The 42,463-nt window shown below is 75.6% G+C and carries 32 protein-coding genes and 1 pseudogene (1 of these 33 running past the window's edge); 14 read left to right on the top strand and 19 right to left on the bottom strand.

From position 1 onward, the window contains the following. Positions 1 to 304: 304 nt before the first annotated feature. Together K7G61_RS12335 and ptsP are read left to right on the top strand one after the other, a co-directional pair. A complete protein-coding gene (locus K7G61_RS12335; RefSeq protein ID WP_225846793.1) occupies positions 305 to 754 on the top strand; it encodes a PTS glucose transporter subunit IIA in 450 nt (149 codons plus the stop codon). Between the two features lie 4 nt (positions 755 to 758). Beyond that, complete coding sequence (gene ptsP / locus K7G61_RS12330) at positions 759 to 2,429, top strand: phosphoenolpyruvate--protein phosphotransferase (RefSeq protein WP_225846792.1); 1,671 nt, start codon at positions 759 to 761, stop codon at positions 2,427 to 2,429. Positions 2,430 to 2,631: 202 nt separating this feature from the next. On the opposite strand, the gene K7G61_RS12325 is transcribed toward ptsP, so the two are convergent. Further along, positions 2,632 to 3,462 carry a hypothetical protein gene (locus K7G61_RS12325; RefSeq protein ID WP_225846791.1) on the bottom strand — a complete coding sequence of 277 codons (831 nt, stop codon included), beginning with the start codon at positions 3,460 to 3,462 and terminating at the stop codon, positions 2,632 to 2,634. 301 nt (positions 3,463 to 3,763) lie between these two features. Beyond that, positions 3,764 to 5,266, bottom strand: coding sequence for an MFS transporter (locus tag K7G61_RS12320; RefSeq protein WP_308190628.1), 1,503 nt, complete (start codon positions 5,264 to 5,266; stop codon positions 3,764 to 3,766). 72 nt (positions 5,267 to 5,338) lie between these two features. Here K7G61_RS12320 and K7G61_RS12315 point away from each other — a divergent pair, with 72 nt between their 5' ends. After that, positions 5,339 to 6,667 carry an aminotransferase class I/II-fold pyridoxal phosphate-dependent enzyme gene (locus K7G61_RS12315; protein ID WP_225846790.1) on the top strand — a complete coding sequence of 443 codons (1,329 nt, stop codon included), beginning with the start codon at positions 5,339 to 5,341 and terminating at the stop codon, positions 6,665 to 6,667. Between the two features lie 90 nt (positions 6,668 to 6,757). On the opposite strand, the gene K7G61_RS12310 is transcribed toward K7G61_RS12315, so the two are convergent. Further along, complete coding sequence (locus K7G61_RS12310; protein ID WP_225846789.1) at positions 6,758 to 8,773, bottom strand: acetoacetate--CoA ligase; 2,016 nt, start codon at positions 8,771 to 8,773, stop codon at positions 6,758 to 6,760. 322 nt (positions 8,774 to 9,095) lie between these two features. On the opposite strand from K7G61_RS12310, the gene K7G61_RS12305 reads away from it, so the two are divergent. Beyond that, on the top strand, positions 9,096 to 11,441 hold the full coding sequence (locus K7G61_RS12305) for a glycoside hydrolase family 31 protein (protein ID WP_225846788.1): 2,346 nt from the start codon (positions 9,096 to 9,098) through the stop codon (positions 11,439 to 11,441). Here the strand turns inward: K7G61_RS12305 and K7G61_RS12300 are convergent. Further along, positions 11,408 to 11,947: an NUDIX domain-containing protein gene (locus K7G61_RS12300; RefSeq protein ID WP_225846787.1), complete on the bottom strand. Its 540-nt coding sequence runs from the start codon at positions 11,945 to 11,947 to the stop codon at positions 11,408 to 11,410. The two genes, K7G61_RS12305 and K7G61_RS12300, sit on opposite strands and share 34 nt — an antisense overlap. Before the next feature lie 80 nt (positions 11,948 to 12,027). Here K7G61_RS12300 and K7G61_RS36935 point away from each other — a divergent pair, with 80 nt between their 5' ends. Next, complete coding sequence (locus K7G61_RS36935; RefSeq protein WP_308190627.1) at positions 12,028 to 12,318, top strand: hypothetical protein; 291 nt, start codon at positions 12,028 to 12,030, stop codon at positions 12,316 to 12,318. Between the two features lie 86 nt (positions 12,319 to 12,404). Here the strand turns inward: K7G61_RS36935 and K7G61_RS12290 are convergent, their stop codons facing one another. The 4 genes from K7G61_RS12290 to K7G61_RS12275 form a co-directional block, all read right to left on the bottom strand. Beyond that, entirely contained in the window at positions 12,405 to 13,022 is a 618-nt protein-coding gene (locus K7G61_RS12290; RefSeq protein ID WP_225846786.1) for an ATP/GTP-binding protein, read from the bottom strand. Between the two features lie 68 nt (positions 13,023 to 13,090). Continuing rightward, entirely contained in the window at positions 13,091 to 13,516 is a 426-nt protein-coding gene (locus tag K7G61_RS12285) for a DUF742 domain-containing protein (RefSeq protein WP_225846785.1), read from the bottom strand. A gap of 32 nt (positions 13,517 to 13,548) precedes the next feature. Further along, entirely contained in the window at positions 13,549 to 13,971 is a 423-nt protein-coding gene (locus K7G61_RS12280) for a roadblock/LC7 domain-containing protein (RefSeq protein WP_225846784.1), read from the bottom strand. Beyond that, complete coding sequence (locus K7G61_RS12275) at positions 13,968 to 16,679, bottom strand: nitrate- and nitrite sensing domain-containing protein (protein WP_225846783.1); 2,712 nt, start codon at positions 16,677 to 16,679, stop codon at positions 13,968 to 13,970. Before K7G61_RS12275 ends, K7G61_RS12280 begins: the two co-directional genes overlap by 4 nt. A gap of 160 nt (positions 16,680 to 16,839) precedes the next feature. Between K7G61_RS12275 and K7G61_RS12270 the strand changes: the two genes are divergently transcribed. Further along, positions 16,840 to 17,235: a hypothetical protein gene (locus K7G61_RS12270; RefSeq protein WP_225846782.1), complete on the top strand. Its 396-nt coding sequence runs from the start codon at positions 16,840 to 16,842 to the stop codon at positions 17,233 to 17,235. Positions 17,236 to 17,250: 15 nt separating this feature from the next. Here K7G61_RS12270 and K7G61_RS12265 read toward each other — a convergent pair whose 3' ends face one another. From K7G61_RS12265 to K7G61_RS12255, 3 genes are all read right to left on the bottom strand, one after another. Beyond that, a complete protein-coding gene (locus K7G61_RS12265; protein ID WP_225846781.1) occupies positions 17,251 to 21,990 on the bottom strand; it encodes a hypothetical protein in 4,740 nt (1,579 codons plus the stop codon). Positions 21,991 to 22,226: 236 nt separating this feature from the next. Then, entirely contained in the window at positions 22,227 to 23,117 is an 891-nt protein-coding gene (locus tag K7G61_RS12260; protein WP_225846780.1) for a hypothetical protein, read from the bottom strand. A gap of 46 nt (positions 23,118 to 23,163) precedes the next feature. Further along, on the bottom strand, positions 23,164 to 24,684 hold the full coding sequence (locus K7G61_RS12255) for a hypothetical protein (protein WP_263984244.1): 1,521 nt from the start codon (positions 24,682 to 24,684) through the stop codon (positions 23,164 to 23,166). Positions 24,685 to 24,784: 100 nt separating this feature from the next. Between K7G61_RS12255 and K7G61_RS12250 the strand changes: the two genes are divergently transcribed. The 3 genes from K7G61_RS12250 to K7G61_RS12240 are packed head-to-tail and all read left to right on the top strand — an operon-like array spanning position 24,785 to position 27,035. Beyond that, positions 24,785 to 25,546 carry a LamB/YcsF family protein gene (locus tag K7G61_RS12250; RefSeq protein WP_225846778.1) on the top strand — a complete coding sequence of 254 codons (762 nt, stop codon included), beginning with the start codon at positions 24,785 to 24,787 and terminating at the stop codon, positions 25,544 to 25,546. Positions 25,547 to 25,548: 2 nt separating this feature from the next. Next, positions 25,549 to 26,163: an allophanate hydrolase subunit 1 gene (locus K7G61_RS12245; protein ID WP_225846812.1), complete on the top strand. Its 615-nt coding sequence runs from the start codon at positions 25,549 to 25,551 to the stop codon at positions 26,161 to 26,163. Next, complete coding sequence (locus K7G61_RS12240) at positions 26,160 to 27,035, top strand: biotin-dependent carboxyltransferase family protein (RefSeq protein ID WP_225846777.1); 876 nt, start codon at positions 26,160 to 26,162, stop codon at positions 27,033 to 27,035. The genes K7G61_RS12245 and K7G61_RS12240 overlap by 4 nt, the downstream gene beginning before the upstream one ends. 285 nt (positions 27,036 to 27,320) lie before the next feature. On the opposite strand, the gene K7G61_RS12235 is transcribed toward K7G61_RS12240, so the two are convergent. Beyond that, entirely contained in the window at positions 27,321 to 28,748 is a 1,428-nt protein-coding gene (locus K7G61_RS12235; protein WP_225846776.1) for a HEAT repeat domain-containing protein, read from the bottom strand. Between the two features lie 439 nt (positions 28,749 to 29,187). On the opposite strand from K7G61_RS12235, the gene K7G61_RS12230 reads away from it, so the two are divergent. Continuing rightward, entirely contained in the window at positions 29,188 to 30,624 is a 1,437-nt protein-coding gene (locus tag K7G61_RS12230; protein WP_225846775.1) for a PP2C family protein-serine/threonine phosphatase, read from the top strand. A gap of 124 nt (positions 30,625 to 30,748) precedes the next feature. On the opposite strand, the gene K7G61_RS12225 is transcribed toward K7G61_RS12230, so the two are convergent. Beyond that, positions 30,749 to 32,227, bottom strand: coding sequence for a hypothetical protein (locus K7G61_RS12225; protein WP_225846774.1), 1,479 nt, complete (start codon positions 32,225 to 32,227; stop codon positions 30,749 to 30,751). A gap of 224 nt (positions 32,228 to 32,451) precedes the next feature. Between K7G61_RS12225 and K7G61_RS12220 the strand changes: the two genes are divergently transcribed. Beyond that, a complete protein-coding gene (locus K7G61_RS12220) occupies positions 32,452 to 33,531 on the top strand; it encodes an aminoglycoside phosphotransferase family protein (protein WP_225846773.1) in 1,080 nt (359 codons plus the stop codon). A 330-nt stretch (positions 33,532 to 33,861) separates the two neighbouring features. Further along, positions 33,862 to 35,871 carry an N-acetylmuramoyl-L-alanine amidase gene (locus tag K7G61_RS12215; protein WP_225846772.1) on the top strand — a complete coding sequence of 670 codons (2,010 nt, stop codon included), beginning with the start codon at positions 33,862 to 33,864 and terminating at the stop codon, positions 35,869 to 35,871. Positions 35,872 to 35,946: 75 nt separating this feature from the next. On the opposite strand, the gene K7G61_RS12210 is transcribed toward K7G61_RS12215, so the two are convergent. The 4 genes and pseudogenes from K7G61_RS12210 to K7G61_RS12195 form a co-directional block, all read right to left on the bottom strand. Next, a complete protein-coding gene (locus tag K7G61_RS12210; protein WP_225846771.1) occupies positions 35,947 to 36,447 on the bottom strand; it encodes a hypothetical protein in 501 nt (166 codons plus the stop codon). 106 nt (positions 36,448 to 36,553) lie between these two features. Next, entirely contained in the window at positions 36,554 to 39,328 is a 2,775-nt protein-coding gene (locus K7G61_RS12205; RefSeq protein ID WP_225846770.1) for an AAA family ATPase, read from the bottom strand. Between the two features lie 361 nt (positions 39,329 to 39,689). Next, a pseudogene (locus K7G61_RS12200) lies at positions 39,690 to 39,879 on the bottom strand (CGNR zinc finger domain-containing protein); the annotation flags it as partial. A gap of 40 nt (positions 39,880 to 39,919) precedes the next feature. Further along, on the bottom strand, positions 39,920 to 40,159 hold the full coding sequence (locus K7G61_RS12195) for a DUF397 domain-containing protein (RefSeq protein ID WP_225846769.1): 240 nt from the start codon (positions 40,157 to 40,159) through the stop codon (positions 39,920 to 39,922). 194 nt (positions 40,160 to 40,353) lie between these two features. On the opposite strand from K7G61_RS12195, the gene K7G61_RS12190 reads away from it, so the two are divergent. Continuing rightward, positions 40,354 to 40,923, top strand: a complete 570-nt coding sequence (locus K7G61_RS12190; RefSeq protein ID WP_225846768.1) for an isochorismatase family protein — start codon at positions 40,354 to 40,356, stop codon at positions 40,921 to 40,923. 102 nt (positions 40,924 to 41,025) lie between these two features. Further along, the gene (locus K7G61_RS12185) at positions 41,026 to 41,604 is read left to right on the top strand and encodes a TetR/AcrR family transcriptional regulator (RefSeq protein ID WP_225846767.1); all 579 of its coding nucleotides are present in this window, start codon (positions 41,026 to 41,028) and stop codon (positions 41,602 to 41,604) included. A 45-nt stretch (positions 41,605 to 41,649) separates the two neighbouring features. Here the strand turns inward: K7G61_RS12185 and K7G61_RS12180 are convergent, their stop codons facing one another. Further along, positions 41,650 to 42,354: an alpha/beta fold hydrolase gene (locus tag K7G61_RS12180; protein WP_225846766.1), complete on the bottom strand. Its 705-nt coding sequence runs from the start codon at positions 42,352 to 42,354 to the stop codon at positions 41,650 to 41,652. A gap of 62 nt (positions 42,355 to 42,416) precedes the next feature. Further along, a protein-coding gene (locus K7G61_RS12175; protein ID WP_225846765.1) for a serine/threonine-protein kinase crosses the window boundary here: on the bottom strand, positions 42,417 to 42,463 show its end. The gene runs 2,170 nt beyond the window's last position; only the last 47 of its 2,217 coding nucleotides appear in the window; its start codon lies off the right edge, out of view; its stop codon occupies positions 42,417 to 42,419.

Raw genomic sequence — 42,463 nt, 5'->3', positions numbered from 1 at the left:
CGGGGACCTCGCGTTCGCCTTCGCGATTCCACGGGCCCCGCCGAGGCGGTCGTGCCAACGTACTGGAGGGGGCTGCGCGGTCGCAAATCGGGGTGGGGCGGGCCCGGTCGCGGTTGCGTTCCGTGGTCGGGGCGGGCCTGGGGACGGGACGTCGGCCGGCCGCGGCGACCCGGTGGAGGCCATGGTGAACGGGGCTCATGGGGCGGAATCCGTACGAGACATGACTTAGGCTGCTGTGGCGGCTCGCCGTCCGGTGACAGAAGGTGACGGCGTCTTCCTGACTCCGCGCAATAGGAGGGTTCCGATGACGACCGTTTCGTCTCCCGTGGCCGGGCGGGCCATCGGGCTCGCTGCAGTGCCGGATCCGGTGTTCTCCGGGGCGATGGTGGGCCCCGGTACGGCCGTCGACCCGGTGCGGGAACCGGGTGTGGCGGTGGCACCCGTGAACGGTGTGCTGGTGTCGCTGCACCCGCACGCCTTCGTGGTGGTCGACGACGAGGGCCACGGGGTGCTCACCCACCTCGGGATCGACACCGTGCAGCTGGGCGGCGAGGGCTTCGAAGTGCTGGTGCACAAGGGGGACACGGTCATGCGGGGGCAGGGCATCGTGCGGTGGGACCCGGTGGCGGTGGAGGCGGCCGGGAAGTCCGCGGTGTGCCCGGTGGTGGCGCTGGAGGCGACCGCCGACTCGCTCGCCGACATCGTCGACAGCGGGGTCGTGGCGGCCGGGGACACTCTCTTCACCTGGAAGTAGTGACATGGAGACAACGCTGCGAGGCGTCGGGGTCAGTCACGGTGTGGCGATCGGCGAGGTGCGGCACATGGGCACCGCGGTGCTGGAGCCGCCGGCCAGGCAGATCCGGCCGCAGGACGCGCCGCGGGAGCAGGCCAGGGCGCGGCAGGCCGCCGAAGCGGTGGGAGCGGATCTCAACGCACGCGGCCAGCTCGCGGGCGGCGAGGCGCAGGCGGTGCTGGAGGCCCAGGCGCTGATGGCGCAGGATCCGGAACTGCTGGCGGATGTCGATCGGCGGATCGCGGTCGGCAGCACGGCCGAGCGCGCGGTGTACGACGCCTTCGCCTCGTACCGTGCGCTGCTCGCGGGGGCCGGCGAGTATCTGGCCGGGCGCGTCGCGGACCTGGACGACGTGCGGAACCGGATCGTGGCCAGGCTGCTCGGCGTCCCGATGCCGGGGGTGCCCGACAGCGACGAGCCGTATGTGCTGATCGCGCGGGATCTGGCCCCGGCCGACACGGCGCTGCTGGACCCGGCGCTCGTGCTCGGCTTCGTGACCGAGGAGGGGGGCCCGACCAGCCACAGCGCGATCCTGGCGAGGGCTCTGGGCGTGCCGGCGGTCGTGGCGCTGCCGGGTGCGGGTGAACTGGCCGAGGGCACGGTCGTGGCGGTCGACGGCAGCACGGGCGAGGTGTTCGTGGAACCGAGTCGGGACAAGCAGGCGGAGCTGACGGAACTGGCGGCCGAGCGGAAGGCGGCGCTGGCCGCTTCCTCGGGACCGGGTGCGACCTCGGACGGGCACAAGGTCCCGCTGCTGGCGAACATCGGGGGCCCGGCCGACGTGGCCGCCGCCGTGTCGGCGGGCGCGGAGGGCGTGGGGCTATTCCGTACCGAGTTCCTGTTCCTCGACGACTCGGCGCGGGCGCCGTCCCAGGAGAAGCAGGTCGAGGCGTACCGGCAGGTGCTGGAGGCGTTTCCCGAGGGCCGCGTGGTCGTACGGGTGCTGGACGCGGGTGCCGACAAGCCGCTCGCCTTCCTGTCCCCCGGCGACGAACCGAACCCGGCGCTGGGCGTGCGGGGGCTGCGCACCCTGCTCGACCACCCCGAGGTGCTGCGCACGCAGTTGCAGGCGCTGGCCGAGGCGGCGGCGGGGCTGCCGGTCTACCTGGAGGTCATGGCGCCCATGGTGGCCGATCGCCGGGACGCGAAGGCGTTCGCGGACGCCTGCCGGGAGGCGGGGCTGGCGGCGAAGTTCGGAGCCATGGTCGAGATCCCCTCGGCCGCGCTGCGGGCGCGGTCGGTGCTGCAGGAGGTGGAGTTCCTCTCGCTGGGCACCAACGACCTGGCGCAGTACACCTTCGCCGCCGACCGCCAGGTGGGGGCGGTGTCGCGGTACCAGGACCCGTGGCAGCCGGCGTTGCTCGACCTGGTGGCCCTGTCGGCGGAGGCCGCGAAGGCCGAGGGCAAGAGCTGTGGGGTGTGCGGGGAGGCGGCGGCGGATCCGCTGCTCGCGTGTGTGCTGACCGGTCTCGGGGTCACCAGCCTTTCCATGGGTGCGGCGTCGATTCCATATGTGCGGGCGACATTGGCGAAGTACACGCTGGCCCAGTGCGAGCGCGCGGCGGCCGCGGCGCGGGCGACGGACGGCGCGGACGAGGCCAGGCGCGCGGCGCAGGCGGTCCTGTCCGGGGAGTAGCGTCACCCGGCGCGCGCGGCCGGGGGGCCGGGGCTTCACCTGCCGGTGGGGCCCCTTTCCCGTAAGCGGGAGGCTTCGTCCTGGGCGGCCCGCCCCCTCGTCGGCGTCGTGCGTCGCCGCACGGGCGCTGTGGGCTGATGCCCGGGCGCGTGCCCGACACGGCGCCCGGGCGGCGGGCGGCTTGCGTCCTGGCGCGGGGTCGTCACCAGGCCGGGCCCTCGTGGGGCGGTGGCGGGGACAGCGGGAGCCCCGCCCTGTAGCGGACGCCGTGCTCGGGTGGGACGGGTTCGCCGGTGAGGGCGTCGGTGCAGTAGGCGTCGAAGACCTCGGCCTCGGTGAGGGGGTGGGGTTCGCCGCGGCGCAGTGCCCAGCCCCGTACGGTGTCGGTGCCGTCGGCGTCCGTGGTGCGGACCACGAGTCCGCCGGCTCCGGTGGTGGCCCTGCCCGCGGCCATGACCGTGCACAGGACGAGCGCCTCGGTCTCGGTGAGGTCCATCCCGCCGTCCGGGCCGGCGTCGATGGTGGCCGCGGCGAGCAGGGGCGGTCCGTCGTCGGTTGGCAGACTGCACACCACGTGGTGGGTGCCGGGTCCGACCGCCTCGACGAGCCGGAGCAGGGTGTGGGAGGCGCGGTCGAAGGCGCAGTGCACGAGTTCCTGGCCGCACTCCTCGCAGGGGCCCGCGTCCATCAGCAGATCGGTGGCGTATTCCCAGGTGGCGTGGCGGTCGGCGGCGTGGGCCAGTTCCGCGCGCAGCGCCGGCATGGGCTGCCGGGCGTAGGGGACGGCGGTGCGGCCCGCGGTGACCTCGGTGATGTATCTGGTGCGGGTGGTGACGGTGTCCGGCGGCCGGCGGGTGGTGGCGCAGTAGTCGGCGTACTCCTGGGGGTCGAAGAGGGTCACGGCGACGTGCCTGCCCTGGGCGTGCAGGGTGCGCAGCATGCCGTCGACGTGGTGCAGATAGCGGTCGTAGTCCCGGAAGGGGAAGCTCGCGTAGCGCGTCATGGCGGCGAAGTCCTCGTCGGTGAGGATCACGCCGACGAGGGTGGGCGACTCCCTGCGCAGGGCCTTGCGGTATCCGCCGGCACCGGGTGGTGCCGCGCCGCCCTTTTTCCGCCCGCGGCCTGTGCGCCCGCTCCGTCCGTCCGCCCCCCTGTCCGCGCGCCTGTCCGTCCGCCCGCCCGGGCGCCTGCCGGGGCGTCCGTCATCTCGTCCGGTCCGCTCGCGCGGTCCGGTCCTTTCCTGGTGCCGCGGCTCCTCGTAGCCGGCGTCGCCGTTCCCGTTGTGGGACATGGCTTCCCCCTCGATCGCGGGACCGGGCGTTTCCCTGTGGTCCCTATTGCTCACTCACCGTAACCGAGGGCACTGACAACGGGTCGCCCGCGCCGGCCGGGGGTGTGCGCCGCAGCCGCCGCAGCACCATGCGTCGCTGGGCCACGGCGGCCAGGGCGAGGGTGGCGCCGAGGGCCAGCCACCCGGCAGGACCCGCGGCGATGACGGCGGAGGTGATCAGGAGGGGACCGACGCAGCGGGAGGCGGCCTGGGCGAGGCCGTGGACGCCGACGTAGGCGCCTTGGGCGTGCGCGGGGGCGAGAGCGACGGACAACTCCCAGGAGACCGCGGACTGGATCATCTCCACGACGGTGAAGGCGAGGGCGGCGGCGACGACGGCGAGGACGGCGGCCCAGCGCGCGTGCAGTACGGCGACCGCCACCGCGGCGCCGGCGAGCAGGCACCACAGGGCCACGCGGCGCAGCGCGTTCGCGGCGGCGAGGGGCGTGCGGGCGTGCCGGGACAGGCGCACCTGGAAGACGACGACGAGGACCGTGTTGACGACGAACACGGCGGCGGCCAGGCCGTGGGGCGCGTTCGTCCTCGTGACGATCCACAGCGGCAGTCCGACGGTGAGGGCGCTGCCGTGGAGGAACATCAGGCCGTCGAGGGCCACGTAGCCGAGGTACCCGCCATCCTTCCAGGGGTTGCCGGCCGCGGTGGGCGGCGGGGCGGACGTACGGGCGCGGGTGCCGGCCGGCGAGGCGGCGGATCCGGTGGGGGGCGCGCCCGTCGGCGCCCCCGCCGGCACGCGGGCGACGACCGTCCGCGAGGCGGAAGGCGGCTCGCCGCAGCGGGCCACGAGGATCGCCACCACCACGAAGGAGAGGCTGTCGCCGAGCAGCAGCAGCCGGTACACGGACGTGGTCCCCAGGGCGAGGGCGGCGGAGGCGACAAGCCCGCCGAGGGTGTAGCCGAGGTTGACGACGGTGCGCTGCACGGCCTGGTAGTGGGCGCGCCGCGGCCCGGCGACGCGAGCGGCGAAGAGTTTGGTGAGGACGGCGGCGGCGCGTTCGCCGAGGCTGCCGAGCGCGACCAGCGGCAGCAGCGGCCAGAAGCCGTGGAAGGGCAGGAGCAGCAGGCCGGAGGCGGCGCGGACGGCCTGGACGGCGACCAGGAGCCGGGTCAGCGTCAGCCGGTCGGCCAGCCGCCCGGCGACGGGTGCGCCGGCGACACCGGCGGCTCCGCCGAGGCCGAGCAGCAGGCCGGTCTGCGCGGTGCTGAGTCCGGCGACCACCACGAAGTACAGGGCGGTGACGGAGAACCACAGGCCGGAGCCGGTCTTGTCGGCGAGGTTGATCCAGAGCATCCTGCGCCCGTCGGGGCCGCCGGGTATCGACTCCAAGCGGGCGGCCAGGGCCGCCGCCCGGCCGGCCCTCGGCCCGCGGCCCTCCTGGCCCGCGTCACCGGGTCCGTCGTGGCCCTCGCGGACCTTCCCTGTCCCCCGCGGACGGCCCTCCGGTGTGCCCCCCGGCGTGTCCCGCGGTGTGTCCTGCGGTGTCCGCATGCCGGTCCTCCCCCTCGTCTCCCGGCCGTCGACGACTTGCGCCGCATTTTGTATTGATACATACTCAACTCTGTGGCAACACAATATGGGATCAGCGGCGCGACGGCCAGGGAGATCTCCGCGTCGGTCGAGCACGCGGTGGCCGAGGGCCGGTTGCGCCCCGGCGAGGCGCTGCCGCCGGTGCGGGGTCTGGCCGATCTGCTCGGGGTGAGCCCGGGGACGGCGGCGACGGCGTACAAGGAGCTGCGGCGGCGCGGGATCGTGGTGACCAGGGGACGCGGCGGCACGGTCGTGGCACCGGGACCCGCCGTCGCCTCGCGGCGGCCGCCGCCGGTGCCCGAGGGGCTGCGCGACCTCGCGGGCGGGCACCCGGATCCCGCCTTCCTGCCCCGCCTGGTGCCGCCGGGACGGCTCTCTCCCGGCGCCCGCTCGCACCGCGCCTCGCCGCGGAGACCGGAACTGGAGGAGCTGTCACGCGCGTGGTTCCGCCGGGACGGGGTGCCGGACGCGCACGTGACCTTCGCCCACGGAGCGCTGGACTGCGTCTCGCGGTTGCTCTCGGTGGAGCTGCGGCCGGGCGACGCGGTGGCGGTGGAGGATCCGGGCTTCCACCATCTGCTGGACCTGGTGCCGGCCTTGGGCCTGCGTACCGTCGCGGTGCCGGTCGACGACGAGGGGATGCGGCCGCAGGAGCTGCGGGCCGCGCTGCGGGCGGGGGCGCGGGCCGTCGTGCTGTGCCCCAGGGCGCAGAATCCGCTCGGCGCGCGCGTGTCGGCTGCGCGCCGAGCGGAACTGCTGGAGGTGCTGGCCGCCGCGCCCGAGGTGCTGGTGGTGGAGGACGACCACAGCGCGGACATCGCGGGCGGTCCCCTGCACTCGCTGACCACGGCCGGGGCCGACGGCCCGGCGCGCTGGGCGCAGATCCGCACCGTCTCCAAGCACATGGGGACCGATCTGCGCTGGACGGCGATGGCCTGCGACGCGACAACGCTGGCCCGGCACGACGGGCGGCTGCTGCTCACCTCGGGCTGGGTCAGCCATGTGCTCCAGGAGACGGTGGTCCGGCTGATGACCGATCCGGACACCGGGGCGCTGGTACGGCGGGCCGCGGTGGCGTACCGCCGGCGCCGGGAGGCGCTGATCGGGGCACTGGCCGAACACGGGACGCAAGGCCGCGCGGTGAGCGGCATCAACGTGTGGGTTCCGGTCCGGGACGAGGCCGCGGTCGTCAACGGGCTGCGCTCGCGCGGCTGGTGGGTGGCCGCCGGGGCCCGGTTCCGGATCGGGGCGCCGCCGGCCGTGCGGATCACCGTCGCCGACCTGGAGCCCGATGAGGCGGCCCGGCTCGCGGCCGACTTCGCGGCGGTACGGGCGGAGACGCTGAGCACCTACGGGGGGTGACGGGACGTCAGTGCCCGGGCGCGCTCGACGCCCGGGCACTGCCGGAGGGGCCCCGCGCAGGGCGCGCCGGGCGCCGGCCGGACCGGACGGTCACGGGCGGGCGGCCGCGCGCTGTGCGGCGAGCCGCTCGTAGAAGCGAAGCACCTCCAGGTCGTCCACGGAGCCGGGGTTGACGGCCCGGTCGAGCGGGGCGCCCTGCAGCAGCCGCTTGACCGGCACCTCGATGCGCTTGCCCGTGAGGGTGTGGGGGACGCCGGGCACCGCGATGATGTCGTCGGGGACGTGGCGCGGCGAGAGCTGGGCGCGGATGGCGGCGCGGACCTTGTCCCGCAGGGCGTCGTCGAGCTCGGCGCCCGGGGCGAGCTGGACGAACAGCGGCATCCAGTAGCCGCCGTCGGACTGTTCGAGACCGATGACCAGGGACTCGCGGATCTCCGGGAGGCGTTCGACCACCTCGTAGATGTCGGCGGAGCCCATGCGCACGCCCTGCCGGTTCAAGGTGGAGTCCGAGCGGCCGTGGATGACCACCGAGCCGCGCGAGGTGAGCGTGATCCAGTCGCCGTGCCGCCAGACGCCCGGGAACATCTCGAAGTAGCTCTCGCGGTAGCGCGCGTCGCCGGGGTCGTTCCAGAACCGGATCGGCATCGAGGGCATGGGGTTGGTGACGACGAGTTCGCCCACCTCGTCGGTGACGGGTTCGCCTGCGGGGTCCCACGCCCGCAGGTCGGTGCCCAGGCAGGGGGCCTGGAGCTCGCCGACGTACACCGGCAGCGTGGGCACCGCGCCGGCGAAGCAGCTGCACACGTCCGTGCCGCCGCTGACCGAGGCGATCCACAGGTCCTCACGGACCTCGTCGTGCAGCCAGCGGAAGCCGTCCGGCGGCAGCGGGGAGCCGGTGGTGGCCACGCATGCGACGGCCGACAGGTCGAGGTCCCGGCCGGGGTGGACACCGGCCTTGCGGCAGGCGATGACATAGGCGGCCGAGGTGCCCAGCAGGGTCGTGCCGGTGCGTTCGGCGACCCGCCACTGGGCGGCGGTGTCGGGGAACGCAGGACTGCCGTCGTACAGCACGACGGTGGCTCCGGCCAGCAGGCCCGAGACCAGGAAGTTCCACATCATCCAGCCGGTGGAGGTGTACCAGAAGAAGCGGTCGCCGGGCCCCAGGTCGAGGTGCAGGCCGGTCTGCTTCAGGTGCTCCAGCAGGATGCCGCCCTGGGACTGGACGATGGCCTTGGGCAGGCCGGTGGTGCCCGAGGAGTACAGCACCCACAGCGGATGGTCGAAGGGGACCTGCTCGAACACGGCCTCGGTGTCGCCGGCGATCAGGTCGTCCCAGGCGAGCGCGCCGTCGGGGGCCGGGCTGCCCAGCAGCGGGACGTGGACGGTGGCACGCAGCGAGGGCAGGTTCCCGCGCAGTTCGCGGACCACGTCGGTACGGTCGTGGCGCTTGCCGCCGTAACCGTAGCCGTCGACGGTGAACAGTACGACGGGCTCGACCTGCTGGAAGCGGTCCAGCACGCTGCGGGCGCCGAAGTCGGGCGCGCAGGACGTCCACACGCCGCCGACCGCGGCGGTGGCCAGCAGCGCGACCACGGCCTGCGGGATGTTGGGCAGGTAGCCGCTGACCCGGTCGCCCGGGGCGACGCCGAGCCGGCGCAGGGACGCGGCGAGCGAGGCGACCTGGCGGCGCAGTTCCGCCCAGCTCACCGTGCCGATCTCGTGGCTCTCGTCGAGGTGCAGCAGGGCGGGCTCGGCGGCGCGGGCCGGGTCGAGGGCGGGCCGCAGCGCGTGCTCGGCGTAGTTGAGGGCCGCGCCGGGGAACCAGCGGGCGCCGGGCATCGCGGGGTCGGCGAGGACCCGCTCGTACGGGCTGGAGAAGCGCACGTCGAACCACTCGGCGACGGCCCGCCAGAAAGCCTCGGGCGCGCGGACCGACCAGTCGTGCAGCGCGCGGTAGCTCGCCGCGGGGTCGCCGGGGACGATGCCGGGGGCGCCGTGCCGGCCGGCCGCCCAGTCCTGGAAGCGGGTGATCCGGGCGTGGGCGACCCGCTCGGGGCCGGGGGCCCACAGCGGCTGCGGTGCGGTGGCGGGCTGGGGCGTGGTCATGGCGGCTCCCGGACGGTACGCGCGTCGTCGCGTGTCTGCTGGGTACGGCGGGCCTGCCGGGTCGGCGGTCCCGCGCGTGCAAGTGTGCTGGATCGTGTCCTCGGACCCCCGGCCAGGGGTCTCCTGCCACGGCGGTCCTAGGGACCATAGCCATGTGATCGCCCGGCGCGCCAGGGCGGGTGCCGGCGCGCCGGGGCTCCGCCCTCTCGGGCGCGGCGGCGGGTTCGTCGCCGGCCGGCGCGCCGGGGCGTCGCCGCCCGCTCCAGATGAACGCTGGTTGAACGCGCGGCGCGCCAGGGGGTGACGGTGAAAAGGTGGGGCCATGAATGCTCGGGACCTGCTGCGATCGGTTCGGATGGCGGGTTCCGCCAGTGGTCGGCGTCAGACGAGGGCGGCGTGGCGCCGGCGGCGCGCCGACGCGCGGGACCTGCCGCGGCGCGGTCCCGAGCGGGCCAGGGTGCCGGGGCCCGCGCAGGGCGCGGAGCCCGCGCCGGGCGGCGGCACCGTCCGCTTCGCGCGCTCCGAGCTGCGGGTGTGGGTCGCGATGGGCGGGGCGGTGTTCTGCGGCTGGGACGGCGCCGCGCCGCTGCCCTCGTACGCCCTGGCCGGGGGTGGTCCCGAGGTGGACGCGCGGGCCGTGCTGGAGCCCGACAAGGACGGCTGGCGGGTGGTGTCGGAGCGGGTGACGGTCCTGGTGTCGCGGCACGGCGCGGTGGAGTTCCGCACCCCCGGCGGGCTGCTGCTGCGCCGGGAGCTGCCGCCGCGCTGGTGGGACGCGGCGGGCGAAGGGGCGGCGCCGCGCTGGGTGCAGGGCTCGCAGACCCCGGCGGACGCGCGGGTGTTCGGGCTCGGCGGGCGCGCGGCCGGTCCGAGGCTGCCGGAGGGCACGTACCGGCTGTGGAACACCGATCCGGGCGGTTCCTTCGGGCCGGACGACGACCCGCTGTACATCACGATGCCGGTGCAGTTCGTGGTCGCCGACGCCGGCTGCCACCTGGTCTTCCACGACACGAGCTGGGACGGGCAGGTCACGCTCCGGGACGGCGTGGAGGGCGCGGGTTCCGGGCACGACCGGCCAGGCGGCAGCGAGGTGCGGATGGAGGGCGGACCGCTGCGGTACTGGGTCGTCACCGGCACCCCGGCCCGGGTGCTCGGCGGCTGGACGGCGCTGACCGGCCGGCCCGCGCTTCCGCCGCGCTGGGCGCTGGGCCACCACCACTCGCGGTGGGGCTTCGGCACGCAGGACGAGGTGCGCCGGGTGGCGGCCGCGTACCGTGAGCACGGCCTGCCGCTGTCGGCCCTCCACCTGGACATCGACCACTACGACGGCCACCGGGTCTTCACCGCGGACCCCGAGCGCTTCCCCGATCTGCCCGCTCTGGCGGGGGAGTTGGCCGGCCAGGGGGTGCGGCTGGTGTCGATCGTGGACCCGGCGGTGAAGGCGGAGCCCGGGCTGGAGACGTACGACAGCGGTCGCGCGGCCGACGCCTTCGTGCGCGACGCGCGCGGCCGCGAGGTGCGGGGAGTGGTGTGGCCGGGCGAGACGGTCTTCCCCGACTTCACCGATCCGGCGGCGCGGGCCTGGTGGGGCGGGCTGTACCGGGAGCGGCTGGCCAAGGGCTTCGCCGGGTTCTGGCACGACATGAACGAGCCGGTGTCCTTCGCGGCCTTCGGCGACCCCACCTTGCCGCGCTCGGCCCGGCACGGCCTGGAGGGCCGCGGCGGCGACCACCGGGAGGCGCACAACGTGTACGGCCTGACGATGGCGCAGGCCGGCTACGAGGGGCTGCGCCGGCTGCGGCCGCAGCAGCGGCCGTTCCTGTTCTCCCGTTCGGGCTGGGCGGGCATGCAGCGCTACGGGGGTACCTGGTCGGGCGACGTGGCCACGGGCTGGGAGGGACTGCGGGTGTCGCTGGCCCTGGTGCTGGGGCTGGGGCTGTGCGGGGTGCCGTACTCCGGGCCGGACGTCGGCGGCTTCACCGGGATGCCCGAGCCGGAGCTGTACCTGCGCTGGTTCCAGCTCGGGTCGTACCTGCCGCTGTTCCGCACCCATTCCGCGAAGGACGGCGGCCGGCGCGAGCCGTGGCAGTTCGGACCCGAGGTGCTCGGCCACGCGCGGGCGGCGCTCGCCGAGCGGACCCGGCTGCTGCCGTACCTGGAGACGCTCTCGCACATAGCGCGCGGCACCGGCGCCCCCTATGTACGGCCGCTGTGGTGGAACTCCCCCGCCGACCGTGCGCTGCGCGAGTGCGGCGACGCCTTCCTGCTCGGGGACGCGCTGCTGGTGGCGCCGGTGCTGGAGCGCGGTGCGGTGACCAGGACGGTACGGCTGCCGCGCGGGCAGTGGTACGACACGGCGACCGGCGAGGCCCACCGCGGGCCGGGGCAGGTGCTGCTGGACGCGCCGCTGGGCCGGGTGCCGGTGCTCGCCAGGGCCGGGGCGGTACTGCCGGTGGCCGGGGCGGACGGCGGGGTGGAGCTGGAGGTGTGGGCGCCGCGGCAGGGGCGGACCGGCGGCGGGGTGGTGTTCGGCGGCGACCCGGAGGGGTGGGGCGCGCCCCGCATGGAACGGTTCACCACCCGGTGGGCGGACGGCGAGATCGTCCTGGAGCGGGACGACGGCGAGCCGGTCGGTTACGCCTTCCGGGTACGGGGCAAGGCGTCGTAGGCACCGTCGAACCACCGCCGGGCGGCCAGGGTGTGCAGTTCGAAGCCCAGCTCGGCCGGCTGCCAGATCGGCTGGTACCCGTCGGTCTCGTCGGTCGGCCGCGTGGGCGGGAGCGCGGCGAGCGGGCGCGGCGGCAGCAGGCCGAACAGCAGCAGGTACCCGCCGGGGACGTCGGTGAGCGCGTCGGCGAGGACGATGTCGGTGTCCGGGGCGGCGATCCCGGTCTCCTCGGCGAGCTCCCGTACCACCGCCCGCTGCCAGCTCTCGCCGAAGTCCACGAAGCCGCCCGGCAGCGCGAGGCTGCCCAGGCTCGGCCTGATGCCGCGTCTGATGACGACCAGTCCGGTGCGGCCCGCGTCCCGTACCGGCAGCAGGGCCACGGCCACGGGCAGCGGGTTGCGGTAGGCGACGGTCCCGCAGCCGGGGCAGTCGCGCGGCCAGCCGGCGTCCCCGGGGAAGGAGGTACCGCACGAGGAGCAGTGGGAGTTCTTCACGGCGGGAAGCACGCGCCGGACTGTATCGGATCCGGCCGGGCGGCACGCGGCCTCCTTCCGGGCCCGCCCCGGAACTGATAGGTGATGGGGGCATGCCACGACTGATCCCGGCCCTCCGGGCCCTCGCGCTGCCGGTCGCCGTCCTGATCGCCCTCACCGGGAGCGGTCGGGCGAAAGCGGCGCCCGAGCCCAAGGCACCGCCGCAGTTCGTCGCGCTGCGTGACGTGGATCCGACGGTGATCCAGGAGATCCGCTACATCACCCCGCACAACTTCGTCGGGGTGTGCCGCGCGCCCGGGACGGTCGGTCCCGAGCCGTGCCGCCGCGCCCCTCGCGATCCGGTTTCGGGCGCGGCGGGCCGGCGGTCGGTACCACCCCCGTAGGTTCCGGGCCGCCGGCCCCGCTCGAACAGACGCCGGGACGGCCCCCGCGGGTTGCCCGGGGGCCGGGCGGGGCGCCGGCGCGGGGGTCAGTCGGCGGCGGGCCGCCTGCGGTCCGCCGCCACCTTGGCCGCGTGCTCGACCACGGTGATCAGGACGTCCTTGGCCGACTCCCGCTTGCGCGCGTCGCACAGCACCACGGGCACCTGGGGGTCCAGGTCCAGCGCCTCCCGGACGTTGTCCGGGTCGTACACCTTGGCGCCCTCGAAGCAGTTGACGGCGACGGTGAACGGGATGCCCCGGCGCTCGAAGTAGTCGACGGCGGCGAAGCAGTCGGCCAGGCGCCGGGTGTCGGCGAGCACGACCGCGCCCAGGGCGCCCTGGGCCAGTTCGTCCCACAGGAACCAGAAGCGATCCTGCCCGGGCGTGCCGAACAGGTAGAGCACCAGGTCCTCGCGCAGGGTGATCCGGCCGAAGTCCATCGCGACCGTGGTGGTCCGCTTCTGCTCGACACCCGCGAGATCGTCCACCGGGCGGCCCAGTTCGCTCAGCGACTCCTCCGTGCGCAGCGGCCGGATCTCGCTGACCGCGCCCACGAGTGTGGTCTTGCCCACCCCGAAGCCGCCCGCCACCAGCAGCTTCAGCGCGACGGGCTCCACCGGCGGGGCGGCTTGGTCGCGACGGCGTTCGGAGCGGACGAAGGCCATGGTGTGTCTCTACTTCCCTGCAGGCTTGGGTAGTGGGCGGGCGGAGGACTCGTGGCGGGGCGGGCTGCTCACAATGCGCGCAGACCGTTGATGACCTCCCGCAGAATGCTCTCGTCCGGCAGTTCGGCCGGCGGTATGGGCCGGTGGATGTGCACGTGCGCGGCCTCCAGCAGGTCGCCGACGAGGACGCGCACCACGCCCACCGGCAGGTCGAGGTCGGCGGCCAGTTCCGCGATGGACGTGGCCTGCTCCCGGCAGCGCTCGATGATGTCGAGGTGTTCGGGGGACAGGGTCGGATCGTCCTCCTCGCCCTCGTCGGTCCCCGTCACCACCAGGGCGATCAGGTCGAGCTTCGCGTCCGACGCGTGGCTGGTCCGGCCCCGCGTCATCGCGTACGGTCGCACCACCGGTCCGGCGGCGTCGTCGTACCACCGAGCGGACTCCGGCGTCCCGGACGCCCCGGATCCCGATGATCCGGACGATTCAGCAGTCATCTCTCCCCGTCACCCTGTCGTCACCGCATGGGTCAGCCGCTGAGCGCCGTGCCGCCGTCGTGCCGCGGCGCGGTGCCCAGGTGCGCGCCTACCCGCTTGACCAGGAGTGCCATCTCGTACGCGACCTGGCCCACGTCGGAGTCGGCCTCGGTCAGTACGGCCAGGCAGCTCCCGTCGCCGGCGGCGGTCACGAACAGGAAGGCGTCGTCCAGCTCCACCATCGTCTGGCGGACCCGGCCCGCCGCGAAGTGGCGGCCGACGCCCTTGGCCAGGCTGTGGAAGCCGGAGGCGACAGCGGCCAGGTGCTCGGAGTCCTCGCGGGTGAGTCCCTCCGAGGCGCCGATGGCCAGGCCGTCCCCGGAGAGCACCAGGGCCTTGCGGATACTGGCGACGCGGCTGACCAGGTCGTCCAGGAGCCAGCTCAGCTCACGGGTCGGGCTCGTCGGTGCGGTCATCGACTGTTCCCCTCAGATGTCGTTCGCGGTACTGATGCCGATGGTGTCGATGGTGTCGATGGTGTCGATGGTGCCGAAGACGTCGGCGGTGTCGGCTGTGCCGGCGGCTGGGGAGCCGCGGTTCGCCGCGGAGGTAACGGGGCGTCGCCCGTCCCGCTGCCGGGGGCCTGGCCGGTGTCGGTGCCGTCGTCGGCCGCTTCCCGGCCGCGCTGCCAGCCGCGCTGGAAGGCGGCCATCCGGTCGCGCACCTCGTCGGCCGACAGCTCGCGGCCGGGCCGTGAGGCGTCCGGTTCCGGCTCGGGGGGTGCCGCCGTCCGCAGTTGCGGCGCGAGGCTCGCCTGCCGGACCCGGCGCGGCAACCCGCCCTCGGCCGGCGGCGCCGGGGAGCCGTCGGCCCGGGGAGCCGGGTCGGCAGGCTCGGCCGGTGCCGCGTGCCGCGCCCAGGGCGCGTCGGCGGAAGGTGCGGCGGGCTCGGACCCGGGCGCCGCGGGGGCGGGCGCGTGCGCCTGGTCCCGCGCGGCCGGCTCGGCGGGGCCGACGTCCCGGCCGTGGTCGGAGACCAGGACCGGCGCGGAACGCGACCTGCGGCGGCGCGGCAGCCGCAGCGCGGGCTCGTAGCCCTCCTCCTCGACGGAAGGTACGGAAGTCACCGACGGCGCCGCCGGATCGTCCGGGTGCGCGGCGTGCTCGCGCTGCGCCTCGCCCGCCACCCCGTCGAGGCCCCACTTGCGGAAGGTGTGCTCGGTGTCGCCCGGTATCGGCGCCCCACCCGGCCGGTCGGTCTCGCCGATGCGGGTGGCGCCGGTGTCCTCGCCGGTCTCGGTCAGCAGGACGGCCGGGACCAGGACGACCGCGGTGGTGCCGCCGTACGGGGACTGGCGCAGCGAGACCCGTACGCCGTGCCGCCGGGCGAGCCGGCTGACCACGAACAGGCCGAGCCGGTCGGTGTCGGACAGCTCGAACTCGGGCGTCTCGGCCAGCCGCAGGTTGGCTTCGAGCAGCGCGTCGGGAGTGAGCCCGAGGCCGCGGTCGTCGATCTCCAGCACGAAGCCGTTGGCCACCGGTTCGCCGTGCAGCCGGACCTGGGTGTGCGGCGGGGAGAACACCGCGGCGTTCTCGATGAGTTCGGCCAGCAGGTGGGTGAGGTCGGCGACGGCGGCGCCGGCGACCGCGAGCCGGGGCAGGCGGCGCACCTCGATCCGCTCGTAGTCCTCGACCTCGGCGACGGCGGCCCGGACCACGTCCATGAGCTGGACGGGCTTGCGCCACTGCCGGGACGGCGCGGCGCCGGAGAGGATGACCAGACCCTCCGCGTGGCGGCGCATGCGGGTGGTCATGTGGTCCAGGCGGAAGAGGTCGGCGAGTTCCTCGGCGTCCTCGGTGCGCCGCTCCATGGCGTCCAGCAGGGTCAGCTGGCGGTGCAGCAGCACCTGGCTGCGGCGGGCGAGGTTGACGAAGACGTCCGAGACGCCCTTGCGCATGTCCGCCTGCCGGACGGCCGCCTCGACGGCGGCCCGCTGCAAGGTGTTCAGCGCCTTGCCGACCTGGCCTATCTCGTCGTCGGCGTAGCTGAGCCGGGGTACCTCGGTCTCCACGTCGACCTGTTCGCCCGCGGCCAGGCGCCGCATGACCCGCGGCAGCCGGGTACCGGAGACCTCCTGGGCCTCGCGGCGCAGCCCGGTCAGGTCGCGGATCAGGCCGCGGCCGATGCGCACGGAGACGATCAGGGAGGCGATCACCGCGATCAGGCCCAGGCCGCCGATCACCGCGGCCTCGACGAGGAGGGTGCGCGGAATCGGCCGGGCCTCCTTGCTGAACTGCGCGGTGGAGGTGTTGTTCATCCCGGTCAGGTCGTCGAAGGCGTCGCCCTCGACGGTCGGCCAGGACAGGTGGGCGGCGGCCACCGGCGCCCCCGCGGCGCCCGCGGCGATCACGGAGTCCTGGGCCTTGCGCAGCGTCCTGCCCTCGCTGCCCCTCCAGTACGCGTCGTAGGGAGCGCGTACGTCGGCGTCGACGACGGGCAGTTCCTCGTCGTAAGTGTTGCGCTCCTGGCCGACCGCGAAGGTGAAGTCGATGAGCTCCTGCTTGCTCATGCGGCCGCTCGTGATCGCGGCGGCCAGCAACGCGTCCTGCCGGCTGAGGTCCTCGCGGGCCTCGTTGAGGCCGACCACCGCGCGCCGCTGGCTGTCGCGCTTGGTGTCGCCGAGCGGGATCAGCTCATCGAAGAGGCGGTAGGCGGGGTCGATCAGCGCGTTGTACGCGAGGTAGGTGCCCTCGCGGGTGAGGTGCTGGGCGTCGACTTTCTGGCGTACCGAGGCAAGCGTCCGCACGGTGCCGAGGAAGACGTCCAGGCGCCCGCGGGAGCGGCTGTCGAGGTCGCCGCGGATCGTGGAGGACGTGAGCCGGGTGCGCAGTTCGGCCACCGACTGGTCGGTGTCGCGTGCCTGCTTGTCGTAGCTCATCCTGGCCTGGGAGTCGCCGGGGTCCGCCGCGTACACCAGTGCCGCCCGCCGCTCCATCTGAAGGTTGCGGACGGCGTCGTTGACCGGGTAGGCCACGTTGGTGACGATTCGCTGGATGTCCGGACGGTCCAGGATGGCGCGTGCGGTCAGCGTGGCGGCGAAGGCCCAGATGGCGACGAGTGACACCAGTGGGATGAGCAGCAGTGCCACGATCTTCCGGCGGATCGTCGTACCGCGAAAGCGCATGGCCTCCCCACGTCTCCCCCGTGTGGGGGTCGTCAGTCGCGTGCAAACGGCGTGAGCCTACTACTGCCTCTGTCGTAACCCGAAAGCGTGACAGCGGGGTTGGGATGGTCTGGGCGAAACGTAGCTGAATGCGAGCGGAAAATCCGGGCAGGGAACGGACATGGAGTCGGAACGCCAGACGGTCTGGGAGGAAGTACCGGTCGGGCGGCCGCGGCTGCCCGATCCGGTTCGGGCGGCCGCCGTGCGGGCCGTGCTGATCGGCTCGGTGGCGCTGGTCGAGGCGCTCGTCGAGGTGCTGCTGGCCGCCGGGGGCTCGTGGCTCGCCGCGCCAATGCTGCTGTTCACCGTGCTCACCTGTGTGATCGCCACCTGGGCGGTGCTCGATGTGTGGGTGACGCGGCAGGTGTGGAACCAGCGGGCCGGGGTGGTGTCCAGCCCGAGCAGCGCGGCACGCACCCTGCGCCGGGAGCGGCGCCGCGAGCGCAGGGCGGCGCGCCAGGCGGCCAGGGGCCGGCGCGGGCGGCGCCCGCACATACCGTGGCCGCACGGCGTCTGAGCCGCCCGGGCGCGGTCAGGTCCGCGCCGGCGCCGGCTCCGGCTCCGGTTCCGGCTCCGGTTCCGGCTCCGGTTCCGGCTCCGGCGGTCGCCGGAACATGCGGGTCGCGGTGATCTCGCCGTGCACCGGCTCGCCGTGCGGGTCGGGCACCGGCAGTCCCGGCCGCAGGTGCTCCTCGACGCTGATGTACTTCAGGCCCGCGCGCAGGTCCGCGTCGTTGCGCAGCCGTACCACCAGCGGGAACTCGGCGAGGGCGGTGGTGTCGAACAGGCCGGTGGTGTAGATGAGCTGGACACCGAGGGCGTCGGCCACGGCCCGCTGCAGTTCCAGCAGATACGTGGCGTTGGCGCGGCCGATGGGGTTGTCCAGGAACAGGGTGCCGGCCTGGCGCTGGCGGTCCCGGCCCCGGTCGTTGCTGCGCAGCGCTGCCATCGTGCAGTACAGGGCGATGGCGGCGGTGAGCAGTTGGCCGCCGGAGAACACGTCGCCCATCTGTCCCACCGGCACCCGCTCGGCGCGCAGTACCGCGTCCGGCTTGAGGATCTCCACGGCCACGCCTCTGGGCTGGAGGGCCGCGGCCACCGCCCGCAGCAGCAGGGTCATGCCGTCGCGCCGCAGGTCGGAGTTCTTGCGGACGGCGGCCCTTGTGGCCTCGTCGATGACCTCGCCGAGGCGTTCGGTCAGCAGGGCCTGGTCCGGGTCGTCGAACCGGATGCGCAGGAACTCCTGTCCCGACCATTCGCCGAGGCCTTCCGGCAGCCGGGACAGCCGCTGCGCGGAGCGCAGGGTGGCCAGTGAGGACTCCACGAGGCCGCGCAGCCGGTCGACGATGCTGTCCCGGTTGCGTTCGAGCTGGTCGAGCTCGTCGGTGAGCACCCGCAGCCGCGGGGCGAACGCGGCGGCCCAGGCGGCGGCGTGGTCGGGCAGCGCGGCCGCGGGCAGTTCCCTGATCTGCCCGCGCGCGGGGGTGCGCACCTGCTCGTAGCGCGCGGCGTTGGCGTGCCGGACCAGGACGTCGGCCGCGTCCCGCAGATGCGCCTCGGCGGCGGACAGGTCGGCGGCGCACCCCCGCAGCGAGCGTCGGGCCTCGGCGGCGGCCCGCCTGGCCTCGTCGAGCGAACCCGTACAGGGCTCGGGTTCGTCGTCCTCCGCGGCCTGCTGGGCGGTGTCCCGCAGCAGGTCGCGCAGCAGGGCGGCGATCTCGTCGAAGCCTCCGGCGGCGTCCTCGGCGGCTCGGTGGGCGCGCACCACGTCGGCGTGCGCGGCCCTGGCCCGGTCCAGCGCCTCGGTGCGGGCGGCGAGTTCGGTGTCGGCGGCGCGCAGCAGTTCCTGGGCGTGGTCGGCGTCGCGCGGCACGAGCTCCTCCGGCAGCTCGGTGTGGGTGTCCGCGCCGGCCGGGGCGAGGCGCTCGGCCTCCCCGCGCAGCCGGCCCAGTTGCTCGCTCGCGGCGGACTGCCGCGACTCCAGGGTCTGCACGAGCCGTTCGGCGCGGGCCGCGGCGGCCTGCCGGGCCGGGCCGTCGGCGCCGTCGGGGCCCTCCAGCAGCCGGGCGGCGCGGCTGCGCACCTTGTTGCTGAGGCGTTCGAGTTCGGCCAGCGCGGCGTGTTCCGTGCTTTCCGCCCGGGCCTGTTCCGCGCGCAGGTCCGCGCCGACGCCCACCTGTTCGTACACCTGCGAGGCCGCCCGGTAGGCCTCCCGGAGCGCGGGCAGCGCGGCCGCCGCCACCGGCTCGGCGCCGTCCTGGTCGTCCTCGGGGGCGCCGGCGATCTCCGAGCGCTCCGCGCGCAGCACGCGGGCGGTGCGGCGGGCGTCGTCGGAGGCGCGCTGGGCGGCGCGGCGGTCCTCGTCGGCGGCGCGGGCGCGGGCGAGGCAGGTCTCGGCGCGTGCCTGCGCCTGCGCCGCGTCGGCCGCCAGCTCCCGGGCCCGGCGCTGCCAGTTGGCACGTTCGCGCAGCCGGTGGGCCAGGCCCGCCAGGGCGTCGGCGCGGCGGCGGGCCTGCTCTGCCGCCGCCCGCCGGGTGTCGCTCTCGGCGGCCGCCTCGGCCGCCGCCGCCTCCGCCTCGGCACGCTCCTCGCGCGCCGCGGCCAGCGCCTCTCGGGCCCGCTCGGCCGCCTGCCCGGCCGCCTCCACCTCGGCCGCCAGCTCGCCGAGCCTCCCGCTGGGGCAGCTCGCCCGCCAGGAGGCGAGCCGGGCCGCGAGGGTCCTGTCGTGGGCCAGCCGCCCGGCCAGCGCCCTGATCTCCTCCTCGCGCGCGCCGGCCCGCGCCCGCAGCGCGTGCCGTTCGCCGTCGGCCGCGCCTTCGTCGTGCATGGCGGGGTTCGGCGGGACGAGGAAGACGTCCGGCGCGGCGCCGCCGGCCGGCGGCGGGGCGAGCAGGGCGGCCGCCGTCCCGACGGCGACGGCGGAGCGCGGCAGCAGGGCGGCCTGCGCCAGCACCTGCCTGGCCCGCGCGTACGAGCCCGGGTCGGTGACCACCACCCCGTCCACCAGCTCGGGGCGCGCCGCGAGGACTCCGGCGTGGTCGGCGGGGTCCACGGCCTGCGCCAGGTAGCGCCAGCCCGGCAGCGCGGGGATGCCGTGCTCGCCCAGGTACTCCACGGTCGCAAGGACGTCGGGTCCCGGCGGCAGCAGGCCCCCGTCACCGAGCGCCGCCAGGATCCGCGCGTCGTCGGCGGCGGCGGTCCGCAGCTCGAACAACTGCCGTTCGGCGGCGGCGACCGAGTCGTCCAGCAGGTCGCGCAGCGGTTCCGCGAAGGCGTCCAGTTCGGCCGGGGTCGGGGGGCCGCCGTCGGTCGGCCGCGCGGCGGCCCGGCCGGCCGCGGTGGTGGCGGCCGTACGGGCGTCCTGCGGCCGGCGCGAGCCGTCGCCCGCGCGGGCGGCCGGAACCGTGGCGGCGGGCTGCTCGCCGGGCGCCGGCAGGCTCAGCAGGGCGGCGACGCGGGGCTCGGTGACGAGGGCGCCGGCCGCGGCGCAGGCGGCGGTGTGGGCGGCCTGCGCGGTGGCGAGGGCGTCGGCGGCGCGGGCGGCGGCGAGTTCGGCGCGGGAGTCGGCGGCGGCGGCCTCGCGGGCGCGGGCGGCGGCGGCCGCCGCGGCCTCGGCCGCGGTGCGGGCCTGTGCCTCGGCGGCCTTCTCGGCGTCGGAGGCGGCCAGGGCCGCGCGCGCCGGGTCGGCGTCGGGCGCCGAGTCGTCGAGCCACCCGGCGCGTACCGCGTCGGCGGTCTCCTGCTCGACCTCGGCGAGCCGCTGGCCGAGGTGGCCGCTCTCGCTGCGGGCGCGTTCGGCGTCGGTGGCGGCGGCGGTGGCGTCGCGGTGCGCGGCCTCGGACAGCTCCTGCAGCCGCGCGGACCGCTCCTCCTCGGCGTCGGCCTGCTCCTCCGCGCGGGCCGCGGCCGCCTGCAGGGCCCGTACGAGATCGGCGGCGGCGCGGGTGCGGGCGGCCAGGGCGGGAGCGGCGTCGCGCTCCGCCTCGCGGATGGCGGCCGTGACGCGTTCGAGGCGGTCCCCGGCGGCGCGGTGGCGCAGTACGGTCTCGGCGGCCTGCCAGGCGGCGTGAAGGGTACGGGCGTCGGTCAGTTCGCGGCGCAGCGAGCCGGCGCCCTTCTCGGCGGCGGCCAGGGCCAGCGAGGCGTGCCGGTAGGCGAGTTCGGCCGCGATCAGGGCGCTGTCCGCCCGGGCCCGCTCGGCGTCGGTGACGCGGTGCGCGGCCGCCGCCATGTGCTGGGCGAGTTCGGTGGTACGGCCCCGTTCCTGCAGGGCCCGCGCGGACAGCCGCCGGGCCAGCGCGCGGGCGCGGCGCTCGGACTGGGTGTGGATCGCTCGGGCCCGGTCCCGGGCGGCGGCCGCGTCGGTGATCTTGTGCAGCAGGTCGAGCGATCCGGCGGTGAAGTCGCGTTCCGCGGTGAGTTCGGCGCGGCGGCCGAGCTTGCCCGCGAAGCCGTGCACCAGGTCGGCGAGACCGTCGGTGTCGCGGGTGTCGGTGACCGCGCGCAGCAGCAGGTCGGTGAAGTCGGAGTCCTTCTTGACCGCGAACAGTCCGGCCGCCTCGCCCTCGTCGGCGTTCATCTCCCGCTGGTAGCGGAAGAGTTCCGGGTCAAGACCGAGGTCGCCCAGGTGCTCGTTCCAGCGGTCGTGGATCTCCTCCCAGACCACGTCGAGGTGGGGGTAGGCCTTGCCCGCCTCCATGAGGGCGTCCTTGAAGCCCTTCATGGTGCGGCGCCGCCCCCGGGCGCCGGAGGTGCCCTCGGCGGGCGGGCGCACCGCGGTCGACTCGGCGACCGGCAGCGAGTCCAGGCTCAGCCCCGGACCGGGCCGGAAGGAGTACCACGCCTCCGCGAACTTGCGCGGGTCGGAGGAGACCTGGCGTCCCCGCCACTCGCTGACCTTGCCGACGACCACGAGTTCCCCGGTGAGCGTGTGCTGCCACTCCAGGGCCACGTGCCCGCAGTCGTCGGCGAGCAGGAACTTGCGCAGCACCCCGGAGCTGGCGCCGCCGAGGGTGTTGCGGTGGCCCGGGAGCATCACCGAGAAGATGAGCTTGAGCAGCACCGACTTGCCGCCGCCGTTCTCCAGGAAGAGCACGCCGGCGGGCGCGGGTCGCCGCGGCGGCCCGGCGGGCTCGTCGGCGAAGAAGTCGCCCTGCGCGGGCGCCGGGTGCGGTACGGGATCGCCGACGCCGCGCAGGTCGAGCACGGTGTCGGCGTAGCGCGCGCCGGCCGGCCCGATGGAGTAGAGGCGGAGGCGGGACAGCTCGTACATGCGGGGCTCTCGTGGGTCGGTCGGGGGACGGGGATCCGGGTCGGGGTCAGGGGCAGGGAGCGGAGTCGGGGAGCGCGGCCGCCGGGGCCCCGGGCGGCCGCCCGGGGCGCGGGGCTCAGGGGGCGGAGTTCGCCCGGGGGCGGCACCAAGGGAGCGCGGACGGCCTCACGGCGGCTGCGGTCCCACAGGCGGCTGTCGTCCCACGGGCGGCTGTCGTCCCACAGGCGGCTGCGGTCTCACGGGCGGCTGTGGAACGGCAGGCCGGCGTCCGCGACGAGTTCGTCGTCCGCGCCTTGGCCGTCGGCCGCCGGGACGAGGGTGGCGGTGCCGTCGCTGGTGGGCACGATGCCGAGGTCGAGCAGTTCGCCCATGGCGGCGGTGCCCGCGAGGTCGCGGACCTGCAACTGGAAGCGGGCCGTGGTGCGGTAGGTGCCGCCGGATTCGTCGCCGGTGCGCTGCAGGAAGCCGGAGTCCACCAGGAAGGCCACCGCCTTGCCGATGATGCCGGTGGTCGAACTGGCCAGCCGGCGGGCGTCCTTCGTCGCCCCTGTGGCGCTGCGTCTGGCGTAGACCCGCCAGGCGGCCTCCAGGCCGGGCGTGTCGCTGGCCGGGTCGTGGTTCTCCCCCGCCTCCTCGGCCCGCTCCTCCAGGCGGCGGCACGCCTGGCGGACGAACGCGTCCACCCCGTGCACGGTGATCCGCCCGATGTAGCCGTCGTCGGCCAGGTCCTCGGGGCGCGGGAACGCCAGGGCGGCCACGGCGAGGTGCGCCAGGCCGTGCAGGAACCGGTCGCCGGTGTCGGAGGCGGCGCGCCGGGCGTAGTCCCCCATCCGCACCGCGAACACCGAGTCCTCGGCCGCCGCCAGGGCCATGCCCGCGCGCGGCGAGACCTCCAGGACGACGACGCCCAGGCCGGCGGCCACCGCGTCGGCGAGCCGGGCGAAGGCGGGGTCCTCCCGGTGGCGCCGGATGAGTTCGGCGTACTCCGCGTCGCGGGCCGGCAGCAGCTTGGGCTGCAGCCCGAACCCGACCAGCCGTGCGGCGTCCGCCACGTCGGCCGCGGTCACCGGGGACCCGCCGTCCCTGCCGCCGGGCGCGGCGCCCGCGTCTTCACGTACGTCGGTCACGTGCGCTCTTCCTCACTCGCTGCGTCGGGCCGCAGGCCGCCGCCGGTCACTGCTCCGCCCCTTGCCGGAGCCGGGCCGTGCCCACGATCAGGTCCGCCCCGCCGAATTCCGGGTCGTCCAGTTCCGTGCCGTCGTCGACGGCGAACAGCAGGTGCGGTTCGCCCTGGCGGTGGGCGGTGCCCACCGGCGGGGAGGCGGCGTGGACGGACAGGAGCGCCACCAGGTAGGGCAGGTCGGGGTCGAGGCGGCGGGCCTCGGCCAGCAGGCCGGACAGGCGGCGCGGGGCGTCGGGCGGGAGGTCGAGCAAGGAGAGCGCGGCCTCCAGTTGCTCCTCGGAGAAACGGGAGTCGTCGGGAGTGGCGACGAGGTCGGGCTCGGGCATCTCGGCGCCCAGGTGCTCGCGTTCGACCGGCGGGGTCAGCAGCAGCTCGACCAGGTCGGCGACGCGGACGGCCGCGGGGGTGCGCAGTCCGGCGCCCGAGGCGAAGTAGGCGTCGGTGACACGGGAGGCCTGTTCGAGCGGCAGCGGCAGCAGCGGCGCGAGGAGTTGGCCGTACAGGTCGAGTCCCGCCCGGGCGGGGGGCGCGGCGAACGCCTGCCGGTCCTGTTCGGCCCGGAACAGCGGCCCGGCCTCCAGCAGCCTGGACTGCAACTGCGTGTGCCGCCGGATGCAGTCCTTGACGATGTCCACGAGTTCCGCCGCACGCCGCTTGTGCTCGGGCTCCTCCGCTTCGTCGCGCGCCTTGCGGATGTTGGTCAGGATCGCGTTCTCGTGCCGGTAGCGGTCGGCCACGTGGTCGAGTGCCTCGGCGATCAGGTCGGGCACCCGGCGCAGCCAGTCCACCGCCCGTACGTTGCGCCGGGTCGCCTCCAGGGTGCGGCGCAGCGTCTCGGCGTACTGGACCGTGCGGTAGCGGGCCTGCTCCGCGGCGAGTTGGGCGTCGGCGAGCCGGCCCCGGCTGATCAGGACCTCCAGCTTGACCTCGGCCGCGATCTGAGCGCTGGTGACGTCGGTGTCGAGCGCGCCGACCAGGACGTTGACCGCCTCGTCGGTGGTGCGCAGGTACACCCCGCCGCCGGGGCCCGGCACCTCCTCGATCAGCTTGAAGTCGTAGTCCCGGCGGACGTACTCGCCGTCGGGGCCGAACGTGCCGTACACGGCGCGGAATCCGCGGTCGGCGCTGCCGACGTTGACGAGGTTCTCCAGCACCCAGCGGGCCACCCGCTCGTGCTCCGCGGGTGTCCTGGAGGGCGCCTGGGCGGCGACGCGCGGCAGCAGGCGGGTCACTATCTGGTCGTGGTCCGCGCCGGTGTCGAAGTCCATGTTGAGGGTGACCAGGTCGATGGCGGCCAGCGCGATCTCGGCCATCGCGTAGACCGAGTACTCGCCGGCGAGGTTGGCCTTGCGCGCGTCGAGGTCGTGCAGCGGCGCGGTGCAGGCCAGCGCCTTGAGCCTGCGGGCCAGGCCCTCGTCGGCCGCCGGGCCCGGTGCCGGGCGCGCGGCGTCCGGCAGCGTGTACGGGACGGTCGTGGTCACGCCCCACACATTATGCGGTGCCACCGACATCGGCCGAAACGGCGCGGACCACCGCGGGCGGGCCGGGTGCCGCCGGCGGATGCCATGATCTGGGCGAGTGCCGGGACGGACGACAAGGCGGGCGGGGCACATGGCGGACGCGGTCATCGATCTCAACGCGGACCTGGGCGAGGGGTTCGGCCGTTGGCGGCTCACCGACGACGAGGCGCTGCTCGCGGTGGTGACGAGCGCCAACGTCGCCTGCGGCTTCCACGCGGGCGATCCCGCGACGATGCGCCGGGTGTGCGAACTGGCCGCCGAGCGGGGGGTGCGGATCGGCGCGCAGGTCTCGTACCGGGACCTGGCCGGGTTCGGGCGCCGGGCGATGGACGTGCCGGCGGACGAGCTGGCGGCCGAGGTCGCCTACCAGATCGGCGCGTTGGAGGTGTTCGCCCGCGCGGCGGGCGGCGTGGTGGCGTACGTGAAGCCGCACGGCGCGCTGTACAACAGGACGGTGCGGGACGCCGGGCAGGCCGCGGCGGTGGTGGAGGGGGTGCGGCTGGCGGGCGGCCTGCCGGTGCTCGGGCTGCCGGGCTCGCGCCTGCTGGCGGCGGCGGGCGAGGCGGGGCTGCCCGCGGTGACGGAGGCGTTCGCCGACCGCGCGTACACCCCGGAGGGCATGCTGGTACCGCGCGCCGAGCCGGGCGCGGTGATCGAGGAGGGGGACGCGGTGGTGGCGCGGTCGGTCGCGATCGCCCGTGACGGCAGGGTCGCCGCGCTGACCGGCGAGTCGGTGGTTGTCGAGGCCCGCTCCCTGTGCGTGCACGGCGACACACCCGGCGCGGCGCGGCTGGCGGTCAGGGTGCGGCAGTCGCTGGAGGCCGCGGGCCTGCGCGTGGAGGCGTTCGCGTGAATGTGCGCCCGCTGCCGGTCGGAACCGACTCCGTGCTTCTCGAGACGCCGGACGGGGAGTACGCCGAGGCTCTGCACGCGCTGCTGCTGCGGTGGCGGGCGCAGGGGCGGTACGCCGAGGTCACCGAGATAGTGCCGGCCGCCCGCAGCGTCCTGGTGTGCGGGCTGGCCGATCCGCGGGCGTTCGCCGCGGAGGTGGCTCGGTGGCGGCCGCCGCCCGTGGCGCGTGAGGGCGGCGCGGCGGTGGAACTGCCGGTGCGGTTCGACGGTCCCGACCTGGCAGAGGTGGCCGGCGCGTGGGGGGTGGGCGTGGCGGAGGTCGCGGACCTCGTCACCTCCACCGCCTTCCGGGTGGCCTTCTGCGGATTCGCCCCGGGCTTCGGCTATCTGACCGGTCTTCCGCAGGGGTTGCGGGTGCCGCGCCGGGCCACTCCGCGCACCAGGGTGCCGGCCGGTGCCGTCGCCCTGGCCGGTCCGTACGCGGGGGTGTATCCGCGGCCCTCGCCCGGCGGCTGGCAGATCATCGGCACGACGGAAGCGGCCGTGTGGGACCCGGCGCGCGACCCGGCCGCTCTGCTGGCTCCCGGCACCAACGTGCGGTTCACGGTGGTGGCGTGACCGCGGCGCTGACGGTGGTGCGCCCGGGGGCGCTGACGACCGTCCAGGACCTGGGCCGGGTGGGGGCCGCCCACCTGGGTGTGCCGCGCTCGGGCGCCCTGGACCCGCCGGCCCTGCGCCTGGCCAACCGGCTGGTCGGCAACCCCGAGGGCGCGGCGGGGCTGGAGACGACGGTGAACGGCTGCGCGCTGCGGCCCTCCCGCCCGGTGGTCGTCGCGGTGACGGGCGCCCCGTGCGCGGTACGGGTGGGCGGGCGGCCCGCGGCCTGGGGCGCGCCGGTGACGGTCCCGGCGGGGGCGGTGCTGGACGTGGGCGCGGCCACGCACGGGTTGCGCAGCTATGTGGCGGTCGCGGGCGGCGTGGCCGTCCCCGAGGTGCTGGGCAGCCGGTCGACGGACCTGCTGTCGGGGCTCGGCCCCGGGCCGCTCACGCCGGGCCGTGAGCTGCCGGTGGGGCCCCGCCACGGGCCGGTCCGGCCGGCCGACGCCGTGGCGTGTCCCGGCCCCGCGCGGGAGCTGGTGCTGCCCCTGGCGCCGGGACCGCGCGACGACTGGTTCACCCCGGCCGCGCTGCGCACACTGACGACGAGCCCCTACACGGTCTCCGCCGACTCCAACCGGATCGGGCTGCGGACGGACGGCCCAGCGCTGGAGCGGGCCCGGGACGGCGAACTGCCCAGCGAGGGCATGGTGCTGGGCGCGGTGCAGGTGCCGCCGGACGGACGGCCGGTGGTGTTCCTGGCCGACCATCCGACCACCGGCGGCTATCCGGTCATCGGCGTGGTCCCGGAGGGGTCGCTGCCGGCCGCGGCCCAGTCGCCGCCGGGCACGCGTGTCCGCTTCGTACTCGTACGGCCCATCCGGCTGGCGTAGGCGGCCGCCGGCCACGACGGAGGCCAGGTGCGGCCGGTGCCGCAGGACGGCCTCCAGTCGCGTGCCGGCCACGTGCCGCGAACGCGCGCAGCACCAGGCCGCGTCCACCACCCGCGTACGGTCCGGGCGTTCGGCGAGGCCCCGGTGACGATGACGACACGCATACCGTGGTTGTCGCCGGGCCGGACGTTGCCGGGGCCACGTGGATCTCTCCCCGAGGGGAACGCCCCATGAGCGTGGGGACACGCGGCTCACCTGGGGTTCGGCGGGCGCCGAACCCCTGTCTCACCGTCCCGCGCCGCCTGAGCTGAGCCGCCCGCGCACCGCGGTCTGCACCTCGGCCTCCTCCGCCGGATCCGCCGCCAGCCGGCGCAGCTGCGTGAGGACCCGCACGTCCCCGGAGGCGGCCCGGTGGGCGGCCAGCTCCCTGGTCGCCTCCTCGCAGTCCCACAGGCACTCGACGGCGAACCCGGCCGCGAACCCGGGATCGGCGTCGGCCAGCGCTCTGGCCGCGATGCCGCGCAGTTGCGAGGACGCCGTCTCGCGGTAGAGGTGGCGCAGCACGGGTGCGGCCCGGCACTCGGCGAGCCGTCCGACGCCCTCCACGAGGGCGTCCAGGCCCTCGGCGTCGGCGCCGCCGCTCTGCACGGTGCGCCGCAGCGCGGCCAGTACGGGGGCGGCGTCCTGCGGGCCGCCGCGTCTGGCGAGGATGCGGGCGGCGGCGGAGCCGAGCGGATCGGTGCGCACGGCCCAGGCGCGGGCGCGGGCCATCGCCTCGTCGTCCCGCAGGCGTTCGAAGGACTCCAGGGCCGCGCGGACCACCCGGGCGTCGTCGGCGACGGCCGCGGTCTCGATCAGGTCGAAGCGGTCGGGGTCCCGGCGGTCGATCAGGTGGCGCAGCGCGGCGGCGCGCGCGGCGGACGGCCCGCCGCGGGCGGCGTCCAGCAGCGCGGGGCGGTCCTCGGCACCGGCCACGGCGTGCAGGCAGCGGGCGGCGGGCTGGTCGCGCTCGGTGGCCGGATAGCCGGCCAGTCCGTCCTGGGCCCAGTCGAGCACGGCCTGGACGCTCCAGCCGGGGGTCGGCCCCGCGGGCCGCAGTTGACGCTGCCACCGGTCGAAGGAGACCCGCTCGACGGCTTTGCGCACACGCTCGGCGGTCGCGGGGTGGGAGGTGTCCTCGGCCCACAGCTGCCAGGGACGCGGTTCGTATGCCTCCCGGACGGCGGCGGCCAATGCTGCCTCGCCCTCGGGGCCGGCCGGGAAGCGGGCCACGACCGCGGGGCCGAGCGCGCGCAGTCCGGCCTCGTCGTCGCGCACCGCGAGTTCGTCCAGGGCCCATTCCCAGCAGCCGCCGGTGGCGGCGTAGCGCCGCAGCAGGTGCAGCGCGTCACGGCGGCCGTATCCGGCGAGGTGGCCCAGGACGGAGAGGGCGAGGCCGCAGCGGTGCTCGTCGGGGACGAGCAGGTCGTCGGGATGGAAGAGGTGCTGTTCGATCCCGTCGAGCGGGCCCTCCAGGTCCGAGTACAGGCGTGCGTAGTACAAGGAGCGCGACTCCACCCGCCAGTCGAGCCGCGGGTCGCGCAGCACGCACTGCTCCAGGGCGGCGAGGGCCTCGGTCCGCGGCGCCGCCAGGGCGTGCAGCGGCCCGTCCCCGCGCCCCCTCTGGAGGAGGCCGAGAAGGGTGCCACTGGGCGCTATGTCTGGGTCGAACATGAGGTCAGCATCCGGTGCGGGGGGTTCCATGGCAACGGGATTTCCGCTGCCGGTGCCCGGCATCCTTACCGGCCGCCGGGTGATTCACACCTGGCGGGAGCGCGGAGCACGTGGGGACGGGCGGCCGAAGCCTACCGATTCCGGGGCAGGATGTCGCTTCCGGGGCGCCGTGCACGGGTCGTACGCGAGCCGTACGCGGGCCGGTACGTGAGCCGCGCGCGAGCCGCGCGCGGCTCACCCGGACGGCCGAGGCGGGCCGGCGGGGCGCGCGGGCCCGGCCGGGCTCCCGTCAGGCATTTGGCATATGCCGCGAGCACCACCGGATCGGGTCCCGCCGAAACCCTTACGGGTCATCGCTCACTGTGCAACAGTCGTTACCGGTCCTTCCGTCCGCCTCGGTGGTCACAGCGCCTGCCGGCAGACCCGTTCGGAGTGCGTCATGCCGTCCCCAACGCACGCGGATCGCTCCGCGGCACAGCCACCGGACCCCGGTGTCGTGGATGCGCTGATCTCCCAGGCCCGGCAGCTTCGGACCCGGGTCGACGCGGTTCTCCGGGACAGTGTCGCGGTCGCCGAGGACCCTCGGTTGCGCTGGCAGCGGGCGCTGTGCGACCTGGCCGTGCACCAGCTGGACGATCTGGGCGCCCACCTGGGCCAGCTCAGGGAGGGCTTCGACCCGGACATCCCGGAGGAGGACCTCCTGCCGGACGCACCGCCGCGGACCCGGGTGCCGGACGCCGCCGCGGTGAGCGTGCCGGGCCGGGCGGGCAGCGCGGAGTGGGACCTGCTGACCGACGCGGTCACCTGGTCCGACGAGCTCTACCGGATCTTCGGCCGGGACCCCGCGGACGGTCCGCTGACCCTGGACGAGCTGCCCTCGTGGCTGTTCGCCGAGGACCAGCACCTGCTCACCGAGATGGTGACCGGCTGCCTGGTGGACGGGCGGCCGATCGACGGTGAGTTCCGCATCGTGCGCGCGGACGGCTCGGTGCGCACGGTGCACATGGTGGGCGAGCCGGTGCTGGGCGCCGAGGGCGGCACGGAGTCCATGTGGGCCGTGCTGCGCGACGTCAGTGATCTGCGCCGCAGCCAGCGGACGCTCCGGGAGACCCGTGACTCCCTGGAGCGCCGGCGGCGGATCGCGCGGACCGAGCACCGGCTGGCGGTCGAACTGCAGGAGGCCGTGCTTCCCCCGTGGCGCGGCAGCCTGCGGTTCCCGCAGGACGGGGGCCCCACGACCTTGGACCTGGCGGCCCACTACCTTCCGTCGTCCACCAGCGCGCTGATCGGCGGGGACTGGTACGACGCGCTGCAGCTGACCGACGGCTCCTCCTTACTGACGGTCGGCGACCTGACCGGACACGGCGTGGCCGCCACCTCCGGGATGGCCATGCTGCTCGGCGCGCTGCGCGGCATGGCCGTCGCCGGCCTCCAGCCCGGCCCGCTGATGGGCCGGCTCAACGAACTGCTCGACACCTCCCCGCAGCCCGCCCTCGGCAGCGCCCTGTGCTGCCGGTACGAGCCGCGGACCCGCACCCTGCACTGGTCCCAGGCCGGGCACCCCGCCCCGCTGCTGTTCCGCGGCGGAGCGGGGCGCGTCCTGGACCCGCCGGAAGGCGTTCTGCTCGGCGCGACCTCGGGCGCCCAGTACGGGCAGGCCGACGAGCAGCTTGCCGCGGGGGACCTGCTGCTGCTGCACACCGACGGGCTGGTGCCGCGCCGGACGCCGGACGGCGGCGCCGACCGGCTGCTGTCCCTGGCCCCGCGGTTCGCCCGGGCCCGCTCCGCGCAGGACTGCGTGCGCCTGCTCGCCGAGGAGTTCGGCTCCCCGGAGCGCGAGGACGACGCCTGCGTGCTGGTCGCCCGCATCGCCTGAACCCGCAGGGCGGACGGGTCGGTGCGGTACGGCTACGGTCCGGGTCGTGCCCGGTGCCCTGCCGGCTCCGGGTGCCGCCGGATTCCGGGTGCCGCGGGACGAACGGTGGCCGGGGCCGCGGCTTTCACACGTTCATCCGCCCGCGGGCCGGTTTCCGCTTCTGCCGGGGCAGCGCCGCGTCGATCTCCTGCCGCAGCTCCCGCACCGTGCCGTAGTCGGAGAATCTGCCGGTCAGCCGGTACATCTGCCGCAGCCGGTCCCAGGTGCGGTGCGAGGAGGTCTCGCCGATGGTCAGCAGCGCCATCCGGGCGTAGCGGTCGGCCTGGTCGGGGTCGTCGGCGATGAAGCAGGCCGAGGCCAGCGACAGGTAGTCGAAGATCGTCGAGCGCTCGTGGCCCCCGGTGCGCAGGGTGATGGCCCGCTTGGCGTGCACCTGCGCCTGGGAAGCCGCCGAGGGGTCGTGCTCGGCGAGCGTGCGGTACGCCAGTGCCTGCATGCCGTGCAGGTCGGCCTCGTCGAAGCTCTGCATCCAACTGGGCGGCGCCACGTCGCCCTTGTCGGACACGAACAGCTCCTCGGCCTCGCCGAGGGTCCGCCGCATCGCCTGGCCGTGGCCCATCGACGCCTGCGCCCAGGCCTCGACGGTGAGCAGCATGGCCCGGGTGCGGGGCAGCGTGGCCTCCCCCGAGCCGGACTTGGCCAGCGTCATCAGGTCGAGGGCCTCGTCGGGGCGGCCCAGGTGGACCATCTGACGGGCCGCCCTGGACAGCGCCTCGCCGGCCCGCGGCCGGTCCCCGCCCTCGCGGGCGGCGTGCGCGGCGATCAGGAAGTACTTCTGGGCGGTGGGCTCCAGGCCCACGTCGTGGGACATCCATCCGGCCAGCACCGCCAGGTTGGCGGCCACCCCCCACAGCCTTCGCTGCAGGTGGGCCGGATGCCGGTAGGAGAGCATGCCGCCCACTTCGTTGAGCTGGCCGACCACCGCCTTGCGCTGCAGGCCCCCGCCGCGGGAGGCGTCCCAGGCCCGGAACACCTCCACCGAGTGCTCCAGGGACTCGATCTCCTGGGAGCCGATCGGGGCCGCCTCGTAGCGGTCGTAGGCGGCGGGATCGGCGTGCAGCGGATCGTCGAGGACCGGCGCGTCGGCCGCGAGGGCCGGGTCGGAGTGCAGCCAGTCGTACATGACGGAACTGATAACGGAACCGGAGGCGAGCGCGGCGCCCGCGCCCACCAGACCGCGTCGGTTGAGCATGAGGTCCATTCCCGTGAATTCGGTGAGGACCGCGGCGGTTCGCTCCGGTGGCCACGGCAGGCCGTCCCCGGCCTGTCTCTTCCCCGTCTGCCGGCGCCGGTCGAACCCGAGGTCCTCGATGGTCACGACACGGCCGAGACGCTCGGTGAACAGCGCGGCAAGCACCTTCGGCACGGGTTCGCGCGGCGTCTCACCGGTGTCGATCCAGCGGCGGACCCGCGAGGTGTCGGTCGCCAACTGCGGATGGCCCATGGCCGCCGCCTGCCGGTTGACCAGCCGCGCGAGTTCTCCTTTGGACCAGCCGGTGAGGCCGAACAGGTCCGCGAGTCGGGTGTTGGCTGCGCTGCCCACTCAAGCCCCCAGGTTCCTCGGCTCCGTCGACAGTAATCCCGCCGACAATCGCCCCGCGAGTATTCGCCATGGTTCGCCAGGGTCCGCCAGATGGTCTGCCACCCGCGCCCGGGTGTCAGGTAGGAACGCGCCACCCCGCTCGCCACCGCATTCCCCAGGGTGCGGTGCGCGGGCCGGGGCGGCGCCCCGAACTCGTCGGCACACGAAGGGATCTGCTTCTTCCCATGATTTCGGCATCCACCTCCGTGTCCGCTCCGCCCCGGCCCGCGCACCCTGCCGCCGTGGGCCAGGCGCCGCGCCCGCGGCCGGCCGCCGTCCGGCGCGGGCCGGCGGGCGCCGCCCATCCGCTCAGCGGGAGAATCGACTTGACCGGCCCGCAAGGCCCCCAGCTCCGCACCGCCGTCGCCGCCGTGCAGCGCATCTGTCCCGAGTTCACGCCCGTGCAACTGCTGCGCCGCGGCGGCCGTACGGCGCTGCTGATCGGGACCTCCGGGCGCGCCCCGGCGGTCGCCAAGTGCCTGCTCGACCACTCGCCCGCGTGGGTGGAACGTTTCCGCCAGGAAATAGCGGCCTACCGCACCTTCGTGCGCCACCGCCCGCCGGTGCGGGTGCCGCGGCTGATCGCCGCCGATCCGGACTCCTGCGTGCTGGTGCTGGAGCGGATGCCCGGCCGGGTGGTCAGCCCGCAGCGCCACCCGGCGCAGGCGCCGACCAGGGGCGACGTGCGGGCCGCGCTGTCGGTGTACTCCAGGGTGAACATGTGGCGGCCGCCGTCGGGTTCGTTCGACGCGCCCGTCGACTACCCCGCGCGGATCGGCCGTTACCACGAGCTGGGGCTGCTCACCGACCGTGACCTGGGCGACCTGCACAAGCTGCTGCACGGACTGGCGCACACGCAGGGGCAGTTCTGCCACGGCGACGCCCTGCTGTCCAACGTGCTGCTGTCCCCCGCCGGCCCCTCGCTGGTCGACTGGGAGCACGCGGGCTGGTACCTGCCCGGGTACGACCTGGCCGTGCTGTGGTCGGTGCTGGGCGACGACCCGGCGGCCCGGCGGCAGATCAGCCAGCAGGCCCAGGCGGCGGGCCCGGACGCACGGGACTCCTTCCTGGTCAACCTGATGCTGGTGCTCACCCGGGAGATCCGCACGTACGAGACGGCGGTGCAGCGCACCATGCAGGCGCCGGGCCCGGTGCCGCCGGGAGCGGTCGAGGCGGGCGAGGAGCAGCGGCTGCTGCTGCGCCGGCTGCACGACGACTGCGGGCTGGCCCGCAGGGCGGTCCGGGCGGCGGTCGGCACGCGCTGAGCGCGGCCCGGCCGGCACGGGGGCCGGCCCGCCCTCCGTCGCGGACAGCCGTGCCGCGGCGCCGGGCCGCGGACAGGACCGCCGCCCGGGACGGACCGCCGCCCGGGGACAGGGATCACCGACCGGGGACAGGGATCACCGCCCCACACGTCCCACAGGTCCAGACCACTGACGCGAAGCAGGTCCGCGCGCCGGCCGCGGGAAAGTACCCCGAATGGCCGACGCATACGCGCTGACGTGCGAAGACACCCCCGTACAAGGATGGTTGACGGGCCGTCCGACAGCCGATACCTCTGTGGAGCCAAGCAACCGGCACCCATGGAGGTGGCTGTGCAAGGAACCGCTCCCCCGACCGGCGGACCCCGCGGCCGGCGCACCCTGCGTACGTTCACGGCCGCCGCCGCGGCGGCCGCCCTGCTGCCGGTCTTCGGCACGGCGCACGCGGCCGAGCCGGGCCCGGACCAGGCAGGGCAGGGCGCCGGACCCCTGCAGCGGGCGTTCGCGGCCGCCGCCGCCGAGTACCGGGTGCCGCAGAGCGTGCTGCTCGGCGTGTCCTACGCGGAGTCCCGCTGGGACACCCACCAGGGCCTGCCCAGCGTCACGGGCGGCTACGGACCGATGCACCTGACCGACGCCCGCACCGCGCTGGCGGACTTCCCGCGGCAAGCGGTGGGCGACGGCGGTGACGACGGGCGCGGCGACGCCTCCCGTCCGCTCGTCACCGCGGCGACCGTAAGGGCGCCCGACCTCGCGGCGCTGCCGGCCGGCCTGACCACGCTGGACAAGGCGGCCGCCCTGACCGGGCTGCCGGCCGAGGCGCTGCGGGAGGATCCCGCGGCCAATGTGGCGGGCGGCGCGGCCCTGCTGGCCGACGCCCAGCGGCAGCTCGGGGAGCCGCTCGGCGGGGACCCGGCCGACTGGTACGCGGCGGTCGCCCGTTACTCCGGCGCCGACGACCACGCGACGGCCGCCTCGTTCGCCGACGACGTCTTCGACGTCCTCGCCACCGGGGAGACCAGGACCACCGACACCGGCCAGACGGTGTCGCTGGCCGCGCGGCCCTCCGTGAAGCCGGCTGCCGGACAGGCCGACCGGATCGGCCTGCGCAGGGCCGACGACACCGGCACGCAGTGCCCGCCGGGGCTGGGCTGCGAGTGGGTCCCGGCCCCGTACCAGGAGACCGGCGGCGGCGACTACGGCAACCACGACCTGGCGAACCGGCCCACCGACCAGAAGATCGACACGATCGTCATCCACGACACCGAGGGCTACTGGGACACGGCCATGCAGCTGGTCCAGGACCCCACGTACCTGGCCTGGCACTACACCATCCGCTCCTCCGACGGGCACGTCGCCCAGCACCTGCCGGCCAAGGACGTCGGCTGGCACGCGGGCAACTGGTACGTCAACACCAAGTCGATCGGCATCGAGCACGAGGGCTTCCTGGTCGATCCCGGCACCTGGTACACCGAGGCGATGTACCGCTCGTCCGCCCGTCTGGTGCGGTACCTGGCCGCGAAGTACGGCATCCCGCTGGACCGGCAGCACATCCTGGGCCACGACAACGTGCCGGGGCCGACCGCCTCGTACATCCCGGGCATGCACACCGACCCGGGGCCCTACTGGGACTGGGCGCACTACATGGAGCTGCTCGGCGCCCCGATCCGCCCCACCGCGGGGCCGTGGGGCGGCGTGGTGACCATCGACCCGGACTACGCGACCAACCAGCCGCTCTACACCGGCTGCGTCAAGGCCGGTGACACCTGCCCGGCGCACGGCTCGGAGGCGGTCCGGCTGTACTCGGCGCCCAGCACGGACGCGCCGCTGGTCAAGGACGTGGGTCTGCACGGCGCGACGGGCGCGAGCACCACGGGGGTCAACGACGTGGGCGCGCGGGCCTCGACCGGGCAGCAGTTCGCGGTCGCGGACCGGCAGGGGGACTGGACCGCGATCTGGTACCTCGGCCAGAAGGCGTGGTTCCGCAACCCGGCCGCGCACCCGACCGCCGTCGACTCCGTGGCCCTCGTCGTCACCCCGAAGGCGGGCCTGGCGAGCATCCCGGTCTACGGCCGCGCCTATCCCGAGGCGTCCGCCTACCCCGCCGGCGTGCCCGTCCAGGGCGTCTACGCGATGCCGTACCAGGTGCTCGCGGGCCAGCGGTACGTGGTCGGCAACGCGGTGCGCGGCGAGTACTACTACTCGGTGACCTTCGACACCGCGAGCCACACGGTGGTGCGCGGCAAGCAGCTCTACTACGAGATCCAGCTCGGCCACCGCGTCGAGTGGGTCAAGGCCGACGACGTGGACGTGCTGCCCTCGGTGGTGGGCGCGCCGCGCTGAGGCCGCCCTACGCGTGCGGGGGCGCCGCCGGACAGGTCCGGCGGCGCCCCCGTCGCGTCGACCGGGGCCGGCGGCTCAGCCGGCCTGGAACATCTGCGCGGGCAGCGGCTTGAGCAGTTGGTACAGGTCGTCGGTGATCGGCCGGTCCCAGGTGGCGATGGTGACCTGGACACCGTCGCTGCGGTCGAACTGCGCGCAGGCGATCCGCGACTCGGAGATCTTGATCCGGCGGACGATCAGCAGGCTGTCGCCGTGCATCACCGGGGTGTCCTCGACCCCGGTGACCTCCGCGGGCTCGTCGTTGCCCAGCGCGGCCAGCAGTTGCGCCACCTCGAACGGGACCTGTCCCTCGTCCAGTTCCCTGGCGGGCGACCCGGCCGGCAGGTTCCCGATCAGCATCGCGGGTCCGCGCCCGCCGAACAGGTCGTACCGCAGGTAGATGCCCTGGCACGTCCCGTCGGGCCCGGGCAGCAGCCCGGCCCCCAGATCCCCGGGCCAGTCCCCCGGGTCCATGGCGAGGACGTCGAAGTCCGGACCGGTGGGAGTGGCCGCGTTGCGCCGGCGGAGGAAGGACATGCCGCCATCGTACGGGCCCGGTCCCGCGACGGGGAGCCGGGGACCGGCGGGCGGGGGGCGCGGACCCGGGCCGTGCCCGCGGCCCGGCGTTCGCGGGCCCGGTACGTCACGCCGTTCCGGTCGCGGCGGCCTTGGACGCGGAGTGCGGGTCGCCGGCGGCGGCAGAGGTGGCGGACGGGTCGCAGGCGGGCACGCCTTCGTCGGAAAGCCGCGACAGCTCGGTGCGGGCCTCGGCGGCCAGGCCGTCGGCGCCGGAGAGCAGGGCGCCCTCCAGGCCGCGCCGGAGCACGTCGGCGGCGGCTTCGGGGGCGCCGGACGCGCGCAGGGCGCGGCCGTGGGCCACCCGGGCCCTGGCCAGCTCGTGGCGGGCGGGTGAGGCCTCCAACCGGGTGACGGCCTCCGCCAGGAGCGTCAGGCCCTCGGGGCCGCCGACGACCTCCGCGGCGACCCGCAGGGCGTGGCCGATCGCCGAGGCGGCGCCGAACCGGCGGGCGCGCCTCACGGCGTCCAGGGCGGTCCGCCTCGCCCTCGCGCGGTCGCGCCGCGACTGCGCGAGGGCGAGGTGGAGCTGCCAGGGGCACCACGCGGGGTTGCGCATGCCGCGCGGGTCCAGCCGGGCGCCGACGGCGGCGAGTTCTGCGGCGGCCTCGTCGTACCGGCCCAGCGCCAGCAGCAGCTCGCCATGGACGGCCTGGGCGTCGGGGAAGGTGACGGCCGCGGGGAACGGCTCCCGGAAGTCGTACGCGTCGGCGAGGGCGGCGGCCTCCCCGGTGCGCCCGCGCGCCAGGAGGATCTGGACGAGGACGGCCACCGAGTACCACTGGACGGGCGTACCGCGGCCGACCCGGTCGGCCAGCCGCAGGCCCTGGCGGGCGAGGTCCTCGGCCTCGGCCAGCCGCCCGCCGCGGTAGCGGACGTAGCCGAGCAGCAGGTAGCCGAAGGACAGGTGGGCGCCGCGCCAGCCCTGCCGCTCGAAGTCGGCGATGCCGGTGGCGAAGAGCTCCTCGGCCCGCCCGGGCCGGTCCGCGTACATGTACGTCAGCGCGACGAGCACCGGCACCTCGAAGCCGCGCTCCTCGTCGGCCCAGGGCAGGCCCCCGGCCAGCGCGCGCCCGGCGTGCCGCAGCACGGTCGAGGTGTGCTCGCCGCGCAGCACCGCGTCCCAGGCGCGCAGCCCGATGATGTAGCGCTCGGTGAGGTCGCGCCCGGTGAGCCGGTCGGCCAGCCGGGTCAGCCGCCGGGATCTGCCGGGCGAGTCGGGCTCGTCGGCCCGGAAGGCGTCCCACATGAACTGCTCGGCCTGCATGCGCAGCCTGGTGCGGGCGCTGGTCGCGGTCCTGGCGGCCTGTCCGACGACCTCGGCGGCCTCGCTGAGCCGGTCGCTGTGCGCGAGCGACTGGGAGAGGCGGAACACGATGCCGTCGCGCAGCGCGGGGTCGGCGATCGGCTCCTCCAGGGCGGCGCGCAGATGGTTCACGGTGATCGCCGGTTCCAGCAGCTGCGAGGAGCAGCCCAGTTCGTACAGCACGGCCGCCCGCTGCCCGGGCGGCGGCGGTTCGCGCAGGGCCCGGGCGAGGTACGTGCGCGCCGCCTCGGGCGCTCCGGCGCGCAGCGTCTCCCGCGCGGCGGCCCGCAACTGCTGCACCACCCACGGATCGTCCTCCGGGTGCGTCTCCAGCAGGTGCCTGGCGGCGGCGGTCGGCCCCAGCCCGGCGTCGGTCACGGCCCACGCGGCCTGCCCGTGCAGCGCGACGCGTACGGCGTCCGGGATCGCCCGGTAGACGGCGGTGGCGATGAGCGGGTGGACGAACTCCAGGACGGCGGCGCCGGGCGCGGCCTGCGAGCCGCCGGGCCGGCCGGGGCCGGCGGGCGCGAGGACGCGTGCCTCCCGGAGGCGGTCGGCGCAGTCGGCGGCCTGTTCGGGGCCGAGTCCGGCCACGGCGGCGGCCAGGGAGAGCCGGCTCTCGGTGCCGAGGACGGCGGCGGCCCAGGCCAGGCGGGTCGTGGAGGGGCCGAGCCGCTCCAGGCGGGCGATGAGTCCGCGCCCCTTGACGGCCGCGGCCAGGTCGCGCAGCAGGGGCGCGCTGTGCTGGTCGGGGTTCAGTCCGCGGTCGCGCACCTTCGCGGTCAGCTCCACGGCCTCGAACGGATTGCCCCCGGTGACCGCCCAGCACTCCTGGCGGAACGCCTCGTCCGCCTCCGTGCCGAGGACGTCCCCCACGAGGCGGCCGACGGCGGTCGCGGTGAGCGGTTCGAGGCCGAGCGGGCGGTGCCCGGACCGGCCGGGCAGGCCGCGGAACGCCTCGGCGCCCGCGGGGAGTTCGTCGGGCCGGTAGGCGACCACGAGGAGCAGGGCGAGTTCGTCGGCGCGCGGCGCGAACGCGGCGAGCCAGTTGAGGGACTGCGGGTCGGCCCAGTGGGCGTCGTCCAGCACGAGGACGACGGGCGCGCTGTGGACGGCGACGCGGGTGAGCACCCAGTCGAGGCCGTCGCGCAGGCCCTGAGGGTCGGGCGGCGGGCCGTCGGCCGTGCAGAGCCCCAGCGCGGGGCCGACGATGCCGTACCAGCCGCCCAGTTCGGCGCGGACGTCGGCGTCGGACGCACCGGCCAGGCGGGGCTGGAGGAGCTGGCGGGCGACATGGAAGGCGACCTGCTGCTCCTGGTCGCCGCCGCGCGCCGCCAGAACGGTGCAGCCGCGGTCGGCGGCACGCCTGCGGACCTCCGCGAGCAGGGTGGTCTTGCCCAGTCCGGCGGATCCGGCGAACGCGAGCAGGCCGCCGCGTGCGCGGCCCGGACCCGCGGTCAAGCCGTCCAGCGCCGCGTCCACGGCGGCGAGTTCGCCGTCGCGCTCCAGCAGCGAGCGCGCGTCCTGCGGCGGCATCGGCCCCCCTGATCCACCCGGCGTACGCCCGGCGCACGCCCGGCCGTTCGGTCACCCGTCCGGTGGCCTCACAGCGTACGCCCTCGGCTCCGCTGTGTGAGGGGGAACGGCCGCGCCGATCGGTCACTGGCAGGAGACCGATCGGCCGACCCGCGCCGACCCTTCCACCGCGCCCGTCCCGGCCGCCACCCTCTCCTGCCATCGCCCTGCCCCAAAGCCCCCATGCGCCCCACGTGCGCCCCCCCGCGGCGCTCGCACCGCCTCGTACGCCCGGCCGGTCGCGCCCTCCCCCGCGGGGACGCGCACCCGTCACGCCCGTGTGCCGTGCCGCCCGGGGAGCCGGGACGGTCAGGCGGGGCGGTCAGGCGGGGCGGTGGCGGGCGTGATGGCGGGCCACTCGCGCGCGGTTGCCGCAGGAGGGCTTGCACCACTGCCGGCGCGGGTGCTCCTTGACGAAATAGCGCACGCAGCGAGGGGCCGGGCAGGCGCGCAGGAGTGGGGCGGTCGGGGCCGGCGAGGAAGGCGATGGCCGCGCGGGCGAGGGCCGCGGCCGGTCCGGACCGGCGGACGGGGCCGCGAGCGCCCGAGCCGTCAGGTGAGGTCGAACTCCCCGTCCCGGGCGCCGAGGACGAACGCCCGCCACTCGGCGGGGGTGAAGACGAGCGCCGGGCCCTCCGGATCACGCCCGTCGCGCATGGCGATGCAGCCCTCGACGAAGGCGATCTGCACATCCGACGAACCCTTGCTGCTGGACAGCCACTCGGCCCCGGTCAGGTCGATCTGCGGCTTCTTCCCGTCGCCCAACGGCTGTCCTGCGGTGCTCTCGGCCACGTCCGCGCTCCTCCCACGACTGATTCCGCATCAGCCTAACGACGACGCCGACGAGCGGGACAAGTTGCGCGAACCCGCCCGCGAGGCCGCGTCCTCGGGTAATGCGAATGCCCGGCCGTGCCGTCAAGTCCCGCTCCGCACGGGCGTCTTGGATCACCACGCGCGGACGCTGTCGGGCCGATAGGGTCCCGATCATGACCGCACATGATCACGACGGACGGTCCGGCGCCGCACGCGAGTCCCCGCTCGGCCCCGGCCTCGATCCCGCCCGCACCGCGCTCGTGCTCGTCGACCTGATGGACCGGATCGTCGCGCTGCCGCTCGCCCCGCACCCCGGCACCGACGTGGTCGCGGCCGCGCTCGGGCTGGCCGGCACGTTCCGGACGGCGGGCGCGCCCGTGGTGGCGGTACGCGTCCGCAGACCCGGCGTGCCGGAGCAGCCGCCCGGCAGCGACCTGGTGGCCGAAGTGGCGCGGGCCGCCGACGTGGTGGTGGTCAAGCACACCATCGGCGCCTTCCACGACACCGACCTGCATCAGCGGCTGGCCGAGCGCGGCGTGGACACCCTCGTCGTGGCCGGCATCGCGACCAACATGGGCGTGGAGTCGACCGCCCGCGCGGCCGCCGACCTCGGCTACCGCTTGGTGTTCGCGCACGACGCGATGTCCGCCCTGACCGCCGCCGAGCACGAGGCCGCGGTCGCCCTGGACTTCCCGCGGTTCGGCACGGTGGTCGCGGCGGCGGACGTACGGCTCGCCCGCTGAGCCACGGGACGCGGGAGGGCGGCGGGCACGGGCCCGCCGCCCTCCCGTTCGCGCCCCTTCTCCGTTCGCGCCGTGTACCTACTGGTATGTACGCTGGGGGCCATGGACACGGCGGAACGCTTGATCGAGAGCGCGCAGGAGCTCCTGTGGGAGCGCGGATACGTCGGCACCAGCCCCAAGGCGATCCAGGACCGGGCGGGCGCGGGCCAGGGCAGTATGTACCACCACTTCCGGGGGAAGCCCGACCTGGCGCTCACCGCGATGCGCCGCAGCGCCGCGCAGCTGCGAGCCGAGGCCGACGCCCAGATGGACGCCGCCGACGGGACGTCGTTCGACAGGGCGAAGGCGTACTTGCTGCGCGAGCGCGACGCCGTGCGCGGCTGCCGGGTGGGCCGGATGACGATGGACCCGGAGGTCGTGGCCGACGACGATCTGCGCGAGCCCGTGCGGGAGACCTTCGCCTGGCTGCGGGAGCGGCTCGCCGGGATCCTCGCGGAGGGCGTCGCCGCCGGCGAACTGCGCCCCGGTCTCGACCCGGTGGACACCGCGGCGACCCTCGCCGCCGTGGTCCAGGGCGGATACGTGCTGGCCCGCGCGGCCGGCTCGCAGGAACCTTTCGACCAGGCCGTACGCGGCGCCGTGGGCCTGCTGTCCGGCTGGGCGGCGCACCCCGGCGACTGAGCCGTCGGCTGAGCCCGGCGGCTGACCGCGGCGACCGGCCGCGGGTCAGGCGGGCGGCGCGCCGAGGAAGTCCCGGACGACGGCCAGGAACTCGGCCGGCCGTTCGTCGTGGATCATGTGGCCGGCCTCGATCGTGACGAGGCGGCCGTTCGGTATGCGGTCGGCGGTCCGGGCGAGCTGGTCCTGGCGCAGGTGGCTGCCGGGGCCGCCCGCGACGACCAGGGTGGGCGCCGTGATGTCGGCCAGGCCCTCCCAGTGCCGGGGCGCGGGGGCGTTGCGCTGGCGTGCGACGGCGGGCAGCAGGCGCCAGTCGAAGGGGTACGGGGTGTCAGGGGCGGCCGTGGGCACCGGGCGCGGCGGGTCCGCGGGGAAGGGCAGCGGCCCCTCCTCCAGCACCATGCGGCCCACGGCGGCCGGGCGGTCCATGGCGACCAGTGAGGCCACCACCGTGCCCATCGAGTGGGCCACGATCGTCACCCGGTCCAACCCGAGCGCGTCGAGCAGCCCCAGCACGTCGTCGCGCATCTCCTCGTAGGCGTACGTCCCGGGCCACGCGCTGTCCCCGTGCCCGCGCAGGTCGGGCGCGCGAGTCAGCCAGCCGTCCGCGGCCAGCCCTGCCGCGACCTTCCGCCAGGAGGCGCGGCTCTCCCCGAGGGCGTGCAGGAGAAGCAGCGGGGGCCCGCCGGCCGGCCCCCGCGTCCCGCACGCCAGCGACACGCCGTTCACCCGGTGGACGGTCACCTCTTCCATGCGCCGAGCGTAGTCGTCCCGCGGGGCGGGGCGGGGGCGTGCTCGCTCCCGGCGAACCCGGCTCAGAGCCCGCGGTACAACGCCTGCGCCTCGGCCGTCCGCCCGAGTT

Source organism: Streptomyces sp. HPF1205 (assembly GCF_020400825.1).
Taxonomy (GTDB): Bacteria; Actinomycetota; Actinomycetes; order Streptomycetales; family Streptomycetaceae; genus Actinacidiphila.
This window is presented reverse-complemented; position numbering and strand designations above follow the sequence as displayed.

What these genes read in the sequence shown, in the direction of transcription:
- K7G61_RS12335 (WP_225846793.1), top strand. Translation starts at nt 305, where the DNA reads ATGACGACCGTTTCGTCTCCCGTGGCCGGGCGGGCCATCGGGCTCGCT.
- K7G61_RS12275 (WP_225846783.1), bottom strand. Translation starts at nt 16,679, where the DNA reads ATGCGCTTTCGCGGTACGACGATCCGCCGGAAGATCGTGGCACTGCTG.
- K7G61_RS12255 (WP_263984244.1), bottom strand. Translation starts at nt 24,684, where the DNA reads ATGTCGGTGGCACCGCATAATGTGTGGGGCGTGACCACGACCGTCCCG.
- K7G61_RS12270 (WP_225846782.1), top strand. Translation starts at nt 16,840, where the DNA reads ATGGAGTCGGAACGCCAGACGGTCTGGGAGGAAGTACCGGTCGGGCGG.
- K7G61_RS36935 (WP_308190627.1), top strand. Translation starts at nt 12,028, where the DNA reads ATGCCACGACTGATCCCGGCCCTCCGGGCCCTCGCGCTGCCGGTCGCC.
- K7G61_RS12305 (WP_225846788.1), top strand. Translation starts at nt 9,096, where the DNA reads ATGAATGCTCGGGACCTGCTGCGATCGGTTCGGATGGCGGGTTCCGCC.
- K7G61_RS12250 (WP_225846778.1), top strand. Translation starts at nt 24,785, where the DNA reads ATGGCGGACGCGGTCATCGATCTCAACGCGGACCTGGGCGAGGGGTTC.
- K7G61_RS12220 (WP_225846773.1), top strand. Translation starts at nt 32,452, where the DNA reads ATGATTTCGGCATCCACCTCCGTGTCCGCTCCGCCCCGGCCCGCGCAC.
- K7G61_RS12320 (WP_308190628.1), bottom strand. Translation starts at nt 5,266, where the DNA reads ATGCGGACACCGCAGGACACACCGCGGGACACGCCGGGGGGCACACCG.
- K7G61_RS12310 (WP_225846789.1), bottom strand. Translation starts at nt 8,773, where the DNA reads ATGACCACGCCCCAGCCCGCCACCGCACCGCAGCCGCTGTGGGCCCCC.
- K7G61_RS12230 (WP_225846775.1), top strand. Translation starts at nt 29,188, where the DNA reads ATGCCGTCCCCAACGCACGCGGATCGCTCCGCGGCACAGCCACCGGAC.
- K7G61_RS12190 (WP_225846768.1), top strand. Translation starts at nt 40,354, where the DNA reads ATGACCGCACATGATCACGACGGACGGTCCGGCGCCGCACGCGAGTCC.
- K7G61_RS12280 (WP_225846784.1), bottom strand. Translation starts at nt 13,971, where the DNA reads ATGACCGCACCGACGAGCCCGACCCGTGAGCTGAGCTGGCTCCTGGAC.
- K7G61_RS12185 (WP_225846767.1), top strand. Translation starts at nt 41,026, where the DNA reads ATGGACACGGCGGAACGCTTGATCGAGAGCGCGCAGGAGCTCCTGTGG.
- K7G61_RS12210 (WP_225846771.1), bottom strand. Translation starts at nt 36,447, where the DNA reads ATGTCCTTCCTCCGCCGGCGCAACGCGGCCACTCCCACCGGTCCGGAC.
- ptsP (WP_225846792.1), top strand. Translation starts at nt 759, where the DNA reads ATGGAGACAACGCTGCGAGGCGTCGGGGTCAGTCACGGTGTGGCGATC.
- K7G61_RS12235 (WP_225846776.1), bottom strand. Translation starts at nt 28,748, where the DNA reads ATGTTCGACCCAGACATAGCGCCCAGTGGCACCCTTCTCGGCCTCCTC.
- K7G61_RS12285 (WP_225846785.1), bottom strand. Translation starts at nt 13,516, where the DNA reads ATGACTGCTGAATCGTCCGGATCATCGGGATCCGGGGCGTCCGGGACG.
- K7G61_RS12290 (WP_225846786.1), bottom strand. Translation starts at nt 13,022, where the DNA reads ATGGCCTTCGTCCGCTCCGAACGCCGTCGCGACCAAGCCGCCCCGCCG.
- K7G61_RS12265 (WP_225846781.1), bottom strand. Translation starts at nt 21,990, where the DNA reads ATGTACGAGCTGTCCCGCCTCCGCCTCTACTCCATCGGGCCGGCCGGC.
- K7G61_RS12205 (WP_225846770.1), bottom strand. Translation starts at nt 39,328, where the DNA reads ATGCCGCCGCAGGACGCGCGCTCGCTGCTGGAGCGCGACGGCGAACTC.
- K7G61_RS12180 (WP_225846766.1), bottom strand. Translation starts at nt 42,354, where the DNA reads ATGGAAGAGGTGACCGTCCACCGGGTGAACGGCGTGTCGCTGGCGTGC.